The sequence below is a fragment of the Streptomyces sp. NPDC002536 genome (assembly GCF_053594995.1).
On sequence record NZ_JBSFWU010000048.1, the window covers coordinates 1 to 55,744 of the forward strand.

54 protein-coding genes, 1 tRNA gene and 2 pseudogenes are annotated in these 55,744 nt (G+C 71.1%); 31 read left to right on the forward strand and 26 right to left on the reverse strand.

The genetic code is table 11. From position 1 onward, the window contains the following. Positions 1–117: 117 nt before the first annotated feature. From ACWD4B_RS18855 to ACWD4B_RS18865, 3 genes are read right to left on the reverse strand one after another with little or no spacing between them, the layout of a single operon-like run. Positions 118–1,758 (reverse strand): AAA family ATPase, encoded by a 1,641-nt coding sequence (locus ACWD4B_RS18855; RefSeq protein WP_451421780.1) that lies wholly within the window; start codon positions 1,756–1,758, stop codon positions 118–120. A gap of 13 nt (positions 1,759–1,771) precedes the next feature. Further along, positions 1,772–2,497: a Flp pilus assembly protein CpaB gene (gene cpaB, locus ACWD4B_RS18860; protein ID WP_451421781.1), complete on the reverse strand. Its 726-nt coding sequence runs from the start codon at positions 2,495–2,497 to the stop codon at positions 1,772–1,774. A 27-nt stretch (positions 2,498–2,524) separates the two neighbouring features. Beyond that, positions 2,525–3,454, reverse strand: coding sequence for a hypothetical protein (locus ACWD4B_RS18865; RefSeq protein WP_451421782.1), 930 nt, complete (start codon positions 3,452–3,454; stop codon positions 2,525–2,527). A 229-nt stretch (positions 3,455–3,683) separates the two neighbouring features. On the opposite strand from ACWD4B_RS18865, the gene ACWD4B_RS18870 reads away from it, so the two are divergent. Next, on the forward strand, positions 3,684–5,381 hold the full coding sequence (locus ACWD4B_RS18870; RefSeq protein WP_451421829.1) for a chitinase: 1,698 nt from the start codon (positions 3,684–3,686) through the stop codon (positions 5,379–5,381). A gap of 284 nt (positions 5,382–5,665) precedes the next feature. On the opposite strand, the gene ACWD4B_RS18875 is transcribed toward ACWD4B_RS18870, so the two are convergent. After that, the gene (locus tag ACWD4B_RS18875; RefSeq protein WP_451421783.1) at positions 5,666–6,541 is read right to left on the reverse strand and encodes a trypsin-like peptidase domain-containing protein; all 876 of its coding nucleotides are present in this window, start codon (positions 6,539–6,541) and stop codon (positions 5,666–5,668) included. A 425-nt stretch (positions 6,542–6,966) separates the two neighbouring features. Here ACWD4B_RS18875 and ACWD4B_RS18880 point away from each other — a divergent pair, with 425 nt between their 5' ends. The 4 genes from ACWD4B_RS18880 (at position 6,967) to ACWD4B_RS18895 (ending at position 9,584) form a co-directional block, all read left to right on the forward strand. Next, positions 6,967–7,797 carry a helix-turn-helix domain-containing protein gene (locus ACWD4B_RS18880; protein ID WP_451421784.1) on the forward strand — a complete coding sequence of 277 codons (831 nt, stop codon included), beginning with the start codon at positions 6,967–6,969 and terminating at the stop codon, positions 7,795–7,797. Then, on the forward strand, positions 7,794–8,006 hold the full coding sequence (locus ACWD4B_RS18885; RefSeq protein ID WP_451421785.1) for a DUF397 domain-containing protein: 213 nt from the start codon (positions 7,794–7,796) through the stop codon (positions 8,004–8,006). Before ACWD4B_RS18880 ends, ACWD4B_RS18885 begins: the two co-directional genes overlap by 4 nt. 182 nt (positions 8,007–8,188) lie before the next feature. After that, positions 8,189–8,467 (forward strand): acylphosphatase, encoded by a 279-nt coding sequence (locus ACWD4B_RS18890; RefSeq protein ID WP_451421786.1) that lies wholly within the window; start codon positions 8,189–8,191, stop codon positions 8,465–8,467. A gap of 52 nt (positions 8,468–8,519) precedes the next feature. Next, positions 8,520–9,584, forward strand: coding sequence for an alpha/beta hydrolase (locus tag ACWD4B_RS18895; RefSeq protein WP_451421787.1), 1,065 nt, complete (start codon positions 8,520–8,522; stop codon positions 9,582–9,584). A gap of 19 nt (positions 9,585–9,603) precedes the next feature. Here the strand turns inward: ACWD4B_RS18895 and ACWD4B_RS18900 are convergent, their stop codons facing one another. The 5 genes and pseudogenes from ACWD4B_RS18900 to ACWD4B_RS18920 all read right to left on the reverse strand — a co-directional run bounded on the left by ACWD4B_RS18900 (position 9,604) and on the right by ACWD4B_RS18920 (position 15,469). Further along, complete coding sequence (locus ACWD4B_RS18900; RefSeq protein ID WP_451421788.1) at positions 9,604–11,700, reverse strand: NACHT domain-containing protein; 2,097 nt, start codon at positions 11,698–11,700, stop codon at positions 9,604–9,606. Between the two features lie 191 nt (positions 11,701–11,891). Next, positions 11,892–13,244: pseudogene (locus tag ACWD4B_RS18905) on the reverse strand (GntP family permease); the annotation flags it as partial. 5 nt (positions 13,245–13,249) lie between these two features. Next, positions 13,250–13,654, reverse strand: coding sequence for a RidA family protein (locus ACWD4B_RS18910; protein WP_451421789.1), 405 nt, complete (start codon positions 13,652–13,654; stop codon positions 13,250–13,252). Between the two features lie 34 nt (positions 13,655–13,688). Then, the gene (locus tag ACWD4B_RS18915) at positions 13,689–14,438 is read right to left on the reverse strand and encodes an IclR family transcriptional regulator (RefSeq protein ID WP_451421790.1); all 750 of its coding nucleotides are present in this window, start codon (positions 14,436–14,438) and stop codon (positions 13,689–13,691) included. After that, a complete protein-coding gene (locus ACWD4B_RS18920; protein ID WP_451421791.1) occupies positions 14,435–15,469 on the reverse strand; it encodes a sugar kinase in 1,035 nt (344 codons plus the stop codon). Before ACWD4B_RS18920 ends, ACWD4B_RS18915 begins: the two co-directional genes overlap by 4 nt. A 151-nt stretch (positions 15,470–15,620) precedes the next feature. Here ACWD4B_RS18920 and ACWD4B_RS18925 point away from each other — a divergent pair, with 151 nt between their 5' ends. The 4 genes from ACWD4B_RS18925 (at position 15,621) to ACWD4B_RS18940 (ending at position 20,358) form a co-directional block, all read left to right on the forward strand. Continuing rightward, on the forward strand, positions 15,621–16,892 hold the full coding sequence (locus ACWD4B_RS18925; protein WP_451421792.1) for an amino acid deaminase: 1,272 nt from the start codon (positions 15,621–15,623) through the stop codon (positions 16,890–16,892). 94 nt (positions 16,893–16,986) lie between these two features. After that, on the forward strand, positions 16,987–18,588 hold the full coding sequence (locus ACWD4B_RS18930) for an N-acyl-D-amino-acid deacylase family protein (protein WP_451421793.1): 1,602 nt from the start codon (positions 16,987–16,989) through the stop codon (positions 18,586–18,588). Between the two features lie 87 nt (positions 18,589–18,675). After that, entirely contained in the window at positions 18,676–19,887 is a 1,212-nt protein-coding gene (locus ACWD4B_RS18935) for a pyridoxal phosphate-dependent aminotransferase (RefSeq protein WP_451421794.1), read from the forward strand. A gap of 75 nt (positions 19,888–19,962) precedes the next feature. Continuing rightward, positions 19,963–20,358: an SCO4983 family protein gene (locus tag ACWD4B_RS18940; protein WP_451421795.1), complete on the forward strand. Its 396-nt coding sequence runs from the start codon at positions 19,963–19,965 to the stop codon at positions 20,356–20,358. A gap of 108 nt (positions 20,359–20,466) precedes the next feature. Here the strand turns inward: ACWD4B_RS18940 and ACWD4B_RS18945 are convergent, their stop codons facing one another. Next, positions 20,467–22,287, reverse strand: a complete 1,821-nt coding sequence (locus ACWD4B_RS18945; RefSeq protein ID WP_451421796.1) for a phosphoenolpyruvate carboxykinase (GTP) — start codon at positions 22,285–22,287, stop codon at positions 20,467–20,469. A gap of 266 nt (positions 22,288–22,553) precedes the next feature. Here ACWD4B_RS18945 and trhA point away from each other — a divergent pair, with 266 nt between their 5' ends. The 3 genes from trhA to ACWD4B_RS18960 all read left to right on the forward strand — a co-directional run bounded on the left by trhA (position 22,554) and on the right by ACWD4B_RS18960 (position 25,858). Further along, on the forward strand, positions 22,554–23,312 hold the full coding sequence (gene trhA / locus ACWD4B_RS18950) for a PAQR family membrane homeostasis protein TrhA (protein WP_451421797.1): 759 nt from the start codon (positions 22,554–22,556) through the stop codon (positions 23,310–23,312). 370 nt (positions 23,313–23,682) lie between these two features. Next, positions 23,683–25,224, forward strand: a complete 1,542-nt coding sequence (locus ACWD4B_RS18955) for an MFS transporter (RefSeq protein WP_451421798.1) — start codon at positions 23,683–23,685, stop codon at positions 25,222–25,224. A 10-nt stretch (positions 25,225–25,234) separates the two neighbouring features. Next, complete coding sequence (locus tag ACWD4B_RS18960; protein ID WP_451421799.1) at positions 25,235–25,858, forward strand: TetR/AcrR family transcriptional regulator; 624 nt, start codon at positions 25,235–25,237, stop codon at positions 25,856–25,858. Between the two features lie 70 nt (positions 25,859–25,928). On the opposite strand, the gene ACWD4B_RS18965 is transcribed toward ACWD4B_RS18960, so the two are convergent. The 3 genes from ACWD4B_RS18965 to mca all read right to left on the reverse strand — a co-directional run bounded on the left by ACWD4B_RS18965 (position 25,929) and on the right by mca (position 29,153). After that, complete coding sequence (locus ACWD4B_RS18965; RefSeq protein ID WP_451421800.1) at positions 25,929–27,965, reverse strand: thioredoxin domain-containing protein; 2,037 nt, start codon at positions 27,963–27,965, stop codon at positions 25,929–25,931. A 113-nt stretch (positions 27,966–28,078) separates the two neighbouring features. After that, the gene (locus tag ACWD4B_RS18970) at positions 28,079–28,276 is read right to left on the reverse strand and encodes a hypothetical protein (protein WP_451421830.1); all 198 of its coding nucleotides are present in this window, start codon (positions 28,274–28,276) and stop codon (positions 28,079–28,081) included. Positions 28,277–28,283: 7 nt separating this feature from the next. After that, a complete protein-coding gene (gene mca, locus ACWD4B_RS18975; RefSeq protein ID WP_451421801.1) occupies positions 28,284–29,153 on the reverse strand; it encodes a mycothiol conjugate amidase Mca in 870 nt (289 codons plus the stop codon). 137 nt (positions 29,154–29,290) lie between these two features. On the opposite strand from mca, the gene ACWD4B_RS18980 reads away from it, so the two are divergent. Together ACWD4B_RS18980 and greA are read left to right on the forward strand one after the other, a co-directional pair. Continuing rightward, complete coding sequence (locus ACWD4B_RS18980; protein WP_451421802.1) at positions 29,291–29,701, forward strand: DUF4307 domain-containing protein; 411 nt, start codon at positions 29,291–29,293, stop codon at positions 29,699–29,701. Positions 29,702–29,874: 173 nt separating this feature from the next. Then, a complete protein-coding gene (gene greA, locus ACWD4B_RS18985; protein WP_451421803.1) occupies positions 29,875–30,372 on the forward strand; it encodes a transcription elongation factor GreA in 498 nt (165 codons plus the stop codon). A 209-nt stretch (positions 30,373–30,581) separates the two neighbouring features. Here the strand turns inward: greA and ACWD4B_RS18990 are convergent, their stop codons facing one another. From ACWD4B_RS18990 to ilvA, 3 genes are all read right to left on the reverse strand, one after another. After that, positions 30,582–31,442 (reverse strand): ABC transporter permease, encoded by an 861-nt coding sequence (locus ACWD4B_RS18990; RefSeq protein WP_336416231.1) that lies wholly within the window; start codon positions 31,440–31,442, stop codon positions 30,582–30,584. Beyond that, on the reverse strand, positions 31,439–32,425 hold the full coding sequence (locus tag ACWD4B_RS18995) for an ATP-binding cassette domain-containing protein (protein WP_451421804.1): 987 nt from the start codon (positions 32,423–32,425) through the stop codon (positions 31,439–31,441). The genes ACWD4B_RS18990 and ACWD4B_RS18995 overlap by 4 nt, the downstream gene beginning before the upstream one ends. A 136-nt stretch (positions 32,426–32,561) precedes the next feature. Further along, positions 32,562–33,812: a threonine ammonia-lyase gene (gene ilvA / locus ACWD4B_RS19000; protein ID WP_451421805.1), complete on the reverse strand. Its 1,251-nt coding sequence runs from the start codon at positions 33,810–33,812 to the stop codon at positions 32,562–32,564. Positions 33,813–34,027: 215 nt separating this feature from the next. Between ilvA and ACWD4B_RS19005 the strand changes: the two genes are divergently transcribed. Both ACWD4B_RS19005 and ACWD4B_RS19010 read left to right on the forward strand, forming a co-directional pair. After that, positions 34,028–34,525, forward strand: coding sequence for a MarR family transcriptional regulator (locus ACWD4B_RS19005; RefSeq protein ID WP_336416228.1), 498 nt, complete (start codon positions 34,028–34,030; stop codon positions 34,523–34,525). A 116-nt stretch (positions 34,526–34,641) separates the two neighbouring features. Continuing rightward, entirely contained in the window at positions 34,642–35,097 is a 456-nt protein-coding gene (locus ACWD4B_RS19010) for a sigma factor-like helix-turn-helix DNA-binding protein (protein WP_451421806.1), read from the forward strand. Between the two features lie 290 nt (positions 35,098–35,387). On the opposite strand, the gene ACWD4B_RS19015 is transcribed toward ACWD4B_RS19010, so the two are convergent. Then, positions 35,388–36,533 carry a cystathionine gamma-synthase gene (locus tag ACWD4B_RS19015; RefSeq protein ID WP_451421807.1) on the reverse strand — a complete coding sequence of 382 codons (1,146 nt, stop codon included), beginning with the start codon at positions 36,531–36,533 and terminating at the stop codon, positions 35,388–35,390. Between the two features lie 150 nt (positions 36,534–36,683). On the opposite strand from ACWD4B_RS19015, the gene ACWD4B_RS19020 reads away from it, so the two are divergent. After that, the gene (locus ACWD4B_RS19020; protein ID WP_451421808.1) at positions 36,684–37,772 is read left to right on the forward strand and encodes a hypothetical protein; all 1,089 of its coding nucleotides are present in this window, start codon (positions 36,684–36,686) and stop codon (positions 37,770–37,772) included. A gap of 53 nt (positions 37,773–37,825) precedes the next feature. Further along, a complete protein-coding gene (gene msrA / locus ACWD4B_RS19025) occupies positions 37,826–38,485 on the forward strand; it encodes a peptide-methionine (S)-S-oxide reductase MsrA (RefSeq protein ID WP_451421809.1) in 660 nt (219 codons plus the stop codon). A 12-nt stretch (positions 38,486–38,497) separates the two neighbouring features. Here msrA and ACWD4B_RS19030 read toward each other — a convergent pair. Beyond that, positions 38,498–38,590: pseudogene (locus ACWD4B_RS19030) on the reverse strand (DNA mismatch repair protein MutT); the annotation flags it as partial. A gap of 42 nt (positions 38,591–38,632) precedes the next feature. Here ACWD4B_RS19030 and ACWD4B_RS19035 point away from each other — a divergent pair. From ACWD4B_RS19035 to ACWD4B_RS19070, 8 genes are all read left to right on the forward strand, one after another. Next, on the forward strand, positions 38,633–39,184 hold the full coding sequence (locus ACWD4B_RS19035) for a hypothetical protein (protein ID WP_451421810.1): 552 nt from the start codon (positions 38,633–38,635) through the stop codon (positions 39,182–39,184). Between the two features lie 105 nt (positions 39,185–39,289). Continuing rightward, entirely contained in the window at positions 39,290–39,733 is a 444-nt protein-coding gene (locus ACWD4B_RS19040; protein ID WP_451421811.1) for a DUF6228 family protein, read from the forward strand. Positions 39,734–40,293: 560 nt separating this feature from the next. After that, complete coding sequence (locus ACWD4B_RS19045) at positions 40,294–40,608, forward strand: hypothetical protein (RefSeq protein ID WP_451421812.1); 315 nt, start codon at positions 40,294–40,296, stop codon at positions 40,606–40,608. 327 nt (positions 40,609–40,935) lie between these two features. Then, positions 40,936–41,145, forward strand: a complete 210-nt coding sequence (locus ACWD4B_RS19050; RefSeq protein ID WP_451421813.1) for a hypothetical protein — start codon at positions 40,936–40,938, stop codon at positions 41,143–41,145. Then, entirely contained in the window at positions 41,129–41,650 is a 522-nt protein-coding gene (locus ACWD4B_RS19055) for a DUF6879 family protein (protein WP_451421814.1), read from the forward strand. Before ACWD4B_RS19050 ends, ACWD4B_RS19055 begins: the two co-directional genes overlap by 17 nt. Further along, on the forward strand, positions 41,640–42,473 hold the full coding sequence (locus ACWD4B_RS19060; protein ID WP_451421815.1) for a helix-turn-helix domain-containing protein: 834 nt from the start codon (positions 41,640–41,642) through the stop codon (positions 42,471–42,473). The genes ACWD4B_RS19055 and ACWD4B_RS19060 overlap by 11 nt, the downstream gene beginning before the upstream one ends. 303 nt (positions 42,474–42,776) lie before the next feature. After that, positions 42,777–43,001: a hypothetical protein gene (locus ACWD4B_RS19065; RefSeq protein ID WP_451421816.1), complete on the forward strand. Its 225-nt coding sequence runs from the start codon at positions 42,777–42,779 to the stop codon at positions 42,999–43,001. A gap of 176 nt (positions 43,002–43,177) precedes the next feature. Further along, positions 43,178–43,531, forward strand: a complete 354-nt coding sequence (locus ACWD4B_RS19070) for a hypothetical protein (RefSeq protein WP_451421817.1) — start codon at positions 43,178–43,180, stop codon at positions 43,529–43,531. A 214-nt stretch (positions 43,532–43,745) separates the two neighbouring features. Here ACWD4B_RS19070 and ACWD4B_RS19075 read toward each other — a convergent pair. Next, a tRNA-Lys gene (locus ACWD4B_RS19075) sits at positions 43,746–43,819 on the reverse strand. Positions 43,820–43,864: 45 nt separating this feature from the next. Next, positions 43,865–44,086: a hypothetical protein gene (locus ACWD4B_RS19080; RefSeq protein ID WP_451421818.1), complete on the reverse strand. Its 222-nt coding sequence runs from the start codon at positions 44,084–44,086 to the stop codon at positions 43,865–43,867. A 72-nt stretch (positions 44,087–44,158) separates the two neighbouring features. Here ACWD4B_RS19080 and ACWD4B_RS19085 point away from each other — a divergent pair, with 72 nt between their 5' ends. Continuing rightward, entirely contained in the window at positions 44,159–44,662 is a 504-nt protein-coding gene (locus ACWD4B_RS19085) for a hypothetical protein (RefSeq protein WP_451421819.1), read from the forward strand. A 7-nt stretch (positions 44,663–44,669) separates the two neighbouring features. Continuing rightward, positions 44,670–45,101, forward strand: a complete 432-nt coding sequence (locus tag ACWD4B_RS19090) for an acyl-CoA thioesterase (RefSeq protein WP_451421820.1) — start codon at positions 44,670–44,672, stop codon at positions 45,099–45,101. A gap of 26 nt (positions 45,102–45,127) precedes the next feature. On the opposite strand, the gene ACWD4B_RS19095 is transcribed toward ACWD4B_RS19090, so the two are convergent. Further along, positions 45,128–45,694 carry a class I SAM-dependent methyltransferase gene (locus ACWD4B_RS19095; RefSeq protein WP_451421821.1) on the reverse strand — a complete coding sequence of 189 codons (567 nt, stop codon included), beginning with the start codon at positions 45,692–45,694 and terminating at the stop codon, positions 45,128–45,130. 55 nt (positions 45,695–45,749) lie between these two features. On the opposite strand from ACWD4B_RS19095, the gene ACWD4B_RS19100 reads away from it, so the two are divergent. Continuing rightward, on the forward strand, positions 45,750–46,535 hold the full coding sequence (locus ACWD4B_RS19100; protein ID WP_451421822.1) for an AraC family transcriptional regulator: 786 nt from the start codon (positions 45,750–45,752) through the stop codon (positions 46,533–46,535). Positions 46,536–46,538: 3 nt separating this feature from the next. Here the strand turns inward: ACWD4B_RS19100 and ACWD4B_RS19105 are convergent, their stop codons facing one another. Next, complete coding sequence (locus ACWD4B_RS19105; protein WP_451421823.1) at positions 46,539–47,786, reverse strand: DUF2786 domain-containing protein; 1,248 nt, start codon at positions 47,784–47,786, stop codon at positions 46,539–46,541. 398 nt (positions 47,787–48,184) lie between these two features. On the opposite strand from ACWD4B_RS19105, the gene ACWD4B_RS19110 reads away from it, so the two are divergent. After that, positions 48,185–49,630 carry a cytochrome P450 gene (locus tag ACWD4B_RS19110; protein ID WP_451421824.1) on the forward strand — a complete coding sequence of 482 codons (1,446 nt, stop codon included), beginning with the start codon at positions 48,185–48,187 and terminating at the stop codon, positions 49,628–49,630. 120 nt (positions 49,631–49,750) lie between these two features. Here the strand turns inward: ACWD4B_RS19110 and ACWD4B_RS19115 are convergent, their stop codons facing one another. Then, positions 49,751–51,022: a L,D-transpeptidase gene (locus ACWD4B_RS19115; RefSeq protein WP_451421825.1), complete on the reverse strand. Its 1,272-nt coding sequence runs from the start codon at positions 51,020–51,022 to the stop codon at positions 49,751–49,753. A gap of 324 nt (positions 51,023–51,346) precedes the next feature. On the opposite strand from ACWD4B_RS19115, the gene ACWD4B_RS19120 reads away from it, so the two are divergent. Next, a complete protein-coding gene (locus tag ACWD4B_RS19120; protein WP_451421826.1) occupies positions 51,347–51,622 on the forward strand; it encodes a hypothetical protein in 276 nt (91 codons plus the stop codon). A 114-nt stretch (positions 51,623–51,736) separates the two neighbouring features. Here the strand turns inward: ACWD4B_RS19120 and hutH are convergent, their stop codons facing one another. The 3 genes from hutH to ACWD4B_RS19135 all read right to left on the reverse strand — a co-directional run bounded on the left by hutH (position 51,737) and on the right by ACWD4B_RS19135 (position 55,466). Then, entirely contained in the window at positions 51,737–53,281 is a 1,545-nt protein-coding gene (gene hutH, locus ACWD4B_RS19125) for a histidine ammonia-lyase (protein WP_451421827.1), read from the reverse strand. Between the two features lie 139 nt (positions 53,282–53,420). Then, entirely contained in the window at positions 53,421–54,509 is a 1,089-nt protein-coding gene (locus ACWD4B_RS19130; RefSeq protein WP_451421831.1) for a diguanylate cyclase domain-containing protein, read from the reverse strand. Positions 54,510–54,665: 156 nt separating this feature from the next. Beyond that, entirely contained in the window at positions 54,666–55,466 is an 801-nt protein-coding gene (locus ACWD4B_RS19135) for an enoyl-CoA hydratase/isomerase family protein (RefSeq protein ID WP_451421828.1), read from the reverse strand. Between the last annotated feature and the right edge of the window lie 278 nt (positions 55,467–55,744).

The window sequence follows — 55,744 nt, forward strand, 5'->3', positions numbered from 1 at the left end:
GACAAGGACAAGGGCAAGGGCGGGGACAAGAAGTAACCCGGTACCGGGCGTCCCGGGGGTTTCGCCCCCGGGCCCCGGTTGCGGGAAGGGGCGGGTCAGGGGCAGAGAAAACCACCGTCAGTCCTCCCTCACCGCGCCCGCCGAACTCCGCACCTGCCACGGCCAGTCCACCATCCCCGGCACCAGCACCGGCACCTTCAGCGCGACGTCCGCAACAACCTCCCCGTCAGGGCTCGCCCCGCACCGCGGGCTCGCCGTCCACCCCCCCGGCAGATCCGCCCTCGCCTCCGCGGCGCAGTCGCGCCCCACCGCCCCCGCCCGCGCCCCCCGGTCCGCCGCATGCCCCGCAAGGGAATACGCGTAGCCGACCAGCACGCACTGCCACACCACCGCCAGCGCCACCAGGATCAGCGGCAGCAGGCCCGCGAACTCCACGGCGAGCTGGCCCCGGTCGCCGCCCCCGCGCCGCCGGAAGCGGTTCAGCGGCGGGGTCGCCGGCACCGGCAGCAGCTGGTCCGGCCCCGTACCGCCGCCGCTCCCCAGGGCGCGGCGTGCAGGCCGTCGCGCATGCGACACCGGTGCCGCCAGGCCCAGTTCACCCGCCAGCGCCCACAGCGCCTGCCGCACCCCGGACCTCGGGTCGAGGTCCTGCATCCGGCCCGAGTCCACGACGCCCCGCAGTTCGCGGAAGGCGGCGGGGACGGTCGTCCGTGCCGTGGCCGTGCCCGTCGTGCGGGCCACCAGCGGCGGCTGGATCTCCGCGTGCCGCGCATAGCGGTTGACCACCGTCGTCGTCTCCTCCGCCTTCCGGATCTGCAGCCGCTCCCACAGCCGCACCATCCGCTTGGCGGCCCGCACGGACACCACGTCCGGCGTGGTGACCAGCAGCGCCAGGTCCGCCGTCTCGATCACCGCGGCACCCGCCGCGGTGATCTGCGTGCCGCAGTCCACGACGACGACCTCGTACCGGCTGCGCAGCGCCGCCGCGATCTGCCGTGCCGCGTGGTCGCCGACCTCCTCGCCGCGCTCCCCCTCCGCGGGGGCGAGCAGCAGGCCCAGCCCGGTGGGGTGGGGGAAGACCGCGTCCTGCAGGACCTGCGGCGAGATGTCGGCGATGCCCGCCAAGTCGGCGACGGAGCGGCGGAATTGGACGTCGAGGTACGAGGCGACGTCGCCGGACTGCAGGTCCAGGTCGGCCAGGGCCACGCTGCGCCCGGCGGCGCACGCGGCGAGGGCGAGCTGGACGGCGGTCACGGTCGTCCCGACGCCGCCCTTGGACCCGACGACGGCGACGAGCCGCCCGCCGGCGGAGCCGCCGCCCGCGGAGTACGCGGGCGGGCTGCCGCCCAGGTGCTGCCGCACCCCGGTCGCCCAGTGCGCGGCGGCCTGTACCCGCGCCCCCAGTTCGTCGTACGTCGGCGGCAGCGCGGCCAGGCCCCGCGCCCCGCAGTCCATGGCGGCCGCGTACAGCGCCGGTCCGGCGTCGGCCGCGACCAGGACGACGCCCGTGGCGGGGAAGCGGAGGGCGATCTCGCGGACGAGTTCGAGGGCGGGCACGGGTCCGATGCGCTCGTGGACGAGGACGACCTCGGGCAGTTCCCGCACCGAGGCCGCCGCCAGCGCGGCGAGCGTGTCCAGCAGGCGCGTCGAGTCGGCGGCGGTGTGCAGCGGTTCCACGCCGGGCAGTTGTCCGAGCAGTCCGCAGACGGACCGCGCGGTCTCCGGGTCGCCGATGGCGGGGAGGATTCGGATCGTCACCGTGGCCCTGCCTCTACTTGTCGCCGTCGAGGGTGTAGGTGCGGTCGCCGCTGCCGACGCCGTCGTCGCCGCCGGGCGCGACGAGGGCGAGGCGGACGTGGGAGGCGAACGACTCGGCGTAGGCGACGCGTTGTGCGTCCTTGGTGTCGAGCGCGAAGGTGATCGGCACGGCGTCGCCGGCCCGGCGGACCGTCGCCCCGCCGCCGCTGTCGCGGTCCCGGTCGAGGGGGGTGAGCTTGCCGACGTCCATGACCCGGGCGCCGCTGACGATGACCTTGGATACGGGCTTGGCGCCCTGCCCCTGGTCCTTGCCGTCGAAGGTGGCGTAGATGTTGACCCGCGCCCCGGGGTTGATCTTCCCGGCGACGCCCGTCGCCGCATCGATCATGATGGCGATCTCCTGCTGCCCCGGGCTCAGCGCGGGCCGCGCCACGATCATGTCGCTCTGCAGCAGCGAGCCGCGCCGCAGGGGTGTGACGGCGATCTTCCCGTTGACGTCGTCGAGGTCGGTGACGGCCGTGACCGGCAGCCAGCGCCGCGGCATCGAGATCCGCTCGAACTCGCCGCCGTCGAGCGTCCGGTAGGCGGGGACGTCGGACTTCAGCCGGTAGGCGGTGACCTCCGGGCCCACCTTGGAGTCGGCGTCGTGGACGACGACGAACACCCCGGCGAAGGCGCCCGCTGCGCAGAGGACCGACAGGAGCAGCAGGACGATCCCGCGGCGCTGGCGTGAATTCATGGGGACGGCGAACCTCGTTCAGCTCGTTCAGCGGCTGTTCGGAGCGGCGGCGACGACGGCGGTACGGGCACGGGCGGACGGTGGCGGCCCGATGGCGGGGGTGCTCCCGGCGCGCGCGAGGGGCGCGTTGCAGAACCCGCAGCGGTCGCCGATGAGTTCGCGCCCGCACCAGTGGCACTCCTCCCGCCGCACGGAGGAGACGAGCTGGTAGAGCACCGAGGGGTCGGGAATCGCAGCGGCGAACTCCACGGCCCGCTGCGTACCCCACCAGCGCCGGGACTCCGCGGGCAGCGGATGGATCTCCTGCACGCCGCGCACCTTCCAGGCGGGCGCAAGGGTGCCGGTGACCCAGTCCCCCTCCCGGCACGGCCTGCTGCGGGCGACGGTCAGGGAGGTGACGAAGCCCGGCCCCTCGGGCACGGCCGCCCGCCCGGCGGCGCCGCCGGTGCGCAGCAGCGCCGGTACGGGGTGGACGAGCGCACAGAACCGGGTGCCGGGCAGCAGGGCGGCGAGGTGGCTGCCGAGCCCGACGTCCACCCGGTCGAGGCGGGCGATGCCGCCGGTGCCCGCGAGCTCGGCGCCCGTGTGGATGTAGTGGGCGAGCAGCCGGACGGCGGAGGCGAGCACTCCGGGGCTCAGGTCGGAGGCCGACAACTGCCGTAACTGCCGGGCCAGTACAGCGACGGCGAGCGGCGGCAGGGCGACGGGCAGAAGCGCGACGCGGTCGCTCTCCAGCAGCGCGCGCACGGCGTGCAGCCGCCGCACGTGGGCGGCGTCCAGCGAGTCCGGGTAGGGCACGACGAGATGGCCGCACTGCTCCAGCAGCGCACCCGCCTCGGCGACGGCCGCCTCCAACGGCTGTGCCTGCGGCGGCTGGAGGACGGCAGCGGTGGGAGCGGGGCCGTCCGGCGCGGGCAGCACCAGGTCGGAACCGGTGACCGCTATCGCAATCGGCACGTCTGCTTCCCCGTTCACTCCGGCCGCGGGGGCTTGTGGTGCTGTGGTGCCTCCGCACTTTATCCGTGTTGGGAGCGGCTGAGAACCGTTCCCCGAAACCCTTGACGAACGGATTGGACTAGACCATCCTCACGCGCTAACGGTGGCCACCGTTCCTGCACATCCCTACCCCCCGATACCCCCCATAACCGCTCCAACTCCCTTCCCACCGGAGGCAGTAGTGCGCGTCATAACCAGACACGGAAGCAGCAACAGAAGAGGAGGCCGTCGCTCCGCCGGCCTCCTCGCCGCCCTGACCCTGGGCACCGCAGGCCTGAGCGCCGCCGGCACTGCGGCCCACGCGGACGGCACCAACCTCGTCAAGAACCCGGGCTTCGAGTCGGGGATGGACGGCTGGTCCTGTACCGGCGGCAGCGGAACCACCACCTCCGCCCCCGTGCACAGCGGCTCGGCCGCCCTCAAGGCCACGCCCGCCGGCTCCGACGACGCCCAGTGCTCGCAGACCGTGAGCGTCCGGCCCAACTCCTCGTACACGCTGGGCGCCTGGGTCCAGGGCTCGTACGTCTACCTCGGCGCGAGCGGCACCGGCACCACGGACGTCTCGACCTGGACCCCGAGCGCGAGCAGCTGGCAACAGCTGACCACGAGCTTCACCACGGGCCCGAACACGACGACCGTCACCGTCTACACCCACGGCTGGTACGGCCAACCGCCCTACTTCGCCGACGACATCACCCTCACCGGCCCCGGCGGCGGCGACCCCGGCGACCCGGTGCCGGACGCCCCCGGCGGGCTGACGGCCGGGACGGTGACCTCGTCGTCCGTGGCCCTGTCCTGGAACCCGGCGGCCCGCGCCACCGGCTACAACGTCTACCAGGGCGGCACCAAGGTCCGGTCGGCGACCGGCACTTCGGCCGTGGTGACCGGCCTGACGCCCTCCACCGCGTACACCTTCCAGGTCAGCGCGACCAACGCGACGGGCGAGTCGGCGAAGTCCGCGCAGGTCTCGGCCACGACCTCAGCGAGCAGCGGCGGCAACCCGGGCAACGTCCCGAAGCACGCGGTCACCGGGTACTGGCAGAACTTCGACAACGGCGCCACCGTCCAGAAGATCAGCGACGTACAGGACCAGTACGACATCATCGCCGTCGCCTTCGCGGACGCCACCACCACACCCGGCGCCGTCGACTTCACCCTCGACCCCGCCCTGAAGTACAGCGACGCACAGTTCAAGGCGGACATCGCCGCCAAGCAGGCGGCAGGCAAGTCCGTGATCCTCTCCGTCGGCGGGGAGAAGGGCTCGGTGTCGATCAACGACTCGGCCTCCGCGGAAAACTTCGCCGGCAGCGCCTACGCCCTCATGCAGAAGTACGGCTTCAACGGCGTGGACATCGACCTGGAGAACGGCCTCAACCCCACGTACATGAGTCAGGCGCTGCGCTCCCTGTCGGCAAAGGCGGGCGGCAAGCTGGTCATCACCATGGCGCCGCAGACGATCGACATGCAGTCGACGTCCTCCGCCTACTTCCAGACCGCGCTCAACATCAAGGACATCCTGACCGTCGTCAACACGCAGTTCTACAACAGCGGTTCCATGAACGGCTGCGACGGACAGGTCTACGCACAGGGCTCGGTCGACTTCCTCACCGCCCTGGCCTGCACCCAGCTGGAAGGCGGCCTCGCACCGTCCCAGGTCGGCCTGGGCGTGCCGGCCTCGCCGCGCAGCGCGGGCAGCGGCTACGTGGACCCGTCGGTGGTCAACGCGGCACTGGACTGCCTGACGAAGGGGACGGGCTGCGGCACGTTCAAGCCGCCGCACACCTATCCCGACCTGCGCGGGGCCATGACGTGGTCGACCAACTGGGACGCCGCGGCGGGCAACGCCTGGTCCAACGGGGTCGGGCCGCACGTCCACGGCCTGTCCTGACCGGGTCCCGACATGCTCAGCCCCCGGCGCTCCGCACCGCTTCTTGAGCTCCAGTCGTCGCCGGCTGCCCAGTCTTCGATGCGTGCCCTTCCGGGGGCCTAGCCAGTGTGCCGAGATGGGGGTCACTCGGATCGATGAACGTCTTCACCGATTGGTGCGGCTCTCACCGGTTGTCTGGTGTAAGTGCCAGTTTCCTCCTTATTTGTCCGGAGTCAAGGGGCGGGAAGGAAATGGTCCGCCCCGCACACCGACGGTGAGCGGGGCGGACGGATGGTGAACGGACGCTACGCGTGGTGCGCGGCGGAACGCACCGCGTCGTCACCCTCTTCGGTCCCCGGCTGCGGCAGCGTGCAGCCCGGCAGCGAGAGGTCCAGCTTGTTGCCGGTGCCGAAGCACTTGGTGATCCCGTAGGTCTCCTCGGCGTAGTTCGTGCCCTGGTGCACGGTGACGTTGCCGTTCTCGTCGACCTCGCACGGGTTGTTCAGCGTGCACTGCTCACCGTTCTCGTTCCCGGTGTTGTTGATCGCGACCACCTTGCCGGTGGACGAGTCGATCACCGGGGAGCCGGAGGTGCCCCCTATGACGTTGCACGTGGACGTGTAGCGCAGCGAGTCCTTCCAGACGTAGCCGGCCTCGTGCAGCTCGTGCACGAAACCGTCCACGTTGCAGGAGTAGATCTTCTTCCAGTACCCGGAGACGACGTTGATCGCGGTGCCGGCGACGGGGTGGTCGGGCGACAGGCTCAGCGCGTCGATCCCGTACTGCTGCTTGATCTGCGCGTAGGTCGTGTTCAGCTCGTAGAACGTCACGTCGGTGTCGGTCATCGTCGAGTACGCGACCTTCGTCGCCTGCAGCGTGGCGACCTTGCCCGCGGACGAGTTCAGCAGGCTGAACGTGCGGGACGACGGCTGGTCGGTGATGACGGTGCCGGGGTCCGGCATCCCCGTCTCCAGGCAGTGGCCGTTGGTCATGACGAGGGCGGGGTCGTTGTCCGCCGAACTCGGCATCCGGACCACCGATCCGGAACAGTTGCTCAGCGCGACGGTGCCGGCGAAGTCGACGGCTTTCGCCTGAGCGGAGGCGGTGCCGGCGCCGAGGCCGACGACGGTCGACCCGGCGACGAGCACAGTGGTCAGTGCGCCAACGAGAGGTCGTCTCATGGGGGGTGGTTCCTCTCCGGTCCGAACTGCAGCACGTTTTGACGTGTGCATTGTTGGGGCCGTTGAGGCCGAGGGGCAATGAACCGGTCACAAGTGTCGGTGAACTTGGCCGGTTTCACTGCCATCAGTGGACGGCACGGTGATGCCTTCCCATCTCCTCGATGCACCACCGGACGGCGGCATGATTCCCGTCGCGGGATGCCTCGTGGTAGGCCGCACGGATGCGGCGGCACTCCGCACAGGGCACGGGACGGCGCTGGAGCGACGACTTCGGGGGAACGGGGGCGTCGGGCGACGGCATGGGGGTACCTCGTACGTGGGTTCAACTGATGGGTGTGCCACCAGGGTTGCGGCCGGTCCGTACGCTCCGGAAGGGGGTTTGTGTCCCGACCGGGACCTTGGGAGAGACGAGGGGGCCGCTGCGCATGGCACGACGAGGACGTGAGCTGAAGCCGGACCGGTCACCCCGGCACGCGTTCGGGGCGGAACTGCGGCGCCACCGCGAACGGGCGGGGATGAGCCTGGAGAAACTGGCAGAGGTCGTCCGCTACAGCCGCAGCCACCTGGCGCGGATCGAGATCGCGGAGCACATGCCGCCGCCGGGGCTGGCGGAGCGGCTGGATGCGTTGTTCGGGACGGACGGGGTGTTCAAGCTGCTGTATGCGCTGGCGTTGCGGTCTTCGCATCCGGACAAGTACGAGCGGCGACGGGAGCTGGAGGACCGGGCCCGGGTGATTCGGCATTACGCAGGGTGCTTCGTGCCGAGCTTCCTCCAGACACAGGACTACGCCCGCACCGTCTTCCGTCTCAACGACCCCAGGAGGACAGAGGAAAAGATCGAAGAATGGGTCGCATCACGCATGGCCCGTAAAGCCCTTCTGCAGGCCGACCCGCCTCCGGACGTCTCCTATATTGTGGACGAGGCCGTCCTGCGACGAGCGATCGGCGGACCTGAGATCTGGAGGGCGCAACTTTGCGCTCTGATCTCGAACGTGGACACCCCGACCAGCATGCTCCAGGTCATCCCCTTCGCCCACGGCGGACATGGCCTCATCGGTGGCCACTTGTCGCTCTTCACGTTGGGCGACGGCACTGTGGTTGCCTGTGAAGAGAGCATCAATGCAGTCGAGTTGCTCGAAGACCCGGAGAGCGTCGACCGGTACCACAGGGCCTACGACCACCTCAGGTCCTACGCCTTGTCGCCGGGCGAGACAGCAACATTCATCGAATCCGTTCTGAAGGAATTTCCCTCATGAGCACCACATGGATCAAATCCAGTTACAGCGGCAGCGGCGCAGACCCCAACTCCTGCCTCGAATGGGCCCCGTCCCCCCGAATACCCACCGCCCCCGTCCCCATAAGGGACAGCAAAACCGCCCCGCACGGGGCGACCCTCCTCGTACCGGCCGCCGCCTGGCAAGCGTTCATCGCCGCACTCGGCGGCGATGAACTGCTGTCGTTCTAGAGCGGCGGGACCGGCAGCGGGAGCGGCAACGGAGCCGGCGGCAACGGCGGCAACGGCGTGGTCGAGGGAATCGGATTGATTGCGGTCATGTTTCACACTCCCTGCAAGGTCGCGTGCGAGCGCGTACCCCTTCCACGCTACGCAGGTCGCCCCAGGGCGCAAACGAGGGCAGAGTTGCGTACATGATCCGCAAACATGTCACCGTCTCCGGCCTGGTCCAGGGCGTGTTCTACCGGGACACCTGTCGCAGCGAAGCCCAGACGCACGGCGTGGCCGGGTGGGTGCGCAACCTGTCCGACGGGACCGTGGAGGCCGTCTTCGAAGGGCCCGCCGAGGCCGTGGAGCACATGGTGCGGTGGGCGCACCGCGGTCCCACCCGCGCCGATGTGCAACGGGTCGAGGTGAGCGAGGAACCCCCGCAGGACTTGACCGGATTCGAGGTCCGCCCCACAACGGGCTAGCCCGGCCGCCCTATCCTCCTTCACGTCCCCAGAGACGTTCAGGAGGCGCAGCGTGATCAGAAAACTCGCAGTGCTCGTCTCAGCCCTCGGGCTGATCCTCGCGCCATTAGCCGGCTCGGCCCCGGCGCAGGCAGCCGAGGCTCCACCGGTCTTCACCGACGGCTACGGCCTCACCCAGGTCGGTGCCACGACCGGTACCGCCACCGACTTCGTCATCTCGGTGACCACGCCCCAAGTGGCCGGCGAGCAGCACATCAGAATCATGCTGCCGAGCGACTACAACGCCGATCCGGCCAAGCGCTACCCGGTGCTGTACTTCCTGCACGGCTCGCCGGACAAGCCGGAGAACCAGGGCTTCCCAGCTCTGATCAACGCCAAGTCGATGATCACGGTTGTCCCGGACGGCGGGAGGCGGGGCTGGTACGCCAACTGGCGTGACCAGGACACCGCTGCCGGTGCGCAGAACTGGGAGACCTTCCATATCAACCAGGTCATCCCCTTCATCGACGCCAACCTCCGCACGATCGCGACCAAGAAGGGACGGGCCGTCGCGGGCATCTCGATGGGCGGGTTCGGTGCCTTCCACTACGCCCAGGCCCACCCCGAACTCTTCAGCCAGACCGCCTCGTTCTCCGGTGACATCGACATGTCCGTGGACTCCATGGACCTGCGCCTGGCCGTCGTCGCCTCGCTGACCAACGGCCTCGGTGCGTTCTGCAGCAACGTCATCGGCGACTGCAACAGCAAGTTCGGCCCGACCGTGTCGAGCGACGCCCTCTTCGGCTCGCCCTACCCCGTGTTCAACGCCGACTGGATGTGGAACAACGTCGACCCCTCCCGCCACATGGACAGGTTGAAGGGCAAGGACGTCGGCGTCTCGATCTACGTCGGCAACGGCAACGGCAACCCCGTCGAACCGGAGTTCTGGCTCGAAGGAGCGTCCAAGCACGTCAAGGACAACATGGACGCCCTCGGCATGCCCTCCTACTACGTGGACTACGGCAACGGCGCCAACTGGGCTCCGAACTGCAACGGCGGCCACAACGGCTACTGCTGGGCACGGTCCCTGGAGGACTACGTCCCGCGCCTGGAGCATGCCTTCGCCTCCGCCGCCTGAACCAAGCACGGCGGCCCGGTCATCCGGGCCGCCGCTCGCTCAGGCGGTCCTGCAGCCGAGCGTGCCGGAACTGGTGGACGGCACCGGCCTGGCGCAGCACCCCGCGGCAGTGAGCGTCTTCCAGGAAGGCGCACACCGACCAGGGCAGTCGCCCTGCCAGCGGCAGGGCGATCCGCCCCAGGACCACCCAGCGCCCCCAGGCTGTCAGGCTCAGTCCGTAGCCGAGCGCGACCTCCAGCCCGCTGATGATGCCGTTGAGAAGCCCGGGCACGAGTCCTTCCCCGAACCCGACCCCCCGCGCCAGCCCGTACACGCTTCCGAACACGATCCCGGCCACCGACAACTGGACGAGCACGGTTCTGCAGTTGGTGGCCAAGAGTTCGGAGGGGCTGACGGACGACCTGATATCGACGGGAACCTCGAGCCCGGCCATGGCCCCGTAAACGACTCCGAACGCGAGCCCGGCCCCGATCCCGATCGCGAGCCAGAGCAGGAGGAAAGGCCCTACGAGCACCAGCCCCCCGAAGAACTTGAACCAGAACACCCCCGCGACCCCCTGCGCGAGCCCGAACAAGACCCCGAAGACGAGTCCGATCCCGAGCCCGCTCACCAGCCTGGGGGCGAAGTCCTCACGCATCCTTCCCATTCCGCCCCGGATCTGTACCTGCATACGGGACGGCTTGAGCACCGCGCCGCCGAACCTGAACTTGGTGGCGAGCCACGGCACGAATCCGTGCACGAGCCCGAAGACCAGCGTCATCGCCGTCCCGTTCACCAGCGCGTCCACGAGCACTTGCGCGGGACCCTCCTCAATGCCGAGGCCCCCGACCGCGAGCGCCGACGCGAGCCCGATCGTCAGCCCGACCACCAGCATGCGCGAGAAGTAGCCCATGGTGGTGCCCAGTTGCCACCAGGCGAGGTCGCGGGTGCCGAGCTGCTCCAGGTGCCGGGCTAGGTAGCCGAACCAGTGAAGGACTCGTTCACGGCGTTCAGGGGGCTGGTCTCCGTAGACCGTGGGGATGAAGTTGTCCAGGAGGTGGTCCTCAAGAGCCTGGGGCGTACCGAACCGGTCGGCGTCCAGCAGGTCGGCCGGGGTCCGGTCCGGGGTGTCGCTGTAGCTGGTGCGGGCGAGCGTGACCATCAGCGGAGTCCTCAGCACCGTCGCAAGCCGTTCGCTCGCCGGGTTCTCGGGATGGTCGCGCAGCTGCCCCAGGACGGGATCCCACGCAGTCACCCCCGCGCTTGCCTTGCGCGTCGTACGCGGCAGGTAGTCCTCCAGATCGGCCAGGGACAGATCGCTCAACTCGACGGCCGCGGCCGAGGTCAGGACGTCCGTCCCCGTCACGGCGGCCGCGTACTCGGTGCGTCGGCTGGTCAACAGCAGTGGCATGGCAGTGGTGTTGAGGGCTTCCAGCGCGGGCCTGTGCAACCCGTCGGCGATCTCGTCGAACCCGTCCAGGACGGGCAGGATCCGGTCGTTGTCGACCAACGCGCCGGCCAGTGACGACGGGCCGGGACCGGCGGCTGCCGCCAGACCGGGATGGTCCCGCTCCAGCCGGGCGGCCAGCCACTCCCCCAGCGGGCGAACCGGATTCCACGACCCGAGGCTGAAGATCACCGGCACGACGGTGACCGACGTGCCGGGAGGCCCCAGCAGATCCAGGGCGAACCGCACGGTCAGGATGGACTTCCCCGACCCCGCCCGGCCCAGCACCACCAGCCGCCCGGACGGCACCCGCCGGTAGACGTCCACGATCTCGTCGAGCCGACCGGCCAGGGACACCGGGCGGGGAACGTCGTGCCCCGCCGGGCAACGGCACACGTTGGACCAGTGGTCCGTCAACTCGTCCGGCGCCGCCTGCCACCGCACCGGCAACGGGATCGGATCCTGCACCCTCCACCGCTGCTCCTCGCTCCGCCACTGCTTGCGGAGCGAGTCGGCGAGCCGTCCCGCAGCATCGTCCAGCGTGGCCTGGAGAGTTGACGGCGGGACGCCGACCGTCACGGTCCCGGCCTGGACCACCATCCCGTACACCGTGGTCCCGTCCAGCGTGTTGTACGTGGGGCCCCCGCGCGGGGAGCGGCTGCGTACAACGTATCTGGGCAGGATCTTCATACGGCTTCCCAGCTATCGGCAGTGCCGTGCGGTGTTGCAGTGACTGGCCGGACCTGGTCCAGATGGTGAGGCGATGCGTTCCATTTTGTCAACACGCCCTTGTCATAGGCGAGTCAGCGCTTCCGGTGACAGAAACCATGAATTCGAGGCGTGCGAATTCATGGTTTCTGTCACCGGAAGCACCCGTTCCGTCACACCACCACGCTCAGCACCCCCGCCGCCCCGAACCCCGCCACCGACAGCACCGACTCCAGCACCGTCCACGACACCAACGTGTCCCGCTCCGGGATGTCGAAGTACTTGGCCACCATCCAGAAGCCCCCGTCGTTCACGTGCGAGGCGAAGACCGAGCCCGCCGAGATCGCCACGATCACCAAGGCCGCCTGCGCCTGCGAGGGATGGGCCGCCTCCAGCACCGGGGCCACGATGCCCGCCGTCGTCACGATGGCCACCGTCGCCGAGCCCTGCGCCACCCGCAGCGCGGCCGACAGCAGCCACGCCAGCACCAGCACCGGCAGGCCCGCGGTGTCGCACAGATCCGCCACCGCCTGGGCCACGCCGCCCGCTTTCAGCACCGCGCCGAAGATCCCGCCCGCGCCCACGACCAGCAGGATGTTGCCGACGGGCTTGAGCGAGGCCGTCGACAGGGCCTCCAGCGACGCGCGCGACCAGCCGCGCCGGATGCCCAGCAGCCAGTAGGCGAGGAACAGCGCAATCGTCAGCGCCATGAAGGGGTGGCCGAAGAACTCCAGCACCGAGCGGGCCGTGCCGGGGGCCAGGGTCACCGAGGAGAACGTCGCGAGGAGGATGAGGAGCAGCGGGGTGCCTATCACCGTCAACAGCGTTGACAGCGGTACTGGTTGTTCCTGTGGTGGGGATTCCTCCGACGGCGCTTCCTCCGGTATCGGGACGTGCACGCGGCGCGCTATCCACGCCGCGTACGCCCATGCCGCCAGCACTGCCGGTATGCCGGTCAGAGCGCCCATCAGGATCACCCAGCCCAGGTCCACGTGCAGCAGGCCCGCCGCCGCGACCGGGCCGGGGTGGGGCGGGAGGAAGGCGTGGGTCATGGACAGGCCGGCCAGCATCGGCAGTGCGTAGCGCAGGATCGATCCGCCTCCGCGCCTGGCCGTGGCGTACACCACCGGGGCCAGGACGAAGATGCCCACGTCGAAGAAGACCGGGATGCCGAACAGCAACCCGGTCAGGCCCATGGCGAGCGGTGCGCGCCGCTCACCGAACAAGGCCAGCAGGCGCCCGGCCAGCGCCCGGGCGCCGCCCGAGGCCTCCAGGACCGAGCCCAGCATGGTGCCGAGTCCGATGATGACGGCGACGTGGCCGAGCGTGCCGCCCATGCCCGCTTCGAGCAGCGGGACGGCGTCCGACTTCTGGACGGTGCCGAAGAGTTGGGTGACGGTCAGGCCTGACGCGAGCCCCACCGCGATCGAGACGACGAGCAGGGCCACGAACGGCTGGAGTCTGACCCTGATGATCAGGAAGAGGAGCAGTGCGACGCCCAGCGCGGCTATCGCGAGCAGCACGGCACGCCTCAGCCCAGGACGGCGAGGGCGTCGATCTCGATGAGCAGGCCCTTGGGCAGGCCGACGTAGACGGTCGTGCGTGCGGCGGGCGGGCCCTGGAGGGAGGCGAAGTGGTCGTCGTAGATCGCGTTCATCTCGGCGAAGTGGGCGGTGTCGGTGAGGTAGACGCGCAGCATCACCACGTCCTCCCAGCTCGCGCCGCCCGCCTCCAGGACGGCCTGGACGTTGGCGAGTGTCTGGAGGGTCTGTTCGCGGAGGGTGGGGCCTGCGACGACGGGGGGCTCGCCGTTCTTGGTGGGCAGGAAGCCGACCTGGCCGGCCACCTGGAGGATGTTGCCCTTGCGCACGCCGTGCGAGAACTTGGCGGGCGGGGTGGCGTGGCCGGTCGGGGTCACGGCGATCTTGACGGTCATCGGTTCACCTTCATATGAGGGTTCATACGGGGGTTCATACGGGGGTTCGTCCTGAGTGGTCCGCGCTGATCGCTTCCGCAGTGCGGCGCACCAGCGGGAGCAGGGCGAGGAGTTCGTCGGCGGTGACGACGACATTAGGTGCGGATATCGAACAGGCCGCGACGACGCGCCCGTCCACGCCGTGGACGGGGGCGCCGATGCAGTTGATGGACTCCTCGTGGCCGCCGAAGTCGGTGGCCCAGCCCTGTTCGCGAACGACGGCCAGCTCCCTGAGGAAGGCGGCGGCGTTCGGGGTCGAACGGGGCGTGTAGGCGGGGTAGTCGAGGCGTTCGGCGACGGCCCGTCGCTCGGGCTCGGGCAGGCCGGCCAGCAGCAGTTTGGCGACGGCGGCGACGGTGATGGCGACGGGCTTGCCGATGCGGGAGTACATCCGCACCGGGTAGCGGCTCTCGATCTTGTCGATGTAGACGACCTCGCCCTCCTCGTGGACCGCCAGGTGGACGGTGTGGCCGCACAGTTCGTTGAGTGCGACGAGGTGCGGGTGGGCGGTCTCGCGGATGTCCAGACCCTCGGCGGCCTGCTGGGCGAGCGCGAACAGGCGGGCGCCGAGCCGGTAGCGCTGGTCCTGCTGCCGGTGGACCATGCCGTGGGCGTGCAGGGTGCGCAGCAGGCGCAGTGCGGTCGACTTGTGGACGCCGAGCCGCTGCGCGACCTGCTCCAGGTTGGCGGGGCCCTCGGCGAGCAGGGGCAGGATGGTGAGGGCGCGGTCGACGGTCTGGCTCATGCGGTGCTTTCCATGTCGCGGTTGGTGTCGCGGTCTATGCGGAGGGCGTTCCAGGCGGTGTCGTCCAGCGCGGCGAGCCGGTCGGCCTGTTCACGGGCCGGGGGTTCGCCGAGGTCGCCGGGGACGGTGAGGGCGGCGGCGGCCGTGAGGTGGCCGTGGCGCAGCCGTGCGGGGAGCGGGAGTCCGCGCAGGGTGGCGGAGAGGAACCCGGCGGCGAAGGCGTCGCCGGCGCCCACGGGGGCGACGACGTCGACGGCGGGGGCGGGGACGGTGAGGGCCTCACCGTCCCGCGCGAAGGCCGTTGCCCCCTGTGCCCCGTGCTTGACGACCAGGAGGCCGGGTTCCGGGAGGGCGGACCGGATGGCGGCGGCGCCGCGCAGGCCCCACGCCGCCTCGGCCTCGTCCTCGCCGACGAAGACGAGGTCGCAGCGGCGGGCGAGGTCGGCGAGGAGGGTGGGGCGACTGTGTTGCCAGAGGCTCGCGCGGTAGTTGACGTCGAAGGAGAGCAGTGGGCGGCCGGGGGCGGGGGCCGTCAGGTGGCGGAGCAGGTCGCGGCAGTCGGCGGAGAGGGCCGCGGTGATGCCGGTGAGGTGCAGGATGCGGCCGGACCAGGCGGCTTCGCGCGGTACGAGCGCGGGGGACATCGCGGAGGCGGCGGATCCGGCGCGGTAGTAGGCGACTTCGGAGAGGGAGCGGTCGACGGGCAGGGTGGTGGCGCGCTCCCCCGCCGTGCGGAAGTAGATGCCGGTGGGGCGGTCCGGGTCGCGCTGGACGGCGGAGACGTCGACCCCGTGGGCGGCGATAGCGTCCACCAGGTGCGTGCCGAAGCCGTCCGTGCCGACACGTCCGATCCAGCGGGTGCGGTGCCCGCAACGGGCGAGTGCGCAGGCCACGTTGGACTCGGCGCCGCCGATGCCGCGTTCGAAGGCGGGGACGTCCGCGAGGGGGCCGGGGCGCACGGGCCGGAAGGCGACGAGGGATTCACCGAGGCAGACGACGTCGTACACGACGTCGGTTGTGGCTCCGCTCATGGCCCCTCCCACCGGTCCGTCACGTTTCCGTGAGCACCGTTGACCCGGCGCTCGCGGGGATGTTAGACAGCGGCGAGCGCTACACGCAACGGATGTTGCACATGTTGCAACGCCACTCGTACTGCATGCTGCACGCTGCACAGGAGGCCTCATGTCCGACGCCGTCGCCCGGCTGGCTCTGGAACGCGTCGACCACCGCTTCAAGGGACTTCCGCCGGACGCGGAGGGCCGCACGGTGGGCGACCTGGCGGCCGAACGTCGCTCGCTGTTCACCGGCGGGTTCACCACGCCCGTACTCGCCCTCTCCGCCGAGGCGCTCGACCACAACCTGCGCGTCATGGAACGCTGGTCCGCCGAGCACGGCCTGGCCTTCGCCCCGCACGGCAAGACGTCGATGGCACCGCAGCTCTTCGAGCGCCAGATCGCGCACGGCGCGTGGGGCATCACGGCCGCCACGATCTCCCAGGTGCGCGTCTACCGGGCCTTCGGGATCCGACGGATCTTCCTCGCCAACGAGGTCGTGGACGCGGCGGCGCTGCGCTGGCTCGCGGGCGAGCTGACCGCCGACCCGGACTTCCGGCTGGTCCTGTACGTCGACTCGCTGCGCGGCGTCGAGCTGATGGACGCGGCGCTGCGCACCGGCGAATTCGCCCGCCCGCTCGACGTCGTCGTCGAACTCGGCGTGCAGGGCGGCCGTACGGGCGCCCGTACGGAGGTGGAGTGCAAGGTCGTCGCGGACGCGGTCGCGGCCACGGACACCCTGCGGCTGGTGGGCGTCGCCTGCTACGAGGCCGAGGTCCCGGACGCGAACGCCGAGCGCGTCGGCGCCTGGCTGCGCCGGCTCGTCGCCCTGGCGGCCGCCTTCGACAAGGCGGGCCGCTTCGCGGGCGTCGAGGAGATCGTCGTCAGCGCGGGCGGCAGCGCGTGGTTCGACGCGGTGGGCGAGGCCTTCGCGGAACTGCCGGCCCTGTCGGCACCGGTGCTGAAGCTGCTGCGGTCGGGGGCGTACATCACGCATGACGACGGGCAGTACCGCAAGAAGACGCCGTTCAACCGGCTTACGGGCGAGGGTGAGTTGCAGGCGGCATTCCGGCTGTGGACGCAGGTCGTCTCCCGCCCGGAGCCGGGCAAGGCGTTCCTCAACGCCGGCAAGCGGGATGCGCCGTACGACCTCGGCCTGCCGGAGGTCCAGGTCGTCCGCTCGGCACGGACCGGGGCGGTACGGCCCGCGGAAGGAATGACGATCACTGCCCTGGCGGACCAACACGCCTTCGTCGCCCTTGAGCAGGGCACGGACCTGGAGGTCGGCGACTGGGTGGGCCTCGGGCTGTCGCACCCGTGCACGACGTTCGACAAGTGGCAGTTGATCCCCGTGGTGGAGGAGAACGGCACGGTGACGGATTTCGTGCGGACGTTCTTCTGAGGGCCGCGCCAGCCGTGCCCCGTAGCCGTGCCCCGTAAGGGGCGCGGGGAACTGCGCGAGCAACCACCACCGGCCCGCACCCGAGAGGCAACGCATGGACACAGTCCTCCGCAACGCCCGCGTCATCGACGGCACGGGCGGCCCGTCGTACCGGGCCGATGTGGCCATCCGCGATGGCCACATCGCGGCAATCGCCCGCGAGGGCAAAGACCCCCGCCCGTCAGGGCGCCGCACCATAGACGCCACAGGCCTAGCGCTAGCGCCCGGCTTCATCGACATGCACGCCCACAGCGACCTGGCCCTCCTCACCGACCCCTCCCACGAGGCGAAGGCCGCACAAGGCGTCACCCTCGAAGTCGTCGGCCAGGACGGCCTGTCCTACGCCCCCGTGGACGACCGCACCCTCGCCCAGGTCCGCGCCCAGATCGCCGGCTGGAACGGCACGGGCGAGGACGCCGACTTCACCTGGCGCACGGTCGGCGAGTACCTCGACCGCCTGGACGCCGGTATCGCGGTCAACGCCGCGTACCTCGTCCCGCAGGGCACCGTCCGGATGCTGGTCGTCGGCTGGGAGGACCGGCCGGCCACCGCGGACGAGACCGCCCGCATGCAGGCGCTCGTCGCCGAGGGCCTCGAACAGGGCGCCGTGGGCCTGTCGTCCGGGCTCACGTACACCCCGGGCATGTACGCCACCGATGCCGAACTGACCGCGCTGTGCCGGGTGGTGGCCCGGTACGGCGGCTACTACTGCCCCCATCACCGTTCGTACGGCGCGGGCGCCCTCGCCGCGTACGCCGAGATGATCGACGTCACCCGCACCGCCGGGTGCGCCCTGCATCTGGCGCACGCCACACTCAACTTCGAGGTGAACAAGGGGCGTGCCGCGGAGCTGCTGGCGCTGCTCGACGCGGCCCTCGCCGAGGGCGCGGACATTTCGCTGGACACGTACCCGTACACCCCGGGCTGCACGACGCTCGCCGCCATGCTGCCGAGCTGGGCGGGCGAGGGCGGGCCGGAGGCCGTGCTGGCGCGGCTGGCGGACGACGGGACCGCGGCCCGGATCCGGCACGCGATGGAGGTGGAGGGCGCGGACGGCTGTCACGGTGTGCCGATCGACTGGGAGACGATCGAGATCTCCGGCGTGGCCCGCCCGCACCTCGCCGGTCACGTCGGGAAGAGCGTCGCCGCGTCCGCGCGTGAGCGCGGTGAGGAGCCGTGGACGACGGCCCGTCGGCTGCTCCGCGAGGACCGGCTGGGGACGGCGATCCTGCAGCACGTCGGTCACGAGGAGAACGTCCGGGCGATCATGCGGCACCGGGTCCACACGGGCGGCAGCGACGGCATTCTGCACGGCGCCAAGCCGCATCCGCGCGCCTACGGAACGTTCCCGCACTACCTCGGCCGGTATGCGCGCGAGCTGGGTGTGCTCTCTCTGGAGGAGAGCGTGGCGCATCTCACGTCCCGTCCTGCGGCCCGTCTGAGGCTGCCCGACCGGGGTCTCGTACGGGAGGGACACCGCGCCGACCTCGTGCTCTTCGATCCGGAAACCGTAGCCGCCGGCTCCACTTTCGAAGCCCCGAGGGCGCTTCCGACCGGCATTCCTTTTGTCCTCATCGACGGTCGCTTTGTGATGAAAGACGGGCGCCGGACGGACGTCCTCGCGGGCCGCTCGGTGCGGCGCACCCCGGCGGGCTGATCCGCGCCCGGAGTGCGCCCGGTGGGGGCCGGAAGTGGGGTCGTAATGCCCGAGCGCCGGGCGGGCGGCGCCCTTAAGGTGGCCGTCATGCAGGTGATCCAGTCAACGAAGCTCGCCAATGTCTGCTACGAAATCCGTGGCCCGGTGCTCGAGGAGGCCATGCGGCTGGAGGCGGCAGGGGAGCGCATCCTCAAGCTGAACACCGGCAATCCGGCGATCTTCGGGTTCGAGTGCCCGCCGGAGATCCTCGAGGACATGCTGCGCAACGTCGGCGACGCCCACGGCTACGGCGACGCCAAGGGGCTGCTCTCCGCGCGGCGCGCGGTCGTCCAGCACTACGAGACCAAGGGCATCGAGCTCTCCGTCGAGGACGTCTACCTCGGCAACGGCGTCTCCGAGCTGATCCAGATGTCGATGCAGGCGCTGCTCGACGACGGCGACGAGGTCCTCGTGCCGGCCCCGGACTACCCGCTGTGGACGGCCTCGGTCTCCCTCGCGGGCGGCACGGCCGTGCACTACCGCTGCGACGAGCAGTCGGACTGGATGCCGGATCTGGCGGACATCGAGCGCAAGGTCACCGACCGCACCAAGGCGCTCGTCATCATCAACCCCAACAACCCCACGGGTGCGGTCTACGACGACGAGATGCTGCGCGGCCTGACGGAGATCGCCCGCCGCCACAACCTGATCGTCTGCTCCGACGAGATCTACGACAAGATCCTCTACGACGGCGCCACCCACACCCCGACCGCCGCCCTCGCCCCCGATCTGCTGACCCTCACCTTCAACGGCCTGTCCAAGGCCTACCGGGTGGCCGGCTACCGCAGCGGCTGGATGGCGGTCTGCGGCCCGAAGGCGCACGCCGAAAGCTATATCGAGGGCCTGACGATCCTCGCCAACATGCGGCTGTGCGCCAACATGCCGGCCCAGCACGCGGTGGCCACGGCCCTCGGCGGCCGGCAGTCGATCAACGACCTGGTGCTGCCGGGCGGCCGGCTGCTGGAGCAGCGCGACGTGGCGTACGAGCTGCTGACGCAGATCCCGGGCGTCAGCTGCGTCAAGCCCAGGGGTGCGCTGTACGCGTTCCCGCGGCTGGACCCCAAGGTCTACAAGATCAAGGACGACCGGCAGATGGTGCTGGACCTGCTCCGCGCCGAGAAGATCATGGTCGTCCACGGCACGGGCTTCAACTGGCCGGAGCCGGACCACTTCCGCCTGGTCACGCTGCCCAGCGCGAAGGATCTGGCGGACGCGGTGACGCGGATCGGGAACTTCCTGGACGGGTACTCGCAGGCCTGACCTGTTTGATCTCGACACAACTTTAGACGCCGTCTAAGTTAGGATGGCCTTCAGAGGTAACTTTGGAGGCCATCCATGTACGAGCCGATCCGCACGAAGTCGGTCCATACGCACGGCCCTCACCGCGGCCCGCACCGCTCCCGCCAGGAGGAGCTGGACACACGGCTGGCCTGGCACCTGACCGCACTGCTCACGGTGACGGACGAACTGCGCGCCGTGGCGCCTGCGGCTGAGCTCGACGATGCGGGGTGCCGGCTGGCGGCTCAGGTGGAACGGCTGCGCGGGGCTGCACCCTTGCGGGCTGCGCCAACCGTGGCGGGCGGTAAGCCTGTTGCTGCGCTGCATCAGCGCGCGCATATGTTGGCGGGGCAGGCGCTGGTGGTGGCCACGGGACGCGGCGATACGGAAGGCGCGGCCTTGGCCGCGGAACGGATGCGGGCGCACGCAGAGGCGCTGGGCATCACGGGGTAACGCGGGGTGGTCGCGCCCCGTAAGGGGCGCGGGGAACTGCGCGACCAGCCACAGGCGGCCCGCAGTGGAGCCCGGCGGCGCTGAACCGGACCGGGCTCCCTCCCTCCGTCAGCCCAAGCGCTGCACCAACGCCCGGTATTCGTCCCACAGTTCCTTCGGCGTGTGGTCACCGAAGGTGTTCAGGTGCTCCGGCACCAGTGCCGCTTCCTCGCGCCAGACGTCCTTGTCGACGGTGAGGAGCAGGTCCAGGTCCGCGTCCGGGATGTCGAGCCCGGCCGTGTCCAGGGCGTCCTTCGCCGGCAGAATGCCGATCGGCGTCTCGACGCCCTCCGCGCGGCCGTCGATGCGGTCGACGATCCACTTCAGCACGCGGCTGTTCTCGCCGAAGCCCGGCCACACGAAGCGGCCGTCCGCGTCCTTGCGGAACCAGTTGACGTAGTAGATCTTCGGGAGCCTGGACTCGTCCTTGCCCTCACCCATCTTGATCCAGTGGCCCATGTAGTCGCCCATGTTGTAGCCGCAGAACGGCAGCATGGCGAACGGGTCGCGGCGGAGCTCGCCGACCTTGCCCTCGGCGGCGGCGGTCTTCTCGGAGGCGACGTTGGCTCCGAGGAAGACGCCGTGCTGCCAGCTGAGGGACTCGGTCACCAGCGGGACGGCGGTGGCGCGGCGGCCGCCGAAGAGGATGGCCGAGATCGGCACGCCCTTGGGGTCCTCCCACTCGGGCGCGATGATCGGGCACTGCGAAGCCGGCACGGTGAAGCGGGCGTTGGGGTGGGCGGCGGGGGTGCCGCTCTCCGGCGTCCAGTCGTTGCCCCGCCAGTCGGTGAGGTGGGCGGGCTGCTCCTCGGTCATGCCCTCCCACCACACGTCGCCGTCGTCGGTGAGGGCGACGTTGGTGAAGACCGAGTTGCCCCACATGGTCTTCATGGCGTTGGCGTTGGTGTGTTCGCCGGTGCCGGGGGCGACGCCGAAGAAGCCGGCCTCGGGGTTGATGGCGTAGAGGCGGCCGTCCTCGCCGAAGCGCATCCAGGCGATGTCGTCGCCGATGGTCTCCACCGTCCAGCCGGAGACGGTGGGTTCGAGCATGGCGAGGTTGGTCTTGCCGCAGGCGGAGGGGAAGGCGGCGGCCACGTACTTGGACTCGCCCTGGGGCGGGGTGAGCTTGAGGATGAGCATGTGCTCGGCCAGCCAGCCCTCGTCGCGCGCCATGACGGAGGCGATGCGCAGGGCGTAACACTTCTTGCCCAGCAGGGCGTTGCCGCCGTAGCCGGAGCCGAAGGACCAGATCTCGCGGTCCTCGGGGAAGTGCGAGATGTACTTGGTGGTGTTGCACGGCCACGGCACGTCCTGCTCGCCCTCGGCGAGCGGGGCACCGAGGGTGTGGACGGCCTTGACGAAGAAGCCGTCGGTGCCGAGCTCGTCGAGCACGGCCTGGCCCATGCGGGTCATGGTGCGCATGGAGACGGCGACGTAGGCGGAGTCGGTGATCTCGACGCCGATCGCGGACAGCGGCGAGCCGAGCGGGCCCATGCAGAAGGGCACGACGTACATGGTGCGTCCGCGCATGGAGCCGCGGAACAGGCCCTTCTCCCCGGCGAAGATCTCCCGCATCTCGGCGGGCGCCTTCCAGTGGTTGGTCGGGCCCGCGTCCTCCTCCTTCGCGGAGCAGATGAAGGTGCGGTCCTCGACGCGCGCCACGTCACTCGGGTCGGAGGCGGCGTAGTAGGAGTTGGGTCGCTTGACCGGGTCGAGCTTCCGGAAGGTGCCCTTGGCGACGAGCTCCCCGCACAGGCGCTCGTATTCCGCTTCCGAGCCGTCGCACCAGACCACGCGGTCCGGCTGGGTGAGGGCGGCGATCTCGTCGACCCAGGAGAGCAGCTCCTGGTGGTGGGTGAGGGTGGTGGGAGCCGCACTGATGCGCGCCACGATCGCTCCGTCCCGCCGGGTCCACACTGCCCGGCGTCAGATATTGAGGGTGGAACGGACTCGGGCCGGATCACCGGAAAGTCCGCCTTTGCACACTGTCGCCCCTTGGGGGCTGCGACCCAGACGCTTCGTGACCGCTCATCCGGTGCCGCCCGCACTCATTTGATCATCCGACTCCGCCCAGCTTCTGTCCAGGGGGCACCCCCGTGACCATCGCCACGTGATACTGATCCGTAACCTACGGTCGCGTAGGTAGCATGGCGCCCATGACTCCCGCGCCCGACGCAGCGCCCACCGCGTCCTCCGCTTCCGCCGGGGCCGGGGCGAACGCCGCCTCCACCGACGCCCCGGCCCCCGGCGCCCCGCAGGATTCCGCTTCCGCCCCGGCCCCGGCCAAGCCGCGACTGCGCGGCTGGCTGCACGCCGGAATGTTCCCCGCCGTACTGGTGTCCGGCGTCCTCCTGACCGCCCTGGCCGACAGCCCCCGTGGCCGGATCGCCTGCGCCGTCTATGCATTGAGCGCCTGCCTGCTCTTCGGCATCAGCGCGCTCTACCACCGCGGCAACTGGGGTCCGCGCGCCGAGGGCGTGCTCCGCCGCCTCGACCACGCCAACATCTTCCTGATCATCGCGGGCACCTACACCCCGCTGACCATGCTGCTCGTCCCCGGCAGCAGGGGCCGGATCCTGCTGTGGGCGGTCTGGGCGGCGGCCGCCGCCGGCATAGCCTTCCGCGTCTTCTGGGTCGGCGCGCCCCGCTGGCTCTACACCCCCTGCTACATCGCGATGGGCTGGGCCGCCGTCTTCTTCCTCCCCGACTTCCTGCGCACGGGCGGCATCGCCGTCCTCGTCCTGGTGATCATCGGCGGGCTGCTCTACAGCGCGGGCGGGGTGATCTACGGGATCAAGCGCCCCAATCCCTCGCCGCGCTGGTTCGGCTTCCACGAGGTCTTCCACTCGCTCACTCTGGCCGCCTTCGCCACGCACTACGTGGGCATTTCACTCGTCGCCTATTCGCACGCCTGACGCACCGCGCGCACCGCGCTCCCGACGGACCCTCCGCAGTGGCCGTGGCTTCGAAGCCGCGGCCACTCGCCATGCCAGGCCCCCGATCCCGGCCACGGCCACGGCCAGCACCGCGATCTCACCGGCGATCACATACCCCGCGACACACAGCATCGCGAGCAGCGCATAGACGACCCCGCTCATCAACGACCCCCTCTTTCCAGGCTTTTACGGTCTCACTGACCGTTCCCCTGCCCTGCACTCAGGGTCACACACCCCACTGACAATCAGAGTGCCGTCAAGATCACCCACCCTTCACCGGCCACATTGACACCCTCCATCTTTTGAGAGTTACTGTCACTTGACGTCAGCTCTCTCCCGGAGGTGTGCCATGAGCACCCCGATCACCCGACCCGACCCCCGGCGCTGGTGGGCGCTGGGCGCCCTGGTCGCCTGCATGCTCGTCCTCGGCTTCGACACCACGATCCTGACCGTCGCCCTGCCGACCATGACGGACCGACTGGGCGCCACCAGCGGCGAACAGGAGTGGATAGCCGACTCCTACCTCGTCGTCCTCGCCGCCCTGATGCTCCCCGCCGGACTCCTCGGCGACCGCTTCGGCCGCCGCCGCATGCTGCTGACCGGACTGGGGATCTTCCTCGTCGGATCCCTGCTCGGCACGTTCGCGACGAGCACCGGCGAGGTCATCGCCGCCCGCACCGTCCTCGGCGCCGGCGCGGCGCTGATCATGCCGCTCGCCCTGTCCGTGCTGCCCTCGCTCTTCCCGGGCGCGGAGCGCACCAAGGCCGTGGGCGCGGTCTCCGCCGCCTCGGCCCTCGGCCTGCCGCTGGGCCCGATCATCGGCGGCTGGTTGCTCAACCACTTCTGGTGGGGCTCGGCCTTCCTCGTCAACGTCCCGCTCGTGATCATCGGCATCGCGGCCTGCGTCTTCCTGCTCCCCGAGACCAACGACCCCTCCTCGCCCAGGGTCGACGCCCTCTCGACCGCACTCACCGTCACCGGCCTCGGCGCCCTCGTCTTCGGCGTCGTCGAGGGACCCACGCGCGGCTGGTCCGCACCGGCCGTCCTCGGCGCCTTCGCCGCCGCGGCCGTCCTGCTCACCGCCCTCGTCCTGCGCGAACGCCGGCAGCCCCGGCCGATGCTGGACCTCACGCTGCTGGCCCACCGCGGCTTCCGCTGGAACACCGCGGCCGCGGCACTGATCACCTTCACGCTCACGGGCCTGCTGTTCGTCCTGCCGCACTACCTCCAGGCCGTCCTGGGCCACGACGCCTTCGGCACCGGGCTGCGGATGCTGCCGATGATGGCCGGAATGATCGTCTCGTCGCGCGCCGCAGCACCGCTGGTCACCCGGTTCGGGGCGCGGCCCGTCATCGCCGGCGGCCTGGCCGTCATGGCCTTCGCCGCCCTGCTCGGCAGCCGCACGGACATCCACGACGGCTACGGCTTCACGGCCCTGTGGCTGTCCGTCACCGGCTTCGGGTTCGGCTTCGGCATCATCCCCGCCATGGACGGCGCCCTCGGCACCCTCCCCCGCGAGCGCGCGGGCAGCGGCTCCGGGCTGCTGATGACGCTGCGGCAGGTCGCCGGCGCCGTCGGAGTGGCGGTGCTGGGCAGCCTGATCGCCGGCGCCTACCGCGGCCGGATCGGCACGGACGGGCTGCCGCCCGCCGCCGCGGGGGCAGCGCGCGACTCCGTCGAGGGGGCGCAGATGGTCGCCGCCAGGCTCGGCGACACGGCGCTCGCACGGTCGGCGGACACCGCCTACCTGCACGGCATGAGCCTGGCCCTGCTGGTGTGCGGCGCCGGGGCGATCGCCGCGGCCCTCCTCGTCGCCGTCTTCCTGCCGGACGGCCGCCCCGCGGAGGCGGCTGCGGATCATGAAGTGGTTGGCGAAATGACCGATGCCTGAGAATGCACCCATGGCCTCAGCACAGACGTCCTCCCCCGCACAGCCCGGCCCCAGACTCGGGCTCCGCGAGCGGAAGAAGATCCAGACCCGGCAGGCGATCCGGCGTGCCGCCTACCGGCTGTTCGAGAAGCAGGGCTACGACGCCACGCCGGTCGACCAGATCGCCGAGGCCGCGGACGTGTCCCCCAGCACGGTCTTCCGTTACTTCCCGACCAAGGAGGACATCGTCCTCACCGACGAGTACGACCCGGTGATGGAGGCGGCGATCCGGGCACGCCCGGCGGAGGAGGCCCCGGTCGAGGCCATCCGGCACGGTGTGCGGGACGCGCTGCAGCACATCATCGACACGGACATCGTCGAACTGCGGCAGCGCACCAAGCTGGTCCGCGAGGTCCCGGCCCTGCGGGGCCGCTCCGCGGAGGGACAGGCGGAGTCGGCGGTCATGCTGTGCCGGGTCCTTGCGGAGCGGACGGGGAGGTCCGCGGACGACCTTGAGGTGCGGGTCGTGATCGCCGCGGTGCTCGGGGCGATGCAGGAGGCGATGATGCACTGGGTGGACCAGGGCCAGACCGGGGATCTGGGGGCACTGATCGACCGCACGCTGGACGTGCTGGGGCGCGGTCTGACGCTGTGAGGTGCGGGGCCCCGCCCCGGGACTTCAACTGCGGGCGCGTCGTGGCTGGTCGCGCAGTTCCCCGCGCCCCCTACGGGGCGCCCAGCTGCTCCGCAAGGAGCTTCGCGTCAGCCGTCGGCGCGTCGCACGTGAAGTGCCGGCACACGTACGCGGCCGGCCGCCCGTCCAGCAGGTCCCGGCCTTCCAGGAGCGGTACCTCCACGGGCGCCGCGCCCGGTTCGCCGAGGGCCACCACCGCGCCCGGGGCCGGGGAGAGCAGGGCCGTGCGGTGGAGTTCCCGCGTGCCGGGGTGGTCGCCGGGGCCCACGACCGCCACCTCGCGGGGACCGTCCAGCAGGGCCTCCGTCACCGTCAGACCCCAGCCGATGAACCGCGGCGCCCGCGGGGCGAGGCTCCGGACGACGCCCAGGGCCTTCTCGGCCGCCTCGCGGTGCGGTGCGCTGCCCGTGTACGCGGCGTAGGACAGGAGCGCCCCGGCCGCAGCCGTCCAGCCGGACGGCACCGCGTTGTCGGTGGGGTCCTGCGGGCGGCGGATCAGTGCCTCGGCGTCGTCGGCGGTGTCGTAGAGCGTGCCGTCCTCCGCGGTGAAGCGGACCAGGACGGTGTCCAGGAGCAGGCCCGCGAAGTCGACCCAGACGCCCTCGCCGGTCACGGCGGACAGGGCGAGGAAGCCCTCGGCGACGTCCGCGTAGTCCTCCAGGACACCGGCGTGGCCGCCCGCGACGCCGTCCAGCGAGGTGCGGAAGAGCCGGGCCTGCCAGTCCATGTGCGTGCGGACGAGCAGGTCGGCGGCGTCCGTGGCGGCCTGGACCAGGTCGGGGCGGTCGAAGTACGCGCCGCACTCGGCGAGGGCGGCGACGGCCAGGCCGTTCCAGGCGGCCACCACCTTGTCGTCCCGGCCCGGGCGCGGCCGCGCCTCGCGCGCGGCCAGCAGCCGCTCCCGCACGGAGGCGAGCCGTGCGGCGTCGAGAAGCTCCTCGGAGTCGGGGAGTTGGAGCACGGAGGCGCCCTCCTCGAAGGTGCCCTCCTCCGTGACGCCGAAGTGGACGGCCGCCAGGGCCGCGTCCTGCTCGCCCAGCACCGCGCGCAGCTGCTCCGGCGTCCACACGTAGTACGCGCCCTCGACGTGCCGGCCCGTCCCGTCGTCACTGTCGGCGTCGAGCGCGGAGGCGAACCCGCCCTGGACGGTGCGCAGTTCACGGATCATGAAGTCCGCGGTCTCCAGGGCGATGCGCCGGGCCAGGCCGGATCCGGTGGCGCGCCACAGGTGCGCGTAGACACGGCACAGCAGGGCGTTGTCGTAGAGCATCTTCTCGAAGTGCGGCACCGTCCAGGTCGCGTCCACCGCGTAGCGGGCGAAGCCGCCGCCGAGCTGGTCGTAGATCCCGCCGCGCGCCATGGCCTCGCAGGTGGCCTGCACCATCTCCAGGGCGGCCGCCGAGCCCGTGCGGGCGTGGTGGCGCAGCAGGAACTCCAGTGTCATGGACGGCGGGAACTTGGGTGCCCCGCCGAAGCCGCCGTTGACCGCGTCGAAGTCGCGGGTCAGACCCATCAGCGCGGCGTGCGTCTCCTCCTCGCCGGGTGCGCGGGAGGTGTCGACGGAGAGGGTGCGCCCGGACAGGTCGCGCACGATGCGCTGCGCGACCTCGCCCACCTCGTCGCGCCGGTCGCTCCACGCGGCCCGCACGCCCTCCAGCACCTGCGGGAAGCCGGGCATGCCGTGGCGCGGGGCCGGCGGGAAGTAGGTGCCGAAGTAGAAGGGCTCGGCCTCGGGCGTGAGGAAGACGGTCATCGGCCAGCCGCCCTGTCCCGTGGCGGCCTGGACGGCCTCCATGTAGACGGCGTCGACGTCGGGCCGCTCCTCGCGGTCGACCTTGACCGCGACGAAGTGCTCGTCGATCAGCGCGGCGATCGCGGGGTCCTCGAAGGACTCGTGGGCCATGACGTGGCACCAGTGGCAGCTCGAGTACCCCACGCTCAGCAGCACGGGCACATCCCGCCGCCGGGCCTCGGCGAAGGCCTCGGGGGACCAGGGCCACCAGTCGACCGGGTTGTCGGCGTGCTGGAGGAGGTAGGGGGACGTCTCGTGCGCCAGGCGGTTGGACATGGGTCCATCCTGGCGCACGGGACGGGGTCCGCAAGCGACCCGCTGCGCCACCGCGCCCCGTCAGGGGCGCGATGAACTGCTCGCTCAGCCGAAGACGGCCCGCACCCGGAGGATCAGGCCGCACCCTTGTCGGCCGCCTGACCGCCTGCCTCCGAATCCTCCGCGAAGTCGACCCGCTTCATGTGCTTGTTCATGGACTTCATCAGCAGCCACACGGCACCGCCGATGAGGGCGAAGACAATGAAGCCGAGAACGCCGGGCGTGACCTTGTTCTGGTCGAGGTCGGCGGCGAGCGGCACCAGGTTGCTCATCATGGGCTCAATTGTTGCGGATGCCCGCGAAGAGGTCGTCCTCGGGGAGGGACGTGTCGACGAGCGACTTCGCCAGCTCGTACTCCTCGGTGGGCCAGACCTCCCGCTGGAGGTCCAGCGGAACGCGGAACCAGCCGCCGTCGGGGTCGATCTGCGTGGCGTGCGCGATCAGCGCCTTGTCGCGGATCTCGAAGAAGTCGCCGCAGGGCACGAAGGTGGTCAGGGTCCGCTCGCGGCCCATCTGCTCCCAGCGCTCCAGCCACTCCGCGTAGGGGGACTCCATGCCGCGCTCGATCAGGGCGTCGTGCAGGGCCTGGGTGCGGGGGCGGTTGAAGCCCTGGTTGTAGTAGAGCTTCTGCGGCTGCCAGGGCTCGCCGGCCTCCGGGTAGCGCTCGGGGTCGCCCGCGGCCTCGAAGGCCACCATCGAGATCTTGTGGGTCATGATGTGGTCGGGGTGCGGGTAACCGCCGTTCTCGTCGTACGTGGTGATCACGTGCGGGCGGAACTCGCGGATCAGCTCGACCAGTCGGCCGGCCGCCTCCTCCACGTCCTGCAGGGCGAAGCAGCCCTCCGGCAGCGGCGGCAGCGGGTCGCCCTCGGGCAGGCCGGAGTCGACGAAGCCGAGCCACTCCTGCTTGACGCCGAGGATGTCGCGGGCCTCGGCCATCTCCTTGGCCCGGACCTCGTGGATGTGCTCCTCGATGTAGGGGTCGCCCTGGAGCTTGGGGTTGAGGATGGAGCCACGCTCACCACCTGTGCAGGTGGCGACCAGCACGTCCACCCCCTCGGACACGTACTTGGCCATCGTGGCCGCGCCCTTGCTCGACTCGTCGTCGGGGTGGGCGTGAACGGCCATCATTCGCAGCTGCTCGGTCAAGGCTCGATCCTCAGTCACTGGTCTCTTAAGACGCCTCCTATAGTGACCGAAGGAGGGCGCGATTCATTCCGTGTTCCACAACCGGAATCCGGAGGGGGTCGCCCCCGGTCCCGCACTTCCCGTCAGGAGGAACGATCATGGCTGCGGACGGTGCAGCGCTGCCCGAGGGCCGCTACGGCCGCTCGGCGGACGAACGTGCCGACCGCAAGCTGAAGATCGCCGGCGCGGTGCTGGGTGCCGCGCTGCTGGGCTTCGTCGGCTGGGCCGGTGTGCACTACATCACCACGACGGATGTCAGCGGTCAGCTGATCCGTTCGCAGACGGTCTCCGACTCGTCCGTGCAGGCGGTGCTGGAGATCCGCAAGGAGAAGGACGCCACCGGCGTCTGCACGGTGCGCTCGCTGGGCGAGGACGGCACCGAGGTGGCGCGCAAGGACATCACCCTCGACCGTCGCGAGACCCACTTCACGGAGCCGGTCACGCTCCGCACCACGCGGCGGGCCTCCGCCACGGAGCTTGAGGGGTGTCGCCAGGTAACCGGCCGCTGACCAGCCCTGACGCGCTTCTTGCGCGTTTCCTCCCGGTTACTTCTTCCCCCTTGACGGGCGGAGTTGTTAGGCTCGTGGTTTCGCCCGCCTTTGAAGGTGCACCCTTCTGAGTAGGGCGTTCATTTGTATCCCCGGCTGTATCCCAGCATTCCCAGTACCGACGAGGAGCACCTGTGACCCAGACCAGCGACAACGTCACCTGGCTGACTCAGGAGGCGTACGACCAGCTCAAGGCTGAGCTGGAGTACCTGTCTGGTCCCGCTCGCACCGAGATCGCGGCGAAGATCGCGGCGGCCCGCGAGGAGGGTGACCTGCGCGAGAACGGCGGTTACCACGCGGCCAAGGAGGAGCAGGGCAAGCAGGAGCTCCGCGTGCGCCAGCTGACCCAGCTGCTGGAGGCGGCGAAGGTCGGCGAGGCCCCGGCCACCGACGGCGCCGTGGCGCCCGGCATGGTCGTGACCATCGCCTTCGACGGCGACCCGGACGACACGCTGACGTTCCTGATGGCCTCCCGCGAATACGCGAGCTCGGACATCGAGACGTACTCCCCGCAGTCCCCGCTGGGCTCGGGCGTGAACGGCAAGAAGGTCGGCGAGGACGCCCAGTACGAGCTGCCGAACGGCCGCAAGGCCATGGTGCGCATCCTGGACGCCAAGCCGTACCAGGGCTGAGCCCCTCCCCCCACCCCTGTGGAGCCCCGGACCGGTCGCAACCGGTCCGGGGCTCTTGCGTGCCCCGTAAGGGGCGCGGGGAACTGCGCGACCGGCCACCGACGGCCTGCAGCCGACGCACCACCCAGGGATCCGGGGCGAAGCCCCGGGAGCTTCGGCTGCGGGCGCGTCGTGGCCGGTCGCGCAGTTCCCCGCGCCCCTACAGGGCGCTAGGCCGTCGCCGAGCGGTACTTGCGCACCGACAGGCCGCGGAAGACGGCGATGATCAGGACGGACCAGAGCAGCGACGCCCACACCGGGTGCTGCATCGGCCAGGCCGCGGGCACCGGGTAGCCGTGCGGGAGGTTGCCGAAGAGCTCCCGCGCCGCCTGCACGGTGGCGCTGAACGGATTCCACTCGGCGATGGTGCGCAGCACCACCGGCATGTTGTCGGAGGGGACGAAGGCGTTGGAGATGAAGGTGAGCGGGAAGAGCCAGATGAGCCCGCCCGAGGTCGCCGCCTCCGGGGTGCGTACCGACAGCCCGATCAGTGCGCCGATCCACGAGAAGGCGTAGCCGAGCAGGAGCAGCAGGGCGAAGCCGCCGAGCGCCTCCAGGACACCGTGGTGGATGCGCCAGCCGACGATCACGGCGACGATCGCCAGCACCACCAGCGTCAGTGCGGTCTGCACCAGGTCGGCGAGGGTGCGGCCGGTGAGCACCGCGCCCCGGGCCATGGGCAGCGAGCGGAAGCGGTCGATGAGGCCCTTGTGCATGTCGTCGGCGATCCCCGCGCCCGCGCCCGCCGTGGCAAAGGTGACGGTCTGGGCGAAGATGCCCGCCATCAGGAACTGCCGGTAGGTGGCCGGGTCGGTGCTGCCGCCGACGGCGATCGAGCCGCCGAAGACGTAGCTGAACAGCACGACGAACATGATCGGTTGGACGAGTCCGAAGACGACGACCTCGGGGATGCGCACCATCCGGATCAGGTTGCGCTGGGCGACGACCAGGGAGTCGTGCACGGACTGGGTGACGCCGCCGCGCGCCCTGGGCACCGCCTTCCTGGAGACGATCTCGCCGGTGGCGCTCATGGTGCGGTCCCTTCCTGCTCGCGGTCCCCGCGTTCCTGCGCCGCCTCGGCCGTGTGCCCGGTGAGGGAGATGAAGACGTCGTCCAGGGTGGGGCGGCGCAGGGCGATGTCGTCGATCTCGATGCCGCGGCCGTCGAGTTCGCGGATCACCTCGGCGAGGAGCTTGGCCCCGCCGGAGACGGGGACGGTGACCTTGCGGGTGTGCTCCTCGACGGCGGTCGCGCCCTTGCCGAAGGCGTGCAGCACCTGTTCGGTGACGGGGATGTGCTCGCGCTCGTGCACGACGACCTCGACGCGCTCCCCTCCTGTGCGCGCCTTGAGCTGGTCGGAGGTGCCGCGGGCGATGACACGCCCGTGGTCGACGACGGCGATGTCGTGGGCGAGGCGGTCGGCCTCCTCCAGGTACTGGGTGGTGAGCAGCAGGGTCGTGCCGCCGGCCACCAACTCCTCGATGACCTCCCACAGTTGCTGCCGGTTGCGCGGGTCGAGTCCGGTGGTGGGCTCGTCCATGAACATCACGGGCGGGCTGACGACCAGGGCGGCCGCGAGGTCGAGGCGGCGGCGCATGCCGCCGGAGTAGGTCTTGGCGGGGCGGTCGGCGGCGTCGGCGAGGTTGAAGCGTTCGAGCAGCTCCGCCGCCCGCGACTTGGCGTCGCGCGCGCCCATCTGGTAGAGCCTGCCGACCATCCGGAGGTTCTCACGGCCCGTCAGATATTCGTCGACGGCGGCGAATTGGCCGGACAGGCCGATGGCGTGGCGGACTTCGTTGGGTTTCTTCAAGACGTCGATGCCGGCCACGACGGCCGAGCCGCTGTCGGGTTTGATGAGGGTGGTGAGGACGCGCACCGTGGTGGTCTTGCCGGCGCCGTTGGGGCCGAGCAGTCCGAGGACGGTCCCTTCCGGTACGTCCAGGTCGACACCGTCCAGAGCCCTGACGTCGCCGAAGGTCTTGACCAGACCTTCGGCGTATATCGCACCTTGCATGGAGCTTCTCCCCGTTGAGGTGACGTAGTTGATTTTACGTTCACTCAGCGCATTTCGCCCCATGAAGGCATCACTCCGGTCATTGCCCGGAATCCGGGCATCACTGGACACCGTCCGGCACACGACTCCGACACACTCAGTGCAGCACCGCATACCCCGCGTCGCGCAGGGCCGCCTCCACCCCGGCGCAGTGCTCCCGCCCCTCCGTCTCCAGGTGCAGCTCCACCTCCGCCTCGCCGAGCCTGAGCCGCGGATCGGTGCGGACGTGGCCGATGTCGAGGACGTTGGCGCCGGCCGCGGACAGCACCTCCAGCAGGGCCGCCAGCGCGCCCGGACGGTCCGTCAGCCGCACCCGCAGGGACAGGTACCGGCCCGCGACGGCCATGCCGTGCCGGAGCACGGCCTGCAGCAGCAGCGGATCCACGTTGCCGCCCGAAAGCACCGCCACCACCGGCCCGTTGAACGACCGGGGCGCCGACAGCAGCGCCGCCACCGGGCTCGCCCCGGCCGGCTCGACCACCATCTTCGACCGCTCCAGGCACAGCAGCAGCGCCGCGGCCAGTTCGTCCTCGGAGACCGTCCGCACCTCGTCCACCAGCCGCGCGACGATCCGGAACGGCACGTCCCCGGGCCGCCCGACCCTGATGCCGTCCGCCATCGTCACCGGCGTCCGCACCGCCACCGGGCGGCCCGCGGCCAGCGACAGCGGATAGGCGGCGGCACCCGCCGCCTGGACGCCCACGATCCGCACGTCCGGCCGCAACGCCTTGACCGCCACGGCGATTCCGGCCGCCAGACCGCCGCCGCCCATGCCCACGACGACGGTGCCCACCTCGGGGCACTGCTCCAGGATCTCCAGGCCCACCGTGCCCTGCCCGGCGATGACGTCCGGATGGTCGAAGGGGTGGACGAAGGCCGCCCCCGTCTCCCCCGCATACGCCCGGGCCGCCTGCAGCGCATCGTCCAACACCTGCCCGTGCAGCCGGACTTCGGCCCCGTAGCCGCGGGCCGCGGCGATCTTCGGCAGCGACGTGTCCTCCGGCATGAAGACCGTGGACCGCACGCCCAGCAGTGCGGCGGCGAAGGCGACCCCCTGGGCGTGGTTGCCGGCACTGGCCGCGACGACCCCCGCCGCGCGCTCCTCCGGCGCCAGGCGGGCGATGCGCACGTAGGCGCCGCGCAGCTTGAACGAGCCGGTGTGCTGCAGGTTCTCGCACTTGAGCAGCACCGGGGTGCCGGCCAGCACGGAGAGGTGACGGCCGGCCGCGAGGGCCGTGGTCCGGCAGACCCCGGCCAGCATCCGCTGCGCGGCGCGCACGTCGCCGAGCGTGACCGGGAACGTGCCGGAGGCAGGCGTTCCGCCCGCGCCGCCAACTCGTCGGGCCATACCGCCAGTCTCGCAGTACGCGCACGTCACCGGCTTTCCGAGGCCGACCGGAACCGGGCCTACCGTCCGGTTTGTGCAGCACCGGTACGAGCGCGGGAAAGGCCGCGTACTCTGTCCCCCATTCGCGAGCAACCAGCTGGTCCCGCTATCTGTCCTACAGCTCTGCAGAGCCTCTGCCGTCCCCTCCGCCCGCCGCACGAAGTGAGCCCCAGGCCATGCCCATCCCTCCGGACGTGACGACCCAACTCGCCCCCGGTGTCCTCGACGCCCTCCAGCACCAGGTGGCCGTCTTCGCACGCCGCGCAGAGCAGACCCGCCTCGGCGGCGTCGGCCGGGTCCACAACACGATGGACCGCGCCGCGTATCTGCTGCTCAACCGCCTCGACCAGGAAGGCCCGATGGGCGTCAAGGCGCTCGCCGCGGGCATGGGAATCGACTCCTCGACCGTCACCCGCCAGGTGGCGCCGCTGGTCGACACCGGCCTGGTCAAGCGCACCTCGCACCCCGAGGACGGCCGCGCCGTCGTCCTGCAGCTCTCGCCCCGCGGCAAGGCCCGCCTGGAGGAGGTGCGCACCTCCCGGCGCGAGCTGATGGCGCTGTGCACCGAGGGCTGGACCGAGGACGAGCGCGACACCTTCTGCTCCCTGCTCACCCGCTTCAACTCCGCGCTCTCGGAGATCCACACGGCCCTGCCGCCGGGCTCGCCCGCGTAGTCCCGGGCGGACCGAGCGGACTGCTGCGGTCACTCGTGACCGGGCTCTTGACCGGCCGCCCCCGCTGCCGTCTGCTGGAACCCCCGGAAGCCACCGGGGTGTGACGGAGGCGGGGCGTGCGAGAGCGGCAGGCGGCCCGGGAGCGCCGCCGCGCCCGGGAGTTCGAGGCGTTCGTCGGGGGCGCGGGCGGGCGGCTCCTGCACGCCGCCCGGCTGCTGACCGCCGAGGACCCGCACGGGGGCGACGGCTCCGCCGAGCGCCTGCTGACGGCCGCCCTGGCCCGTACCTACGCCGACTGGGACCGGATCGGCGACGGCGATCCGTACGAGCACACCCGCCGCGAGCTCACGGCCCGCTTCGCGCACTCCGCCCGGCGCTACCGGCACCCGCGCGGGGGCATGCTGGAGCGGCTCCCGCCGAGGGAGCGCCTGGTGGTGGTCCTGCGGCTCTACGAGGGCGTGGCCGAGGAACAGGCCGCGGCCGGCCTGGGACTGCCCGTGGAGCGGGTGCGCGTGCTGTGCACGCGCGCGGTGGCCGCCCTGCGCAGCAGGCCCGCGGGGCCCGTGCCGTGAGCGGCTACGACCGCAAGGAGGACGAGGTCCGGCGGATGCTGGACCTCCCGCACCCGCCCGTCCCGGCCGAGCTGGCCGGGCTGGCCGCCGAGCGCGGCCGCCGGCTGCTGCGCAGGCGGCGGGCCGTCCGGGCGGTGGCGTGGACGCTGCTGCTGGCGGCCGTCGTGGTCTTCTGCGTCTGGGCCGCGGTCGTGCACCCGTGGGCGGCCCGACCGGAAGACACGGTTCCGCCGCTTTCTTCGCTGCGGGACCGGCGATTTCCGGCCCCGCAAACAGCGTCGGTCGCCGGCTCAGCCCAGGGCCTGGGTGACGTCCGCGATCAGGTCGTCCACCGACTCGATGCCGACCGACAGACGCACCAGGTCGGCCGGGACCTCCAGCGCGGAACCGGCGACGGAGGCGTGCGTCATCCGGCCCGGGTGCTCGATCAGCGACTCCACGCCGCCCAGGGACTCACCGAGCGTGAACAGCTGCGCGCGGTTGCAGACCTCGACCGCCGCCTCCTCGCCGCCCGCGACGCGGAACGACACCATGCCGCCGAAGGCGCGCATCTGCTTGGCCGCGACCTCGTGCAGCGGGTGCTCGGGCAGGCCCGGGTAGTAGACCTGCGTGACCTTGGGGTGCGACACCAGCAGCTCCGCGACCCGCTCGGCGTTGGCGCTGTGCCGGTCCATGCGGACCGCGAGCGTCTTGATGCCGCGCAGTGTCAGCCAGGAGTCGAACGGGCCGGCCACGGCGCCCATCGCGTTCTGGTGGTAGGCCAGCTCCTCGGCGAGGGCGGCGTCGGCGGTGACGAGCGCGCCGCCGACGACGTCCGAGTGACCGCCCATGTACTTGGTCGTCGAGTGGACCACCACGTCCGCGCCCAGCGACAGCGGCTGCTGCAGGTAGGGGCTGGCGAAGGTGTTGTCGACCACCAGCTTGGCGCCGGCCTCGTGCGCGATGCCCGCGACGAGGGCGATGTCGGTGATGCCGAGCAGCGGGTTGGAGGGGGTCTCCACCCAGACCACCTTGGTGGTGGGCCGCAGCGCCGCCTTCACCGAGGCCGGGTCGGAGGTGTCGGCGACCGACCACTCCACGCCCCAGCGCCCGACGACCTTGGCGAACAGCCGGAAGGTGCCGCCGTAGGCGTCGTTCGGGATCACCACGTGGTCGCCGGGGGCGAGGAGCGTGCGCAGCAGGCAGTCCTCGGCAGCCAGACCGGACGCGAAGGCGAGACCGCGGGCGCCGCCCTCCAGCGCCGCCAGGTTCTCCTCCAGGGCGGTGCGGGTGGGGTTGGCGCTGCGGCTGTACTCGTAGCCGCCGCGCAGGCCGCCGACGCCGTCCTGCTTGTAGGTGGACACTTGGTAGATGGGCGGTACGACTGCCCCGGTCAGCGGGTCGGGCTCCTGCCCGGCGTGGATGGCCAGGGTCTCGAAAGCTTGCTGGTCGCTCATTGGCCCGAGGGTAGTACCCCGTTGGGGGAAACACCCTGTTCACTTGTAACCGGCGCATGAACGATCCGCCGGGCCGGGACGTTGTCCATGTACAGGCCCGTGTCCACGCTGGTCCGTCCCCATCCGTCCCCATCCCAGGAAGCCCGAACCATGGAGTTGCTGTTCCTCCTGACCGCCCTCGTCCTCGTGTGCTGGGTGGTGGTCCCCATGCTGCGCCGCAGGCGCCTGGCGCAGGGGGTGATGCAGGGCGCCGGGACGGCGGCGGACCCGGTGGGCGGGCAGGGATTCCTGCCGCCCGGGCAGTTGGACGTGCGCCTGCCCGGCCCCGACCCGGAGCTGCTGGCCGCCGTCGAGGAGGCCCGGCGCACCCAGGACTGGAAGCCGGCCGCCGAGCTGCTGGCCCGTACACCCGCGGACGGGTCCGCCGAGCTGCGCTGGCAGCGGGTGCAGACCCTGGCCGGCGCGGCCGTGCGCGAGCTGGCGGAGGCCCCCGGCACGGGCGGCATGTGGCTGCGCCACTGGCGGGTGGTGGCCCCCAAGGACCCGGGCGGGGCGGCCGTGCAGGCCGAGTTCCTGGTGCAGCAGGCGCTGCGCGACCCCTCCTCGCAGGACTTCCGCATGATCCTGGAGGAGGCCCGTACGGTCTGCGCGGAGGCCGCGCTGCTCGCCCCCGGCGACCCGGTCCCGTACATCGTCGAGCTCGGCGTCGCGCGCGGGCTGGGCGCGAGCGAGGCGGAGTTCCAGTCGGTGTGGGAGACGGTGCTCTCGCGGGCGCCGCAGCACATGGGCGCCCACCTGGCCGCCCTGCGCTACTGGAGCGCGAAGTGGCACGGCTCGCAGGACCAGGCCGACGCCTTCGCCCGGCGCGCGGCGGCGGGCGCGCCGGAGGGCAGCCTGCTGCCGGCACTGCCGCTGTTCGCGCTGCACGACCACTTGGAGGACATCGGGCTGGTGCGCAGCCTGTTCCAGAGCGCGGTGGTCCGGGAGGCGATCGAGGGCGCGCAGTACGCGGTGAACCACGCACCGTCCGACCACCCGGTGCTGCCGCACGTACGCCACCTGCTGGTGTGGTTCCTGGTCCGCGCCGAGCGCTACGGCGAGGCCGTGGAACAGCTGCGTGCGGTGGACGGGCACATCGGGGCGGTGCCGTGGACGTACGAGCAGGATCCGGTGGCGGCGTACACGGCGTTCCGGGCGATGGCGGTGGCCGGCTGGCAGGCGGGCCGGAATTACGGATGACCGCTCGCACGTTGTGAGGTCGTGACGCCCGCCCGCACCCCCCTGGAGCCGTGATGCTGTTCGGACACCGCGAGCCCGTTCTCCCCACCCCCGCCCAGTCCCTCCCCGGCCGGGAGACTCCCGGTTTCCCGCTCCCCGAGCACCACACGGTGCTGGGCACCCGCCTCGCCGCCCCCTACCCCGAGGGCCTGGCCGTGGCCGACTTCGGCCTGGGCTGCTTCTGGGGCGCGGAGCGCCGCTTCTGGCAGGCGCCCGGGGTGTGGACGACGCTGGTCGGCTACCAGGGCGGTCACACACCGAACCCGACGTACGAGGAGGTCTGCAGCGGCCGCACAGGCCACACGGAGGCAGTCCGCGTCGTCTACGACCCGGCGGTGACGACGTACGAGGCCCTGCTGAAGCTGTTCTGGGAGTCCCACGACCCGACCCAGGGCTTCCGCCAGGGCAACGACCGTGGCACGCAGTACCGTTCGGCGGTCTACACGCACAACGAGGAGCAGCAGGCTGCGGCGGAGGCGTCGCGGGACGCGTACCAGTCCGTCCTGACGACGTCGGGCTTCGGCCCGATCACGACGGAGATCCGGGCGGCGGGGCCGTTCTACGCTGCGGAGCCTTATCACCAGCAGTACTTGGACAAGAACCCGGCGGGGTACTGCGGGATCGGGGGGACGGGGGTTTCCTGTCCGGTGGGGATCGCGCCGGTCGAGGATTGATCTCCGGAGCCGTCACCCCAGGTAGGGGCGCTCCCGGCACTCCAGGAAGTGCCGGATGCGGAGTTGCTGCGTGTGGTGCATCGGAAGCGCCGGGATCTCCTCGGGGTGGCGGGCTCCTGGCCCGCAAGTCGGTTCTAGGCTGTGGCCATGTTGCTGATCTACGACGGGGTGGCTACCGCTGACGCGCCCGTGCTGCGAACCGGCGGGATCCCGCTCGTTCCGGAGGGGTTCGCCTGGCCGAGGTGCCACGAGTGCGGTGGCGCCATGCAGTTCCTCGCCCACCTGCCTCTCGGCATCGGTGTGGTCGCGGTGTTCTTCTGCCAGAACGACCCCGGCCTGTGCGATGACTGGGACGCTACTGGCGGTGCCAACCGGGCCTACCTCTTCACGGGCGAACTCAGCCCGGCTGCCGTTCCTGATGAAGGCGTGACGCTCTTGGGCGCTGTCACTGCTCTGCGTTGCCGTCCCGCCGGCGCGCCTACGGCGGAGCCGGTCCTCGGACGGTTGGGCGGTGCGCCTGACTGGATCCAGGGCGACGAGACACCGGATTGCCCCCACTGCGCGGCCCCCATGACGCTCACGGCGGAGCTCGAAGAGGGCTACGACTTTGCCACTTCCGCGAACTTTGGTGGAGGGGGACGCGGTTATGTCTTCAGTTGCCACCCTTGCGGCAAGGCCGCGTTCCTCTGGCAACGCTGAACGCCCTCACAATGGGGCACGCGGCGCCGGCAGCCGTATGCGGTACTGCTGGCCTGCCCGAGGCCGGAAGGCCGGCCGCACAACTTGATCTTCTAGCCTGTTCGCATGATCGACGACGCTTCCGGCAGCCTTGTTGTCCGGGTGGGAGAACCTGGACCGCGACCGGTTCACCTGCTGTTCTCCGAACCGACGCGGCCGTACGGGGACGATCCGACGCTCGACTTCCTCGTGCAGGCGCGCGGGCAATGGGTGAGCATCGAGACCCTGGTGCGGACCTGGGACGGCGACGGCCTCGACGTATTCCTCTCTTCGCTGGCCGAGGACTTCCGGGGCTGGGAGGGGGCGCGCACCTGGCGCTCCCTCGAACACGACGTGACCCTCTCTGCGGAGCACCGGCCCGGCGGCTATGTCCACTTGACGTGGGGTATTCACGACCGACCCCCGTCCGAGGAGTGGCACTTCGAGACCACTACCGTGCACGCAGCCGGCGAGGAGATGCGGAACCTCGCCGCCGAGATTCATGCCTTCCTTACGAGCGCGGTTCTGTAGCCGGAACACGTTGCGCACGGACTGGTCGGCCTCTCGCATCTTCGGCCTCGTGACCTTGATCGTGCTCGCTCCGCGCTGACCTGGCCTCCGGGATGCTGGAGGCCGACGGCGAGAGGGGTAGCACGCCCCTGTCCGAATCTGCACTCGGGAGCACAGGCGCGGCGGCGGAGTGGGGCGGCATGATGTTGCCGGGCGTGCCCCGAGGGGGGTCAGGCTCTTGTGCACACCTCCACGCCTGGCCAGCGCGAAGACTCGCCCGATGCCCCGCTCACGGCACGCGACCCCCGTCTCGGGGCTGGACAGCAACTTGGTCCACAGCCCTGGTTGTTGTGAGGGCTGAGACATGCGGACGCTCCGTGTCCGGCGGCCTGGGCCATTCGTCGCTATGAGCCTGCTCGGAGCGATGCTACCCACTGTGGGTATACCGCTGGGCCTTATTCCACGTGCTGTGCAACCGCGACTCTGTCAGGCGTGGAGCAGACAGTCTGGACTGGGTTCCTCCGCCAGGGCAACCGCCTCCGCATCCAGGTCGACGATGACATAGAGAGGGTGGCACACGGATGTTCGAGCCAGAGGACGGGGTGTTCGAAATCGGAGGCGCGGAGTTCGACCCGGACGCACTGCTGTGGGTGCACGGAGTGGACTACGTCGGCGGGTGGCGGGATGCCAAGGATGCGGCTGCGGAGTTGGACGAAGCACTTTGCAGCGCCGGGGTTGAGTCCGAGGGCGCGAAGGCCGTGGCGCAGACACGGTCGGACGGTACGGGCGTTGTGCGGCTCGTGTGGCCGGCGGAACTGGCCCGGGCGGTGGCAGAGCTGATCCGGCAGGCCCGAACCTGCCCAAGGCAAGCGCGGCAACTCAAGCGACACCGGTAGAGAGCGCAAGTCCAGGACCTGCATGCGCCGAAGGGCAGTGGGAGAAGTCTCCGCCGCCTACTGCGAGGTCGTCTGAACCTTCAGTGCACAGTCAAATGCCAGTCGGGGCTGCGGCATAGTGCTGCAGCCCCGACCGCGCCCGCGGGGACGGCTGCCTGGCTCAGGCGCTAACCGCTGTCCGACCGGCTGACGAACATCCATCCGGGCAGCCCGTGATCATCTACCCGACAACGCGAATATTGACGATGCCGCATGGACGACCGGCGGTCGACCTCGTACGGTCATGCCCAGTTGGCCCAACCAGGGGCATAGGCCAGGGGGTTCGGCATGGCACGGGAGGAACTGACCCGGCTCACCGGCAGCGGTAACGGGGAGTGCAATCAGAACGACTGTCCCAACGTGTACCGGGACGAGACAGACGGCCGGATCGTCGTCCAGGGCGAGCAGTGCGAAGCATTCCGGCCTCCAGTCGGTGAGGCACTGGTGAAAATCCCCGAGCGCGTACTGAGGGAGGCTGTCCGTGCTCTTGGATGGTGAAGCGTGGCAGGCCAAGTTCCGGGACTTTCAGGCCGAGGCATGGCGGCTCGAAACCCTGCCCGCGTACAACGTCCCACAGGAAGCTGATCAGATCCGGGCGTTCCTGGCTGGGGAACGCATCGACCCTCATTCGTACGCCAACGAGTACACCGAGGACCTCAAGCGGGTACGCAGGGAGGGAAAGAGCAAGGGACGCGTGCACATCGTGACGCGCCCGCTCTCGGAATACCTCCGCTTCGAGTTCATGTACTACCGGCCTCACGTGTGGGCCGGCGAGGACATCCGAATCATGGACGTGACCGATCGGCCCAACCCGCTGGCCGACGTCCAGGACTTCTGGATGTTCGACAAAAGGGAAGTCGTCCTCATGAACTACGAGCCGGACGGAACGCAGACCGACCGGGAAGTGTACGAGGGAGACGTCGGCCCCTACGTCGAGTACCAGCGCATCGCCGTCACCGAGTCAATGCCCTTCGAGGAGTACGTGAAGGGCCTTGACATTTGAACCCGAGGAGCTGGGTCAGTCCAGGGCTGACCTGGCAGAAACACTGAAGACGCTTCGCAAGCGAGCCGGACGCACCCAGGTCTGGCTCGCTCAGCGCTGCAATATGTCTCAGACGAAGGTGAGCAACATTGAGGGCGGAAAGCTCACGCCCACTCTCGTCGACGTAGAGCTGATCCTGAGAGCGCTCGACGCTCCGCCCAAGCTGGTGTCGGAGGTGGCGGCCCTTGCCCGCACAGCCAACACCGAGTGGCAGGATGTGTGGTCGCAGCGCCGGACGGGGCTCGAAAAGAAACAGAACGAACTGGCAGGGTTCGAGAAGTCCTCCACAGACTTCCGCTATTTCCTGCTCTCCATGGTGACCGGCTTGTTGGCAACCCCCGAATACGTGAGAGCAAGCCTTGCCGGCATCCCTGGCGACCACAGCAAGGCCATCACAAAGAAGCTGGAGCGGCAGGCAGTTCTCTATGACATGTCGAAACGGTTCACATTCATTCTGACCGAGCAAGCCGTCAGGTGGCCATACCTTGCCGCTCCGGTCATGGCTGTGCAGATCGACCGGCTCGTCTCGATCAGCCTTCTGCCGAACGTCCGACTCGGCGTCATCCCGCTGGAAGGCCACATGCCGACTGCCCCGTTGAACACTTTCACCGTGTACGACAGCCGGATTGCAACCGTGGAGACATCCACGGGTGCAATGGTTTTCCGGGACCATCGGGATGTGTCGGCCCACCTGAACGAGTTCTCGACGTACGAGGGTTACGCCGTGTTCGGCGAGCAGGCCAGGGAACGACTGACGGCATGGGCAAGACAATTCCGCTCCTGAGCTTTACCCGACAACGCCAATATTTCTGGCATCTACCGCTGTGCCGGTGGATCATCCAATCTTGTCGGCGCCAGGAGGGGCGCGCCGTGACCAGAACTGTGGAGGTCCACTCATGAGCAACCAACCGACGACCATGGCACGCCCCGTTCACCTGGCATTCCCGCCCAGCCCCCCGCCACCGGCCGCGGACTGTGACGTGTGCAAGGCCCTGGCCCGACAGCGAACCGAAGCGCGTAGCCGCGGCGACTACTCGGCCGAGACCGACAGGAGTGTGGAGATCGCGGCGCATTCCAAGGAGCACCCGTGGTGATCTCCCCTGACAAGTGGCGCGAGTGCTGGGGTCTCGCCGACAGGACCGTGGCCGCGCTCAAGATTGCCCTGGCCGCGGCAGGCATTCCGGAGTCGGCGCATGGCTCCGTCCGCCCAGTGGTCACCCATGACGGGAAGGTGTACGTGGAGACCCTGATGCTGCGGGCCGACGCGGCGGCGACCGTAGCGGACGCCCTCGGCCGTCATCGGCAGCCGTAATGCAACGCAAGGGGCCCCTCGCCTACCGGCAAAGGGCCCCTACTGTGCGCCGCCAGGGACTCGGACCGGACCCCGGCAGCTTGCAGCATCGAGGCGATGTGTCTTCTGCCCGGTGGAGACCGGGCAGAAGAGCCAGTCGGCAAACGGGGATCAGAATCTCGCCCATGGGAGAAGCGATGACAACCTCCGCTGCCGGGCAGCCCCTCATCCCGCAGCCGGCTGCCACAGTGACAGCACTTCGACAGGCCATCGGGCAGATCGCTCCAGCCGCCCTGCCCGCTTTCACCCGGGAACTGGACCAGGCCGCGGACCAGTCCCGGCAGGGCTCCGACATCGCCCCTCTCCAGCGCTTCACCGCTCAGTGGTCGGTCTACGTCCACATCCAGCGCCAGCCCGAGATCGCCGCCCGCTTCAGGGAGTTGGAAGACCTTTCCACCACGGGCGATGCCGCTCAGGCCCGCCAGGCCGCTTCAGGAATCGGGCACATCCTTGACGAGGCACACGCAGTGCTGGGGATCTTCCAGCGGTGAGCGACGCCTGGCACTGGGAATACGACCCGGTCCAAAGCCTGTGATCACTGCGGCCCTGATCCCGGACCGCGATGGCCTGGTTCGCGCGCCGGGCGAGCCTGGGGATCAGCAGTTTGCCGGGGTGCTGCCACCGGGCCGAACTCCACGGTCGGCAGCTCGTCCCCAACCACAGACAAAGGGGCCCCTCGCCTACCGGCAAAGGGCCCCTTCACTGTGCGCCGCCAGGGACTCGAACCCCGGACCCGCTGATTAAGAGTCAGCTGCTCTAACCAACTGAGCTAGCGGCGCGTCGGAGAAATATTACATGAAGGTGCGGGTGCTCCCGCCCCACCCTCACCCCGGCTGCGCCCAGCTCACCGAAGCGGCCAGGGTCAGATTGACCGCGGCCAGAGCCCAGAAGTACCCCTTGGGAAGCGGCGCCTCCGGCCTCCTCCGGCTCCGCGCCACACCCACCAGGCTCAGCAGGATCGTGAGAACGGCGAGGGCGGTGATGAAGGCGCGCATGATGTCCGTTCGGGTCGGTATGCCGGGACGGTGCTGCGAAGATCGTCCCATGGCCCGGCCGCCTGATCACCGGGAAATCTCGCCAATCGCCCCTCGCCGTGATCCACTGCCCCCATGCAGGGAATGGGGGCAAGCATCATCGCCGTCGTCGGGACATTGCTCGGCTCCGGCGTCACGTACACGTTTCAGCAGCGCGCCGCACGCCGCAACGAGCAGTTCACCCGGGACGAGAAGCTGCGGCAGGAGCGGCTGGACGCGTACTCGTCGTTCGCGGGCAAGCTCGTCGACTACCGGCGGAGTCTGATGGAGCGGTGGCTGCAGCAGCACGGCGAAATGGTGTTCGACAACGACGAGCCCGCGCTGCGGAAACACTCGTACGAGCTGCGGACCGCGGCCGAAGAGGCCCTGTTCCGGCTGCAGATGCTCACCGACGACGAGCAACTGGTGCGGCGTTCACAGGAGGTGCTGGACTGCGTGGGCGAGATCTTCAAGGCCACCGACCGCGCCGACTGGGACGTCAAGCGGACGGCCGCCAAGGCGGCCATACACGGGTTCGTCGCCGTGGCCAAGCACACGCTCACGGAACCACCGGGAAACGGGAACACGGAGCCACCCGTGCCTCGTTGAGCACGGCATGACCGATGCATTCACCGTATCCGTCGTCGTCCGCGGCTATGAGACGGACTCCCAGGGGCACCTCAACAGCGCCGTGTACATGCAGTACGCGGAGCACGGCCGCTGGTCCGGGCTGGAAGCCGCCGGGATCCGGCAGAGCGATCTGCTGGAGCAGGGGGTGGGGCTGATCGTCCTGGAGACGAACATCAAGTACCTCAAGGAGCTGCGGGCCGGCGACGAAGTGACGGTGAGCTGCCGGTACGTCTTCGGCGGCGGGCGAACACCGAAGACGTTCCGGTTCGAGCAGGAGATCGTCGCCGCGGACGGGACGCTCGCCGCCGAGGTGTCCAGCGCCGGCGGGCTGCTGGATCTGAAGGAGCGGCATCTGGTGCCCGATCCGCGGGTGTACTTCCGGGCGTTGGCCTCGGATCCGGGTGCGCTCGGGCTGTAGGGGACGTCAGGGGGCCTCCGGGGATCTCACTCCCGGTGCGCCCGGAAACGGAAGCGCCTCTCCCCCACCGTCACCTCCGCCTTCGCGAACCCCGCCGCCCGCAGCCGCTCCCCCAGGGTCGCGGGCGGCACCGGCACGCACGTGTCGCCGATGTGGATCAGACGGAAGCGCAGACTGGTCAGCGCGTCGCAGCCCGCGAAGACGCCCCCGGGGCGCAGTACCCGGTGCGCCTCCGCGAAGAGCCGGTCCTGCGCGGCGGGTGTCGGGACGTGGTGGAGCATCGTGAAGCAGACCACCGAGTCGAAGTGATGGTCCGCGAAGGGCGTCCTCGCACCGTCGCCGTGCACGACCTCCGCCCTCCCCGCGAACTCCCCGCGCAGGCGCGCCGCCGAGGCCTCGTCGACCTCCAGCAGGGTCAGGCGCTGCACCTCGGGCAGCAGGATGCGTGTCGTGGCGCCGTACCCGGGCCCGATCTCCAGGGTGTCCGGGCCGAGTTCGACCCCGTCGAGGGCCCACAGCAGCAGCATGTCCTCGACCGCGCGGGCCCACTTCGCGGAACTGCACCGGCGGCGGTGGATCAGGTTCATCGGCATGCTGCGAGGCTAGGAAGCGACCGGCGGTGCCGCCTACGGGGCAGGAGGACAGGCCATGTTGCGGAACGGACACCGGCACGGACATGTGGTGGATCCGCCCGGTGCGGCCATCGCCGTCGGCAGCTTCGCCCTCGACGACGGCGAGTGGTTCACGCCGCACGAACACCCCGCGCACCAGCTGGCGTGGGCGGCGCAGGGGGTGCTGGCCGTGCGGACGGCCGACCGGACCTGGGTGCTGCCGCCCTCCGTGGCGCTGTGGATCCCGGCGGGCGTCCGGCATGCCACGGGGGCGACGAGCGCGGCCCTGGTGCAGAGCCCGTACGTGTGGCCCGACCGCTGTCCGCCCGTGTGGAACACCTGGCGGGATCCCCAAGTGGTGCCCGTGTCGGGGCTGTTGCGCGAGCTCATCGGGCACCTCGCGCAGAGCGCGGTCGCCCTCGCCCCGGAGGAGCGGCGCCGCGCGGAGGCCGTCGTCCTCGACCAGCTGCATCCCGTGTCGGTGACGACCGTGCGCGCGCCGATGCCCGCGGACCCCCGCGCCCGCGAGGTGGCGGACGCGCTGCGCGCGGACCCGGCGGACGGGCGGCCGCTGGCGCAGTGGGGTGCCGTGGTGGGCGCGAGCGCCCGGACCCTGGCCCGTGCCTTCGTCGCGGACACGGGCATGCCGTTCGGCCAGTGGCGCACCCAGCTGCGCCTGGAGGCGGCGATGCCGCTGCTGGCGGCGGGGGCCACGGTGTCGTCGGTGGCCCGCCGGGTGGGCTACGGCTCGCCGAGCGCCTTCGTGGCGGCGTTCCGCAGGGGGGTGGGGGTGCCCCCGGGCACGTACTTCGGACGACAGTGAGAGTCAGTCCCGCAGCACCGCCGCGTCCGCGGCCTCCGCCCCCTGTGCCCAGCCGTCCGCGTCGCGTCCGCGCAGCCGGTGCGAGGTGGTCTCGGGGAAGAGCTGCTGCGCCGTCTCGCCGACCGCCACGTCGCGGGCGGCGAGCACCGGCAGGACCTCGGACCGCGGCTCCTGTGCGGTCACGTCGCGCACCGCGGCGGCGAGGCGTTCGCCGATGCGGGCCGCGTAGGAGATCAGGAAGGACTCGCGGAAGTCGCGCGTGCGGCGGGACCGGCCGCGCGCGTGGTGCTCGTCGGCGGCGCGCCGCATCGCGGCGGTGGCCTGGACGAGGAGCGAGGTATACATGAGCTCCACCAGCTCCAGGTCCGCCTCGAAGCCGACGACCGTGGAGAAGCCGTACTCGCCGGACCACACGGCCTGGCAGTGGTTGGCCGCGGCCACGGCGTCCAGGAGCAGGGCCTTGGCGGACTCGTACGGACCCTCGACCCCGATCCGGCAGGCCTCGGGCCCGTCGCCGTCCCCCCACCCGGGGGAGGCGGCGGAGCCGGCGGCGACGAGGGCCGCCTCGTCCAGTGCGTGCCGGGCCATGAGTTCCTGGGCCTTCGCGGAGAGCGCCTCGGCCTCCTCCGGGAACTGTGTCGACTCCGCCTTCGCCAGCAGGGCGCGGATCCGGCCGAGCATGCGGGGCTCCACGGCGGTGCGGGGCTGCAGGTGGCCGGTGCCGGGCAGGGGGCCGACGGCGCCGATCCGCGGCAAGGAGCCGATCACCCGCAGGGCGCCGAGCGCGCAGGCGACGGTCTCGAAGCGGCTCAGCCGCTCGCGTGCGGCGAAGCCCGCGAGGAAGCCGTCGTCGGTCTCCCACCAGGCGCGGGCCTCCAGCTCGTGCAACTGCGCCGTCCAGCGTGCGCCGAGCGTCTCGGGCGCGTAGCGGCGGGCCTCGGCGGCGATGACGTCGACGGCGAACCGTGCCTCGACGGGCGGGAGTTGGCCGCGCACGAGCCGGACGACGTCGGCGGGCTGCCAGCCCCGTTCCCAGCAGCCGCGCACGGACGCGGAGGCGACGCGGACGACGGCGCGGCTGAGGGCCTCCCCGCCGGCCGGCGCGGCGGTCAGGGCGGAGGCGGCGGCGTAGACGGCGTCGTCGAGCTCGTCGGCGGAACCGGTGAAGGCGCGCAGGGTGCGCACAGCCGTCTCGACTGCCGCGGTCGGTTCGGTCTCGTCGGGCCGCTCGGGCCTCCTGCGCTGGGCCACGGTCTCTCTTTCCTACGGGCGTGCGCCGCGTTTGCCGGCGCGTACGCATGTGCGTACGCCTCCATTCTCGCGGACGGCGCGCCCGGCTCCCGGGTCCGGCCGCCCGGCCAGGCCGCGGCCGCAGTGGGCGGGGGCCGCGACGGTGTCGCAAAACCGTGTGCTGCCGCGAACTCGGCGCCTGCGCTGCCGAGTTCGAGCTGGAGACTCACCGGTACCACCATGCCACTCCACCAGGGACCCGGGACATCGCCGCAGGCACGCGGCGCACGCCCGGTCCAGCAGCACCGGGCACACCGATCTCAGCACGTCGGTGTATTGACCAGGAGTTTGGGTAGCCCTGAGTAGTCGAGTGAACACGTTACGCATTCACTGTGTGGCGGAGGGGGAGGGGGAAGCAGGTGGCAGCACCTTTGCAGCGTCCGACGGGCAGCCCGGCCGACGGCTCGGCCGGCAATCCCGGCGGGCCGGCCGGGAGTTCCACGACCGCGCGGGGCGCCGCTCCCCGCGCGCCCGGCGCCTGGCCGGTCCTCGGCCACACACCCGTCCTGATGCGGCGCCCGCTGGAGTTCGTCACGTCGCTGACGGCCCACGGCGACGTCGTCCGGGTGCGCCTGGGCAGGCTGCCGGCGTACGCACTCACGCACCCGGCGCTGGTCCGGCACGTCCTCGTCGACGGCGCGCGGCACTTCTCGCGCGGGCGGCTCTTCGACAAGGCGTCCGTCTTCCTCGGGGAGGGGCTCGCGGCGACGTCGGGCGCGCTGCACCGGCGCCAACGGCGCGTCATCCAGCCCGCGTTCAGCCAGCAGCGCATCGCCGCCTGCGTGCCGATCATGCGCCATGTCGCCCAGAGCATCGCGTCCGGCTGGACCCCGGGCCGGACGGTCGCGGTGGACCACGCGATGAACGACTACTCGCTCGCGGTCGTCACCCGGGCCCTGCTCCCCGACCACCTGGAGGCCCGCTCCGGCGAGGACTTCCAGCGGGCCCTGCCCGTGCTCACGCACGGCATGATGGCCCGCATGATCCTGCCCGAGTGGTGGACGCACCTGCCCACCCCGGGCAACCGCCGCTTCGAGCAGGCCCGCAGGACGATGACGGCGCTCGTCGCCGAGGCGGTGGCGGCGCAGCGCGCCGCGGGCACGCAGGGCGCGGGCCGCGCGGGCATGCTGTCCGTCCTCCTCTCACCGGAGGCCGGGCGGGACGGTCAGGACGGTCTCGGCGGGACCGAACCCGTCCTGACCGACCGCCAGTTCCAGGACCACGTGACGAGCATCGCCATGGCGGGAGTGGAGACCACCGGCGCCTCCCTGGCCTGGTTCTTCCACGAGCTGGGCCGCCACCCCGAGCTGGAGGCGCGGGTCCACGCCGAGGTCGACACGGTGCTGGGCGGCCGCCCGCCGCGCCACGAGGACCTGCCGGGGCTGCAGTTCACCACGCGCGTCATCCTGGAGACCCTGCGCCGCTACGCCCCCTGGCTGATCACCCGCCGCGCCAGGAGGCCGGTCCGGCTGGGCGCGGTGACGGTCCCGGCCGGCGCGGAGATCCTCTACAGCCCGTACGCCCTGCACCACGACCCCCGCTGGCACCCCGAGCCCTACCGCTTCGACCCCGACCGCTGGCTCCCGGCCCGCTCGCGCGGCCTGCCCCGGGGCACCTTCCTCCCCTTTGGCGCGGGCGCCCACAAGTGCATCGGCGACACGTTCGCCCTCACCGAGATGACGGTCGCCGCCGCCGTGATCTGCCGCCACTGGCGCCTCCGCCCGGCCCCGGGCGTCCGGGTGCGGGCGGTGGCCCGGGCGGAGATCCACCCGGACGCGCTGCCGATGGTCGCGGAGCGGCGGTGAGGCCTGCAGCCACGCGGAGAGCGCCGCCGGGGAACGCAGAACGGCCCTCCCCGCGGAATCCCGCAGGGAGGGCCGCCCACGATCAGGGCCGATCAGAACCGATCAGGACCAGGGCCGGGATCAGGAACCGGTCGCGCTGCCCGCGACCCATTCCTTCCAGTCCATGTTCCAGCCGTTGAGGCCGTTGTCCGGCTTGATCGTCTTGTCGTCGGAGTTCTTGATGACGACGACGTCACCGATGATCGAGTTGTCGTAGAACCACGCACCCGACGTGGACGGGTCGTTGGCGCCCTGGGCGTCCTGCAGGCCGACGCAGCCGTGGCTGGTGTTGGCCACGCCGAAGACGCCGTTGCCCCAGTAGTTGCCGTGGATGAAGGTGCCCGACGTGGACAGCCGCATGGCGTGCGGGACGTCCTTGATGTCGTACTCGCCCTTGCCGTCGCCCTTGGTGAAGCCGACGGTCGAGCCGTCCATGCGGGTCTCCTTGAACTTCTCGGAGATCACCATCTGGCCGTTGTACGTGGGGTTCGAGGGGCTGCCCGCGGAGATCGGGATGGTCTTGAGGGTCTTGCCGTCACGCACCACCGTCATCTGGTGGGTGTCGGCGTCGACCGTGGAGACCTGCGAGCGGCCGATCGTGAACTTGACCGTCTTGTTCTGGACGCCCTTGATGCCGGGGGCGCCCTCGACACCGCCCAGTTCCATCTTCATGGTGACCTCGGAGCCGGCCTTCCAGTACTCCTGGGGGCGGAAGTCCAGGCGCTGGTCGCTGAACCAGTGGCCGACGACCTTCTGGCCGCTGTTGGAGCTGACCTCCAGGTGCGACTGGACGGCCTTGCGGTCCTTGATCGGCTTGTCGAACTCGACGGACACCGGCATGCCGACGCCGACGGTCGAGCCGTCCTCCGGGGTGAAGGAGCCGATGAAGCTGTTGGCGGGCGAGACCGTGGAGAAGGACGAGTTCTCTGTGGCCTTGCGGTCCTTGTCGTCCTTCGCCTCGGCGACGATCTTGTACTTGGTCGACCGCTCGAGCTGCTTGGCCGGCTTCCAGCTCTTCTTGTCCGCCGCCAGGGTGCCCTCGACGGCGGTGCCCTTGTCGTCCGTCAGCTTGACGCTGGTGAGTTCGCCGTCGGTGACGGTGACCTGAACGGCGTCGGTGGTGATGCCGGCGTCGGTGGTGCCGCCCTTCGGCGTGATCTTGATCTGGGCCTTGGAGGCGTCCTTCGCGGCCTGGGCGTCCACCTGGTTCTGCGACTTCCCGTCCCCGGAGCCGCCGTTCTTGCCGTCGCCGTCGCCGCCGCACGCGGCGAGGGTCAGTACACCGCCGAGCACAGCGGCCGCGGCCACCAGGGCCTTGCGACGCTTGCCGTAGGTCATCACACGCTTCTCCATTGCTCCTGGACCCCTAGTCCCCCGGGCCGTGCGTGGGGCTCGTGGTGCAACACGTCTCCCGGCTATTGCTTAGGAACGCATGCACCGAATCGTCCGTTCCACTCGTCGGCCAAGTGTGGGGAAGACCACGCAAGTAAAGCCCCTCGGGGAGCGGACACCGCAACCGGGGTCCTGATAGTGGAGGCCCCTCCGGGCACCCGGCCCCGTATCGAGCGGTGGACTCGGCTTCCCCAGCACCCGCCCCTGTCACTAACATCGTGTCAGTCGGGACGCGCCGCCGCTCCACGACCCCCGAACTCCTGCGCTCCGAGGGGGATTCATCCCGTGACCGCACGCCGTCCGCTGCTGACCGCCGTCGCCGCAGGTGCAGTGTTGGGTGCGGTGTGGTGCATGCCGAGCGCGCACGCCACGGCCGAGCGCCCCTCCGCCGCCGAGACCGCGCCCGCGGTTCCGCAGGGCGAGGCCCCCGCCCCCGAGCCTGTGGCCCTCGCCGACACCGGTGGCGTGGACACCACGCCGTATCTGGTCGGCGGCATCGCATTCGTGGGCGCCGGCGGGGTGTTGGTCACCACCGCCATGCGCAGGGGCCGCGCCTCGTAGGGGCGCGGGGAACTGCGCGATCGGCCACGACGCACCCGCAGATGACCCCGAGGTGGTACGTCGGCTGCAGGCCGGCTGTGGCTGATCGCGCAGTTCCCCGCGCCCCTGACGGGGCTAGGCCAGCGGCCCCGTCACCGGCTCGACCGCCTCGATCAGCTTCCCGGCGCGCACGAACTCCTCGGCGGCCGCCAGGTCGGGGGCGAGGAAGCGGTCCTCCCCCGGGCCCTCGACACCGGCCGCGCGCACGGCGCGGAGCACGGCCTGCGTCGCCGGGGCCGGCGTCAGGCCGTCGCGGAGCTCGATCGCGCGCGTGGCGGCGACGAGTTCGACGGCGACGACGCGGGCGAGGGCGGCCACGGACGTGCGCAGCTTGCGCGCCGCCGACCAGCCCATGGAGACGTGGTCCTCCTGCATCGCGGAGGACGGGATCGAGTCGACCGAGGCCGGCACGGCCAGCCGCTTCATCTCGCTGACCAGGGCGGCCTGCGTGTACTGGGCGATCATCAGGCCCGAGTCGACGCCCGCGTCCCCGGCGAGGAACGGGGGCAGGCCGTGCGAGCGGTTCTTGTCGAGCAGCCGGTCGGTGCGGCGCTCCGCAATGGAGGCGAGGTCGGCCGCGGCGATGGCGAGGAAGTCCAGGACGTACGCGACCGGGGCGCCGTGGAAGTTGCCGTTGGACTCCACGCGCCCGTCGGGCAGTACGACGGGGTTGTCGACGGCGGCGGCCAGCTCGCGGTCGGCGACCAGCCGGGCGTGCGCAAGGGTGTCCCGGCTCGCGCCGGCGACCTGGGGCGCGCAGCGGATCGAGTACGCGTCCTGCACGCGCGGCGCGTCGTCCTGGTGGTGCCCGGTCAGCCCCGAACCGGCAAGCACCTGCAGCATGTTCGCGGCGCTGGCGGCCTGGCCCGGGTGCGGGCGGATCGCGTGCAGCTCGGGGGCGAGCACCTTCTCCGTGCCGAGCAGGGCCTCCAGCGAGAGCGCGGCCGTCACGTCGGCGGAGGTGATCAGCCCGGCCAGGTCGGCGCAGGCCATCACCAGCATGCCGAGCATCCCGTCCGTGCCGTTGAGCAGGGCGAGGCCCTCCTTCTCGCGCAGCTCGACGGGCTCGATCCGGTGCGCGGCGAGCAGCTGCGCGGCCGGCGCCACGACGCCGTCGGGGCCCTCGGCCTCGCCCTCTCCCATCAGGGTGAGCGCGCAGTGCGACAGCGGCGCCAGGTCGCCGGAGCAGCCCAGCGAGCCGTACTCGTGCACCACGGGCGTGATGCCCGCGTTGAGGATGGCCGCCATGGTCCCGACGACCAGCGGACGCACACCGGTGCGGCCCGAGGCGAGGGTCTTCAGGCGCAGGAACATCAGCGCGCGGACGACCTCCCGCTCCACCCGCGGCCCCATGCCCGCCGCGTGCGAGCGCACGATGTTGCGCTGGAGCTGGGCGCGCAGGTCGGGGCTGATGTGGCGCACGGCGAGGGCACCGAAGCCCGTGGAGACGCCGTAGACGGGTTCGGGCTTGGCGGCCAGATCGTCGATGACCTGCCGCGAGGCGGCCACGGCGGCCAGCGCTTCCTCCGAGACGACGACCCGCGCACCGTGACGCGCCACGGCGATCACATCGTCCGCGGTCGTCCCGGCCGTACCCACCACCACAGTGTGCATATCCATATTCAGGCACCCTAGAGACTGAATCGCGAGCTGTCACTAGTAGATACAACGCAGGTGAAGGGGCCCGCATGCCGGGGCCGCGCCCGTCAGGGGCGCGGGGAACTGCGCGACCAGCCCAAGACGGCCCGCACCGGACCGCTCAGGCGTCCCGCCCCCGGAAAATCCGCCGCTCCGCGGCGACCGGCACCGGTGGCCGATCAGCCATCCGCACCACGGGATCCTCGACCCCGCCCGCGCGCCCCGCAACGACCGGCTCGGCGGCCCGCGCCCCCTTGGCCCGGTACTGCGCCGCGTCCGCGAGCCGGAACAGCCGCCGCGCGGACCGCACCGCGCCGATCGGGTCCCCGGTGGACGCCACCCCGCACGCGACGCCCTCGCCCAGCTCCAACTCCCCGGCCCGGCGGCACAGTTCGGACGCGACCCGCACCACCTCGTCGGCCTCCGGGCCGACCGCCAGGAGACAGAACTCGTCCCCGCCCAGCCGCGCCGCCAGCGCCCCCGGCAGCCGGGCCCCGCACAGCGACAGCAGCGACCCGAAACGTTCCAGCAGCCGGTCCCCGACCGCGTGCCCCAGTGTGTCGTTGACGTGCTTGAGCCCGTTGAGGTCGCACACCACCAGGCTGACGACCACGCCCTCCGCCTGGTGCCGCTCCACCGCCTCCTCCAGCCGCACGTCCACCGCACGGCGGTTGGCCAGGCCGGTCAGCGGATCGGTGAAGGCGAGCCGGCGCACCTCCTCCAGCCGCTCGGTCTGCGCGACCCCCGCCGCCGTCACGGCCGCCAGGACCGTCGCGAAGTCCACGTCCGTCGCGTCGAAGACCGGCGCCCCGGCCGGCCGCGCCACGTACAGCTCGCCCCAGGCCCGCCCGTGCAGCACGAGCGGGGCCACCACGCAGCAGCCGCGGCCGCGCTCGCGCAGCGCGGCCGCCCTGCGGCGGTGGGCCGTCGGCCCGGTGTCCGCGGCCGTGTCGACCCAGGCGCGGGGCTGGCCGCCCACCCACTCCTCGTGCAGGAACTCGGCGATCTCCGGGAAGTCGTGCACGGGGTACCACTCGTCACCGGGGAAGCGTTCCTCCCCCGCCGCGCGCTCGCCCGCGTTCACCAGCACCCGCAGCCGGCCGGCCTCGCGCTCCCACACCGAGATCGCCGCGAAGCCGCCCTCCAGCGCCCGCAGGGCGCCCTCCGCGGCGGCGGCGACGGTCTCCAGCGGGGTGCGTGCGGCGGCCATCGCCTGCGCCAGCTCCACCACGGCGCGCAGCCGGACGTCGCACTCCCCGTCTTGTGCCACCCGAGCCTCGCATTCGTCCACCGCGCAGCCCCCGTACTCCAGCGTAGGAACGCCGGGCTCATTCCGCTTTACGGAATCACGGCCGGGCTCTCCTGGCTACTCCCGGGGCCAGTCCGGCTTCCGCTTCTCGTTGAACGCGGCCACGCCCTCGGCCCGGTCGCCGGAGAAGGCGACACTGCGCCACGCGGCGTCCTCCACCTCCAGCCCGGTCCGCAGGTCCAGCCCGTGCCCGAGCCGCAGGGCGCGCTTGGCGGCGCGCAGGCCCACGGGCGAGTTGGCCGCCATGCGCGCGGCCAGGGCCAGGGCCTCGGTACGGTCCTCGCCCTCCGGGACGAGCTCGTCGACCAGGCCCAGCTCCCGGGCCTCCGCGGCCTCCACCCGCCGCGCGCTGAAGACCAGTTCGGCCGCGCGGGCGGCCCCGACCCGGCGCGGCAGCAGCTGGGTGCCCCCGCCGCCGGGGATCACGCCGACGGAGACCTCGGGGAGGCCGACGACGGCGGTGGTGTCCACCACGATCACGTCGCAGGACAGCGCGAGCTCGAACCCGCCGCCGAGCGCGAACCCGTGCACGGCCGCGACGACCGGCACGGGCAGCTCCAGCACGCCGGTGTAGGCGGCGCGGGCGAGGGGGCGCTGACGGACGAGCTCGGCGTCGGTGAAGGAGTTGCGCTCCTTGAGGTCGGCGCCGACGCAGAACGCACGCGGGTGCGTGGACGTCAGGACCACGGCCCTGACGTCGCGGTCGGCGGCCAGGGCGGTGGTCGCCTCGACGATACGGCGGGCCATCTCGGTGGAGACGGCGTTCATGGCCTTCGGACGGTCCAGGACCAGCTCGGCGACGTGTCCGTGGCGGCGGACCGCCACCCACTCCCCGAAGCGGTGTTCGCTGTCGCTCATGGGGGCGATCATGCCTTGCCGCTGCGCGGGGGGCCATACCCTCCGGGGCCCTTGCCCCGCTAGGGGCGCGGGGCTGTTGATATATGCGGCTCCGTCGCGTGGGCGCGACCAGCCACGACGCACCCGCAGCCGAGCGCCCCGTCAGGGGCGCGGGGAACTGCGCGAGCAGCCACGACGCGCCCGCAGCCGAGGCTCCCGGGGCTTCGCCCCGGACCTCTGGGTAGTGCGTCGGCTGCAGGCCGTCGGTGGCTGAGCGCGCAGTTCCCCACGCCCCTGAC

Coding starts and splice junctions, on each gene's coding strand:
- ACWD4B_RS18880 (WP_451421784.1), top strand. CDS start 6,967: ATGGCACGACGAGGACGTGAGCTGAAGCCGGACCGGTCACCCCGGCAC.
- ACWD4B_RS19020 (WP_451421808.1), top strand. CDS start 36,684: ATGGAGTTGCTGTTCCTCCTGACCGCCCTCGTCCTCGTGTGCTGGGTG.
- ACWD4B_RS18875 (WP_451421783.1), bottom strand. CDS start 6,541: ATGAGACGACCTCTCGTTGGCGCACTGACCACTGTGCTCGTCGCCGGG.
- ACWD4B_RS19100 (WP_451421822.1), top strand. CDS start 45,750: ATGTTGCGGAACGGACACCGGCACGGACATGTGGTGGATCCGCCCGGT.
- ACWD4B_RS19130 (WP_451421831.1), bottom strand. CDS start 54,509: ATGGCCGCCGCACGCACCCCGCTGGAGACCGTCGCCGCCGCCGCGGAG.
- ACWD4B_RS19045 (WP_451421812.1), top strand. CDS start 40,294: ATGTTCGAGCCAGAGGACGGGGTGTTCGAAATCGGAGGCGCGGAGTTC.
- ACWD4B_RS18885 (WP_451421785.1), top strand. CDS start 7,794: ATGAGCACCACATGGATCAAATCCAGTTACAGCGGCAGCGGCGCAGAC.
- ACWD4B_RS18970 (WP_451421830.1), bottom strand. CDS start 28,276: ATGAGCAACCTGGTGCCGCTCGCCGCCGACCTCGACCAGAACAAGGTC.
- ACWD4B_RS18965 (WP_451421800.1), bottom strand. CDS start 27,965: ATGTCCAACCGCCTGGCGCACGAGACGTCCCCCTACCTCCTCCAGCAC.
- ACWD4B_RS18955 (WP_451421798.1), top strand. CDS start 23,683: ATGAGCACCCCGATCACCCGACCCGACCCCCGGCGCTGGTGGGCGCTG.
- ACWD4B_RS18995 (WP_451421804.1), bottom strand. CDS start 32,425: ATGCAAGGTGCGATATACGCCGAAGGTCTGGTCAAGACCTTCGGCGAC.
- ACWD4B_RS18940 (WP_451421795.1), top strand. CDS start 19,963: ATGTACGAGCCGATCCGCACGAAGTCGGTCCATACGCACGGCCCTCAC.
- ACWD4B_RS18980 (WP_451421802.1), top strand. CDS start 29,291: ATGGCTGCGGACGGTGCAGCGCTGCCCGAGGGCCGCTACGGCCGCTCG.
- cpaB (WP_451421781.1), bottom strand. CDS start 2,497: ATGAATTCACGCCAGCGCCGCGGGATCGTCCTGCTGCTCCTGTCGGTC.
- ACWD4B_RS18925 (WP_451421792.1), top strand. CDS start 15,621: ATGTCCGACGCCGTCGCCCGGCTGGCTCTGGAACGCGTCGACCACCGC.
- ACWD4B_RS19070 (WP_451421817.1), top strand. CDS start 43,178: ATGACAACCTCCGCTGCCGGGCAGCCCCTCATCCCGCAGCCGGCTGCC.
- ACWD4B_RS18910 (WP_451421789.1), bottom strand. CDS start 13,654: ATGACCGTCAAGATCGCCGTGACCCCGACCGGCCACGCCACCCCGCCC.
- ACWD4B_RS19080 (WP_451421818.1), bottom strand. CDS start 44,086: ATGGGACGATCTTCGCAGCACCGTCCCGGCATACCGACCCGAACGGAC.
- ACWD4B_RS18930 (WP_451421793.1), top strand. CDS start 16,987: ATGGACACAGTCCTCCGCAACGCCCGCGTCATCGACGGCACGGGCGGC.
- ilvA (WP_451421805.1), bottom strand. CDS start 33,812: ATGGCCCGACGAGTTGGCGGCGCGGGCGGAACGCCTGCCTCCGGCACG.
- ACWD4B_RS19090 (WP_451421820.1), top strand. CDS start 44,670: ATGACCGATGCATTCACCGTATCCGTCGTCGTCCGCGGCTATGAGACG.
- ACWD4B_RS18960 (WP_451421799.1), top strand. CDS start 25,235: ATGGCCTCAGCACAGACGTCCTCCCCCGCACAGCCCGGCCCCAGACTC.
- ACWD4B_RS19015 (WP_451421807.1), bottom strand. CDS start 36,533: ATGAGCGACCAGCAAGCTTTCGAGACCCTGGCCATCCACGCCGGGCAG.
- ACWD4B_RS18915 (WP_451421790.1), bottom strand. CDS start 14,438: ATGAGCCAGACCGTCGACCGCGCCCTCACCATCCTGCCCCTGCTCGCC.
- trhA (WP_451421797.1), top strand. CDS start 22,554: ATGACTCCCGCGCCCGACGCAGCGCCCACCGCGTCCTCCGCTTCCGCC.
- msrA (WP_451421809.1), top strand. CDS start 37,826: ATGCTGTTCGGACACCGCGAGCCCGTTCTCCCCACCCCCGCCCAGTCC.
- ACWD4B_RS18890 (WP_451421786.1), top strand. CDS start 8,189: ATGATCCGCAAACATGTCACCGTCTCCGGCCTGGTCCAGGGCGTGTTC.
- ACWD4B_RS19005 (WP_336416228.1), top strand. CDS start 34,028: ATGCCCATCCCTCCGGACGTGACGACCCAACTCGCCCCCGGTGTCCTC.
- ACWD4B_RS19035 (WP_451421810.1), top strand. CDS start 38,633: ATGTTGCTGATCTACGACGGGGTGGCTACCGCTGACGCGCCCGTGCTG.
- ACWD4B_RS18920 (WP_451421791.1), bottom strand. CDS start 15,469: ATGAGCGGAGCCACAACCGACGTCGTGTACGACGTCGTCTGCCTCGGT.
- ACWD4B_RS19085 (WP_451421819.1), top strand. CDS start 44,159: ATGGGGGCAAGCATCATCGCCGTCGTCGGGACATTGCTCGGCTCCGGC.
- ACWD4B_RS19135 (WP_451421828.1), bottom strand. CDS start 55,466: ATGAGCGACAGCGAACACCGCTTCGGGGAGTGGGTGGCGGTCCGCCGC.
- ACWD4B_RS19115 (WP_451421825.1), bottom strand. CDS start 51,022: ATGGAGAAGCGTGTGATGACCTACGGCAAGCGTCGCAAGGCCCTGGTG.
- ACWD4B_RS19050 (WP_451421813.1), top strand. CDS start 40,936: ATGGCACGGGAGGAACTGACCCGGCTCACCGGCAGCGGTAACGGGGAG.
- ACWD4B_RS18900 (WP_451421788.1), bottom strand. CDS start 11,700: ATGAAGATCCTGCCCAGATACGTTGTACGCAGCCGCTCCCCGCGCGGG.
- ACWD4B_RS19095 (WP_451421821.1), bottom strand. CDS start 45,694: ATGCCGATGAACCTGATCCACCGCCGCCGGTGCAGTTCCGCGAAGTGG.
- ACWD4B_RS19040 (WP_451421811.1), top strand. CDS start 39,290: ATGATCGACGACGCTTCCGGCAGCCTTGTTGTCCGGGTGGGAGAACCT.
- hutH (WP_451421827.1), bottom strand. CDS start 53,281: ATGGATATGCACACTGTGGTGGTGGGTACGGCCGGGACGACCGCGGAC.
- ACWD4B_RS18990 (WP_336416231.1), bottom strand. CDS start 31,442: ATGAGCGCCACCGGCGAGATCGTCTCCAGGAAGGCGGTGCCCAGGGCG.
- ACWD4B_RS18935 (WP_451421794.1), top strand. CDS start 18,676: ATGCAGGTGATCCAGTCAACGAAGCTCGCCAATGTCTGCTACGAAATC.